Origin of the sequence: Sphingomonas panaciterrae, assembly GCF_036890205.1 — a bacterium.
GTDB classification, from domain to species: Bacteria; Pseudomonadota; Alphaproteobacteria; order Sphingomonadales; family Sphingomonadaceae; genus Sphingomonas; species Sphingomonas panaciterrae.
On the sequence record NZ_JAKNQR010000002.1, the window covers coordinates 280,453 to 336,122 of the forward strand.

General features: G+C 64.8%; 59 protein-coding genes (2 of these 59 only partly in view). 36 read left to right on the forward strand and 23 right to left on the reverse strand.

Annotation, left to right across the window (positions count from 1 at the left end):
* A protein-coding gene (locus L8F96_RS08265; RefSeq protein WP_046410830.1) for a hypothetical protein crosses the window boundary here: on the reverse strand, positions 1 to 88 show its beginning. Its footprint begins 125 nt before the window's first position; 88 of the gene's 213 nt are visible here — the first part of the coding sequence; its start codon is at positions 86 to 88; its stop codon lies beyond the left edge, outside the window.
* A 181-nt stretch (positions 89 to 269) separates the two neighbouring features.
* Between L8F96_RS08265 and L8F96_RS08270 the strand changes: the two genes are divergently transcribed.
* Complete coding sequence (locus tag L8F96_RS08270) at positions 270 to 482, forward strand: hypothetical protein (protein WP_125945063.1); 213 nt, start codon at positions 270 to 272, stop codon at positions 480 to 482.
* Positions 479 to 1,162 (forward strand): ATP12 family chaperone protein, encoded by a 684-nt coding sequence (locus L8F96_RS08275; RefSeq protein WP_334655757.1) that lies wholly within the window; start codon positions 479 to 481, stop codon positions 1,160 to 1,162. Before L8F96_RS08270 ends, L8F96_RS08275 begins: the two co-directional genes overlap by 4 nt.
* Here L8F96_RS08275 and gmk read toward each other — a convergent pair.
* The 4 genes from gmk to L8F96_RS08295 form a co-directional block, all read right to left on the reverse strand.
* Positions 1,151 to 1,819, reverse strand: coding sequence for a guanylate kinase (gmk, locus tag L8F96_RS08280; protein ID WP_046410833.1), 669 nt, complete (start codon positions 1,817 to 1,819; stop codon positions 1,151 to 1,153). The genes L8F96_RS08275 and gmk overlap by 12 nt on opposite strands.
* Positions 1,820 to 1,965: 146 nt before the next feature.
* Positions 1,966 to 2,181 (reverse strand): hypothetical protein, encoded by a 216-nt coding sequence (locus L8F96_RS08285; RefSeq protein ID WP_125945065.1) that lies wholly within the window; start codon positions 2,179 to 2,181, stop codon positions 1,966 to 1,968.
* Positions 2,182 to 2,226: 45 nt separating this feature from the next.
* On the reverse strand, positions 2,227 to 3,618 hold the full coding sequence (gene fumC, locus L8F96_RS08290; RefSeq protein ID WP_334655758.1) for a class II fumarate hydratase: 1,392 nt from the start codon (positions 3,616 to 3,618) through the stop codon (positions 2,227 to 2,229).
* Positions 3,619 to 3,751: 133 nt separating this feature from the next.
* Positions 3,752 to 4,237: an SspB family protein gene (locus tag L8F96_RS08295; protein ID WP_046411795.1), complete on the reverse strand. Its 486-nt coding sequence runs from the start codon at positions 4,235 to 4,237 to the stop codon at positions 3,752 to 3,754.
* Between the two features lie 73 nt (positions 4,238 to 4,310).
* Between L8F96_RS08295 and hisB the strand changes: the two genes are divergently transcribed.
* The 13 genes from hisB (at position 4,311) to L8F96_RS08360 (ending at position 19,441) form a co-directional block, all read left to right on the forward strand.
* Entirely contained in the window at positions 4,311 to 4,898 is a 588-nt protein-coding gene (gene hisB, locus L8F96_RS08300; protein ID WP_046410836.1) for an imidazoleglycerol-phosphate dehydratase HisB, read from the forward strand.
* Positions 4,895 to 5,500, forward strand: coding sequence for an imidazole glycerol phosphate synthase subunit HisH (gene hisH / locus L8F96_RS08305; protein WP_046410838.1), 606 nt, complete (start codon positions 4,895 to 4,897; stop codon positions 5,498 to 5,500). Before hisB ends, hisH begins: the two co-directional genes overlap by 4 nt.
* Positions 5,497 to 6,231, forward strand: coding sequence for a 1-(5-phosphoribosyl)-5-[(5-phosphoribosylamino)methylideneamino]imidazole-4-carboxamide isomerase (hisA, locus tag L8F96_RS08310; RefSeq protein WP_334655759.1), 735 nt, complete (start codon positions 5,497 to 5,499; stop codon positions 6,229 to 6,231). The genes hisH and hisA overlap by 4 nt, the downstream gene beginning before the upstream one ends.
* Before the next feature lie 3 nt (positions 6,232 to 6,234).
* The gene (hisF, locus tag L8F96_RS08315) at positions 6,235 to 6,996 is read left to right on the forward strand and encodes an imidazole glycerol phosphate synthase subunit HisF (protein WP_136451558.1); all 762 of its coding nucleotides are present in this window, start codon (positions 6,235 to 6,237) and stop codon (positions 6,994 to 6,996) included.
* A gap of 60 nt (positions 6,997 to 7,056) precedes the next feature.
* Positions 7,057 to 7,227 (forward strand): hypothetical protein, encoded by a 171-nt coding sequence (locus L8F96_RS08320; protein WP_164518879.1) that lies wholly within the window; start codon positions 7,057 to 7,059, stop codon positions 7,225 to 7,227.
* Between the two features lie 32 nt (positions 7,228 to 7,259).
* A complete protein-coding gene (locus L8F96_RS08325) occupies positions 7,260 to 7,595 on the forward strand; it encodes a phosphoribosyl-ATP diphosphatase (RefSeq protein ID WP_046411797.1) in 336 nt (111 codons plus the stop codon).
* Positions 7,596 to 7,605: 10 nt separating this feature from the next.
* Positions 7,606 to 7,998 carry a histidine triad nucleotide-binding protein gene (locus L8F96_RS08330; RefSeq protein ID WP_046410843.1) on the forward strand — a complete coding sequence of 131 codons (393 nt, stop codon included), beginning with the start codon at positions 7,606 to 7,608 and terminating at the stop codon, positions 7,996 to 7,998.
* Positions 7,999 to 8,122: 124 nt separating this feature from the next.
* Positions 8,123 to 9,700 carry an amino acid permease gene (locus L8F96_RS08335; protein WP_046410844.1) on the forward strand — a complete coding sequence of 526 codons (1,578 nt, stop codon included), beginning with the start codon at positions 8,123 to 8,125 and terminating at the stop codon, positions 9,698 to 9,700.
* Positions 9,701 to 9,810: 110 nt separating this feature from the next.
* Positions 9,811 to 11,937, forward strand: a complete 2,127-nt coding sequence (gene ligA, locus L8F96_RS08340) for an NAD-dependent DNA ligase LigA (protein ID WP_334655760.1) — start codon at positions 9,811 to 9,813, stop codon at positions 11,935 to 11,937.
* Positions 11,938 to 12,101: 164 nt separating this feature from the next.
* On the forward strand, positions 12,102 to 15,386 hold the full coding sequence (locus L8F96_RS08345) for a TonB-dependent receptor (RefSeq protein ID WP_046410848.1): 3,285 nt from the start codon (positions 12,102 to 12,104) through the stop codon (positions 15,384 to 15,386).
* Between the two features lie 98 nt (positions 15,387 to 15,484).
* Complete coding sequence (locus tag L8F96_RS08350) at positions 15,485 to 16,603, forward strand: sensor histidine kinase (RefSeq protein WP_046410849.1); 1,119 nt, start codon at positions 15,485 to 15,487, stop codon at positions 16,601 to 16,603.
* A gap of 89 nt (positions 16,604 to 16,692) precedes the next feature.
* Positions 16,693 to 17,493: a LytR/AlgR family response regulator transcription factor gene (locus L8F96_RS08355; protein WP_046410851.1), complete on the forward strand. Its 801-nt coding sequence runs from the start codon at positions 16,693 to 16,695 to the stop codon at positions 17,491 to 17,493.
* Positions 17,494 to 17,587: 94 nt separating this feature from the next.
* Positions 17,588 to 19,441: an ABC-F family ATP-binding cassette domain-containing protein gene (locus L8F96_RS08360; protein ID WP_046411798.1), complete on the forward strand. Its 1,854-nt coding sequence runs from the start codon at positions 17,588 to 17,590 to the stop codon at positions 19,439 to 19,441.
* Positions 19,442 to 19,507: 66 nt separating this feature from the next.
* On the opposite strand, the gene L8F96_RS08365 is transcribed toward L8F96_RS08360, so the two are convergent.
* Genes L8F96_RS08365 through L8F96_RS08375 form a run of 3 tightly spaced genes read right to left on the reverse strand, consistent with a single transcriptional unit; the run spans position 19,508 to position 23,053 of the window.
* Positions 19,508 to 20,722: a cyclopropane-fatty-acyl-phospholipid synthase family protein gene (locus L8F96_RS08365; RefSeq protein ID WP_334655761.1), complete on the reverse strand. Its 1,215-nt coding sequence runs from the start codon at positions 20,720 to 20,722 to the stop codon at positions 19,508 to 19,510.
* 44 nt (positions 20,723 to 20,766) lie between these two features.
* Entirely contained in the window at positions 20,767 to 22,116 is a 1,350-nt protein-coding gene (locus L8F96_RS08370) for a cryptochrome/photolyase family protein (protein ID WP_334655762.1), read from the reverse strand.
* Positions 22,117 to 22,123: 7 nt separating this feature from the next.
* Positions 22,124 to 23,053, reverse strand: coding sequence for a histone deacetylase family protein (locus L8F96_RS08375; RefSeq protein WP_334655911.1), 930 nt, complete (start codon positions 23,051 to 23,053; stop codon positions 22,124 to 22,126).
* A 46-nt stretch (positions 23,054 to 23,099) separates the two neighbouring features.
* Between L8F96_RS08375 and L8F96_RS08380 the strand changes: the two genes are divergently transcribed.
* Entirely contained in the window at positions 23,100 to 24,122 is a 1,023-nt protein-coding gene (locus L8F96_RS08380; RefSeq protein ID WP_296217968.1) for an alpha/beta hydrolase, read from the forward strand.
* A gap of 70 nt (positions 24,123 to 24,192) precedes the next feature.
* On the opposite strand, the gene ahcY is transcribed toward L8F96_RS08380, so the two are convergent.
* On the reverse strand, positions 24,193 to 25,614 hold the full coding sequence (ahcY, locus tag L8F96_RS08385; protein WP_301089931.1) for an adenosylhomocysteinase: 1,422 nt from the start codon (positions 25,612 to 25,614) through the stop codon (positions 24,193 to 24,195).
* Between the two features lie 236 nt (positions 25,615 to 25,850).
* On the opposite strand from ahcY, the gene L8F96_RS08390 reads away from it, so the two are divergent.
* The gene (locus L8F96_RS08390) at positions 25,851 to 26,651 is read left to right on the forward strand and encodes a TerC family protein (RefSeq protein ID WP_136451551.1); all 801 of its coding nucleotides are present in this window, start codon (positions 25,851 to 25,853) and stop codon (positions 26,649 to 26,651) included.
* Positions 26,652 to 26,683: 32 nt separating this feature from the next.
* Here L8F96_RS08390 and L8F96_RS08395 read toward each other — a convergent pair whose 3' ends face one another.
* Complete coding sequence (locus L8F96_RS08395) at positions 26,684 to 27,244, reverse strand: YqgE/AlgH family protein (RefSeq protein WP_145119280.1); 561 nt, start codon at positions 27,242 to 27,244, stop codon at positions 26,684 to 26,686.
* Between the two features lie 105 nt (positions 27,245 to 27,349).
* On the opposite strand from L8F96_RS08395, the gene L8F96_RS08400 reads away from it, so the two are divergent.
* The 4 genes from L8F96_RS08400 to L8F96_RS08415 all read left to right on the forward strand — a co-directional run bounded on the left by L8F96_RS08400 (position 27,350) and on the right by L8F96_RS08415 (position 30,320).
* The gene (locus tag L8F96_RS08400; RefSeq protein WP_046410860.1) at positions 27,350 to 27,829 is read left to right on the forward strand and encodes a peroxiredoxin; all 480 of its coding nucleotides are present in this window, start codon (positions 27,350 to 27,352) and stop codon (positions 27,827 to 27,829) included.
* 44 nt (positions 27,830 to 27,873) lie between these two features.
* Complete coding sequence (locus tag L8F96_RS08405; RefSeq protein ID WP_046410861.1) at positions 27,874 to 28,122, forward strand: hypothetical protein; 249 nt, start codon at positions 27,874 to 27,876, stop codon at positions 28,120 to 28,122.
* A gap of 97 nt (positions 28,123 to 28,219) precedes the next feature.
* On the forward strand, positions 28,220 to 29,653 hold the full coding sequence (locus tag L8F96_RS08410) for an AMP nucleosidase (protein WP_125945724.1): 1,434 nt from the start codon (positions 28,220 to 28,222) through the stop codon (positions 29,651 to 29,653).
* Between the two features lie 106 nt (positions 29,654 to 29,759).
* Positions 29,760 to 30,320, forward strand: coding sequence for a hypothetical protein (locus L8F96_RS08415; protein ID WP_082103254.1), 561 nt, complete (start codon positions 29,760 to 29,762; stop codon positions 30,318 to 30,320).
* A gap of 89 nt (positions 30,321 to 30,409) precedes the next feature.
* On the opposite strand, the gene L8F96_RS08420 is transcribed toward L8F96_RS08415, so the two are convergent.
* Genes L8F96_RS08420 through L8F96_RS08430 form a run of 3 tightly spaced genes read right to left on the reverse strand, consistent with a single transcriptional unit; the run spans position 30,410 to position 33,507 of the window.
* A complete protein-coding gene (locus L8F96_RS08420) occupies positions 30,410 to 32,248 on the reverse strand; it encodes a M2 family metallopeptidase (RefSeq protein ID WP_046410865.1) in 1,839 nt (612 codons plus the stop codon).
* A gap of 55 nt (positions 32,249 to 32,303) precedes the next feature.
* Positions 32,304 to 33,065 (reverse strand): alpha/beta fold hydrolase, encoded by a 762-nt coding sequence (locus L8F96_RS08425; RefSeq protein WP_125945726.1) that lies wholly within the window; start codon positions 33,063 to 33,065, stop codon positions 32,304 to 32,306.
* A complete protein-coding gene (locus L8F96_RS08430) occupies positions 33,046 to 33,507 on the reverse strand; it encodes a GFA family protein (protein ID WP_245995380.1) in 462 nt (153 codons plus the stop codon). Before L8F96_RS08430 ends, L8F96_RS08425 begins: the two co-directional genes overlap by 20 nt.
* A gap of 116 nt (positions 33,508 to 33,623) precedes the next feature.
* On the opposite strand from L8F96_RS08430, the gene L8F96_RS08435 reads away from it, so the two are divergent.
* From L8F96_RS08435 to L8F96_RS08470, 8 genes are all read left to right on the forward strand, one after another.
* Positions 33,624 to 34,067: a MarR family winged helix-turn-helix transcriptional regulator gene (locus L8F96_RS08435; RefSeq protein ID WP_145119290.1), complete on the forward strand. Its 444-nt coding sequence runs from the start codon at positions 33,624 to 33,626 to the stop codon at positions 34,065 to 34,067.
* 49 nt (positions 34,068 to 34,116) lie between these two features.
* Positions 34,117 to 35,157 carry an HlyD family secretion protein gene (locus L8F96_RS08440; protein WP_334655763.1) on the forward strand — a complete coding sequence of 347 codons (1,041 nt, stop codon included), beginning with the start codon at positions 34,117 to 34,119 and terminating at the stop codon, positions 35,155 to 35,157.
* A gap of 1 nt (position 35,158) precedes the next feature.
* Positions 35,159 to 36,745 (forward strand): DHA2 family efflux MFS transporter permease subunit, encoded by a 1,587-nt coding sequence (locus tag L8F96_RS08445; RefSeq protein ID WP_334655764.1) that lies wholly within the window; start codon positions 35,159 to 35,161, stop codon positions 36,743 to 36,745.
* Between the two features lie 102 nt (positions 36,746 to 36,847).
* On the forward strand, positions 36,848 to 37,423 hold the full coding sequence (locus L8F96_RS08450; RefSeq protein ID WP_136451546.1) for a NifU family protein: 576 nt from the start codon (positions 36,848 to 36,850) through the stop codon (positions 37,421 to 37,423).
* A 113-nt stretch (positions 37,424 to 37,536) separates the two neighbouring features.
* Positions 37,537 to 38,130, forward strand: coding sequence for a malonic semialdehyde reductase (locus tag L8F96_RS08455; protein WP_145119294.1), 594 nt, complete (start codon positions 37,537 to 37,539; stop codon positions 38,128 to 38,130).
* A 70-nt stretch (positions 38,131 to 38,200) separates the two neighbouring features.
* Entirely contained in the window at positions 38,201 to 38,818 is a 618-nt protein-coding gene (tsaB, locus tag L8F96_RS08460; RefSeq protein WP_136451544.1) for a tRNA (adenosine(37)-N6)-threonylcarbamoyltransferase complex dimerization subunit type 1 TsaB, read from the forward strand.
* A complete protein-coding gene (rimI, locus tag L8F96_RS08465) occupies positions 38,815 to 39,291 on the forward strand; it encodes a ribosomal protein S18-alanine N-acetyltransferase (RefSeq protein WP_145119299.1) in 477 nt (158 codons plus the stop codon). The genes tsaB and rimI overlap by 4 nt, the downstream gene beginning before the upstream one ends.
* Before the next feature lie 57 nt (positions 39,292 to 39,348).
* Positions 39,349 to 39,771: a Fur family transcriptional regulator gene (locus L8F96_RS08470; RefSeq protein ID WP_046411805.1), complete on the forward strand. Its 423-nt coding sequence runs from the start codon at positions 39,349 to 39,351 to the stop codon at positions 39,769 to 39,771.
* A 111-nt stretch (positions 39,772 to 39,882) separates the two neighbouring features.
* Here L8F96_RS08470 and L8F96_RS08475 read toward each other — a convergent pair whose 3' ends face one another.
* A complete protein-coding gene (locus L8F96_RS08475; RefSeq protein ID WP_046411807.1) occupies positions 39,883 to 40,419 on the reverse strand; it encodes a superoxide dismutase family protein in 537 nt (178 codons plus the stop codon).
* Between the two features lie 101 nt (positions 40,420 to 40,520).
* Positions 40,521 to 41,396 carry a CDP-alcohol phosphatidyltransferase family protein gene (locus L8F96_RS08480; RefSeq protein ID WP_241212624.1) on the reverse strand — a complete coding sequence of 292 codons (876 nt, stop codon included), beginning with the start codon at positions 41,394 to 41,396 and terminating at the stop codon, positions 40,521 to 40,523.
* A 129-nt stretch (positions 41,397 to 41,525) separates the two neighbouring features.
* On the opposite strand from L8F96_RS08480, the gene L8F96_RS08485 reads away from it, so the two are divergent.
* The 5 genes from L8F96_RS08485 (at position 41,526) to L8F96_RS08505 (ending at position 46,052) form a co-directional block, all read left to right on the forward strand.
* Positions 41,526 to 42,632, forward strand: a complete 1,107-nt coding sequence (locus tag L8F96_RS08485) for an inositol-3-phosphate synthase (RefSeq protein WP_125945732.1) — start codon at positions 41,526 to 41,528, stop codon at positions 42,630 to 42,632.
* Complete coding sequence (locus L8F96_RS08490; RefSeq protein ID WP_145119301.1) at positions 42,633 to 43,340, forward strand: phosphocholine cytidylyltransferase family protein; 708 nt, start codon at positions 42,633 to 42,635, stop codon at positions 43,338 to 43,340.
* Positions 43,341 to 43,406: 66 nt separating this feature from the next.
* The gene (locus L8F96_RS08495) at positions 43,407 to 43,892 is read left to right on the forward strand and encodes a hemerythrin domain-containing protein (protein WP_046410885.1); all 486 of its coding nucleotides are present in this window, start codon (positions 43,407 to 43,409) and stop codon (positions 43,890 to 43,892) included.
* A gap of 14 nt (positions 43,893 to 43,906) precedes the next feature.
* Positions 43,907 to 45,328: a UdgX family uracil-DNA binding protein gene (locus L8F96_RS08500; RefSeq protein WP_145119303.1), complete on the forward strand. Its 1,422-nt coding sequence runs from the start codon at positions 43,907 to 43,909 to the stop codon at positions 45,326 to 45,328.
* Positions 45,329 to 45,419: 91 nt separating this feature from the next.
* A complete protein-coding gene (locus tag L8F96_RS08505) occupies positions 45,420 to 46,052 on the forward strand; it encodes a DedA family protein (protein WP_046410888.1) in 633 nt (210 codons plus the stop codon).
* Positions 46,053 to 46,104: 52 nt separating this feature from the next.
* Here L8F96_RS08505 and queE read toward each other — a convergent pair whose 3' ends face one another.
* From queE to L8F96_RS08535, 6 genes are all read right to left on the reverse strand, one after another.
* Positions 46,105 to 46,737 carry a 7-carboxy-7-deazaguanine synthase gene (queE, locus tag L8F96_RS08510; RefSeq protein ID WP_145119305.1) on the reverse strand — a complete coding sequence of 211 codons (633 nt, stop codon included), beginning with the start codon at positions 46,735 to 46,737 and terminating at the stop codon, positions 46,105 to 46,107.
* A gap of 2 nt (positions 46,738 to 46,739) precedes the next feature.
* Complete coding sequence (queC, locus tag L8F96_RS08515) at positions 46,740 to 47,438, reverse strand: 7-cyano-7-deazaguanine synthase QueC (protein WP_334655765.1); 699 nt, start codon at positions 47,436 to 47,438, stop codon at positions 46,740 to 46,742.
* 202 nt (positions 47,439 to 47,640) lie between these two features.
* Positions 47,641 to 48,546 carry an Hsp33 family molecular chaperone HslO gene (gene hslO / locus L8F96_RS08520; protein WP_417158961.1) on the reverse strand — a complete coding sequence of 302 codons (906 nt, stop codon included), beginning with the start codon at positions 48,544 to 48,546 and terminating at the stop codon, positions 47,641 to 47,643.
* Positions 48,547 to 48,659: 113 nt separating this feature from the next.
* On the reverse strand, positions 48,660 to 49,580 hold the full coding sequence (argF, locus tag L8F96_RS08525; RefSeq protein WP_136451539.1) for an ornithine carbamoyltransferase: 921 nt from the start codon (positions 49,578 to 49,580) through the stop codon (positions 48,660 to 48,662).
* Positions 49,581 to 49,708: 128 nt separating this feature from the next.
* Entirely contained in the window at positions 49,709 to 50,899 is a 1,191-nt protein-coding gene (locus L8F96_RS08530) for an aspartate aminotransferase family protein (protein ID WP_334655767.1), read from the reverse strand.
* 116 nt (positions 50,900 to 51,015) lie between these two features.
* A complete protein-coding gene (locus L8F96_RS08535; protein ID WP_334655768.1) occupies positions 51,016 to 52,314 on the reverse strand; it encodes an O-acetylhomoserine aminocarboxypropyltransferase/cysteine synthase family protein in 1,299 nt (432 codons plus the stop codon).
* Between the two features lie 204 nt (positions 52,315 to 52,518).
* Here L8F96_RS08535 and L8F96_RS08540 point away from each other — a divergent pair, with 204 nt between their 5' ends.
* On the forward strand, positions 52,519 to 53,346 hold the full coding sequence (locus L8F96_RS08540; RefSeq protein ID WP_046410897.1) for a TIGR00266 family protein: 828 nt from the start codon (positions 52,519 to 52,521) through the stop codon (positions 53,344 to 53,346).
* Positions 53,347 to 53,398: 52 nt separating this feature from the next.
* The gene (locus tag L8F96_RS08545) at positions 53,399 to 53,779 is read left to right on the forward strand and encodes a VOC family protein (RefSeq protein ID WP_136451537.1); all 381 of its coding nucleotides are present in this window, start codon (positions 53,399 to 53,401) and stop codon (positions 53,777 to 53,779) included.
* Between the two features lie 24 nt (positions 53,780 to 53,803).
* Here the strand turns inward: L8F96_RS08545 and L8F96_RS08550 are convergent, their stop codons facing one another.
* Positions 53,804 to 54,232 carry a hotdog fold thioesterase gene (locus L8F96_RS08550; RefSeq protein WP_125945741.1) on the reverse strand — a complete coding sequence of 143 codons (429 nt, stop codon included), beginning with the start codon at positions 54,230 to 54,232 and terminating at the stop codon, positions 53,804 to 53,806.
* Positions 54,232 to 55,670 carry the 3' portion of a proline--tRNA ligase gene (proS, locus tag L8F96_RS08555; RefSeq protein ID WP_334655769.1) on the reverse strand. Its footprint extends 97 nt past the window's final position, so the window shows 1,439 of its 1,536 coding nt (coding positions 98-1,536); its start codon lies off the right edge, out of view; its stop codon occupies positions 54,232 to 54,234. The genes L8F96_RS08550 and proS overlap by 1 nt, the downstream gene beginning before the upstream one ends.

Below are 55,670 nucleotides of genomic sequence, written 5' to 3' on the forward strand. Positions count from 1 at the left end.
TGGGGCGGCGCAGCTTGGCGTTGCGCGATGCGCCCGAAAAAATGAAGCTGACCAACAAACCGTAGATAAAGACTGCCGCGCCGACCATCGTCGTTCCGTTTCCATAGGCTCAGAAAATGTGAGGCCTGCCCCCCCGGGCCCGCTCTCGCTATTGCTTCCATAGACCATAAAGCTGATGCGTAACCAAGAGGTTGACTGCCAGTTGATCCCGTTGCGGAACCAACTGGTCGCGACTGGCGCCTCCACGAAGCATAGGCCATAGCGGCGACATGGCACGCGACCCCGCCCGAACACGCTGGCTGATTATTTCGCTGACCCGCATCGTCACGGCGATGGCTGCGGTGCTCGGCGTCATCCTGCTCGCAGAGGGGCCGGACACTGGCAGCAAGATACTGGGCGGCGCGATTGTGCTTGCCGCATTGTGGGCCATGGCGGTCGTACCGCGCGCGCTGGCGCGGCAATGGCGGAGCCCGAGTGAATGAAGCGTTTCTGGACTGACGTCACGATTGACGAGGAGCGGGTGGTGCGGCTGGACGGCCGCCCTGTTCGCACGCCGGGTCGAGCACCGCTCGCATTGCCAAGCACCGCCCTTGCAGAGGCAGTCGCGGACGAATGGCGCGCGATCGGCGAGACGCTCGATCCACGGTCAATGCCGCTCACCGGGCTCACCAACGCTGCGATCGACCGTGTCGCCCCCTCCCCCCGCGCCTTCGCCGCAGGCCTGGCGGCTTATGCCGAGACCGATCTGCTCTGCTATCGCGCCGAATCGCCGGTCGAACTGGTGCAGCGTGAGGCCGGAGCATGGGATCCGCTGCTGGAATGGGCGCGCGGCCGCTACGACGCGCATTTCGAGATCGTCAGTGGCCTCATGCACCAGCCACAGCCACCAGCGACTGTGACCCGGCTGGCAGAGGCTGTCGCGAGTCGCGACCCTTTCTCCCTCGTCGCGCTTCAGCCGATCGTCACGATCACGGGCACACTCGTCGGTGCTCTTGCGCTGGCCGAGGGGCAGATCGACGCCGACACCCTGTGGGCCGCCGCCACGGTCGATGAAACGTGGCAGGCCGAACAATGGGGCGTGGATGAGCAGGCGGCCGAAACCAATGCCGCGCGCCGCCGCGATCTCGACGCGGCTGTACGCTTTCTCGCGCTACTCGAGTGAACCGCTTTTCTTGAGCAGACTGCGGATGAAGCCGATGATGCCGGTCTGGCGTGATCGCTTCAGCCGCTCGGCCGCCAGGATCATCCGGACACATTCGAAGCAATGTTCGAGGTCATCGTTGACCAGGACGTAGTCATAACCGTCCCAGTGGCTCACCTCGTTCGCGGCACGCGACATGCGCGCGTCGATCACCTCCTGGCTGTCGGTCGCGCGCTTCTGTAGCCGATCCTGAAGGATAGCCATCGACGGGGGCAGGATGAACACACGGACTACGTCGCCGCCGGCCAGCTGGTGCAGCTGCTGGGCGCCCTGCCAGTCGATGTCGAACAATATGTCCTTGCCCTCGCTCAACGTGTGAAACACGTCGGCCTTGGGCGTGCCGTAGCGATTGTCGAAGACATGCGCCCACTCGAGGAATTCATGGTTGTTCGCCATCTCGCGAAAGCGATCCAGCGTGACGAAGTGATAATCCTTGCCGTCGATCTCGCCGGGGCGCGGCGCACGCGTCGTATAGGATACGGACATCGACAGCTCCGGCTCAGCCGCCAGGAGCTTCTTGGCTATCGTCGACTTTCCTGCGCCCGAGGGTGATGACAGGACGAACAGGACGCCGCGACGGCGAAAGCCATGCGGATCGGTCGGGGAAGATGCGGCCATGCGCGCTCCTGCCGCGCGGAGGACATGAGCGTCAAGGTTCCGTCCGCGTCATTCCCGCAAAAGCCGCGCGGCTGAGCAGCTCGGCCGGTGCTCAGCCGCTCGTCACTGTGCCGGCAGATCCCATCATGGGCATCTGCCTGGCAGGATCAACGCACGGGGCGCCCGGACATGCCTTTGCCCGCCTTGCGCCGGTCGTACATCTTCTTCGCTACGTAGCCGCCACCGAGCAGCAGCCCAAGCGGGCCCGTTCGGGTCGCCATGCGTGCCGCCAGGGCGCCCACGGCCGCGCCCTTCAATCCACCGCGCCCATCCCGACGATCGATTTCCTTGCCGACGAGTGCGCCAACGATGGTGCGAAGCATGGATGTTCCTTTCTCTACTTGGCTCGCTAAGCGCTTCGGCGCGGTTCAGGTTCCCAGCATCCCCTCGGGGCGAACCACGCGGTCGAACGTTTCACCATCAACCAGCCCAAGCGCCAGACCTGCCTCACGCAGCGTCAGCCCTTCGGCATGGGCATGTTTGGCGATCTTCGCCGCATTGTCATAGCCGATCTCGGGAGCGAGCGCGGTGACCAGCATCAGCGATCGGCCGACCAGATCAGCAATCTGCCGCTCATTGGCGACCATCCCATCGACACAGCGCTCGGCAAAGCTGGTCATCCCCACTGCAAGCAGGTGGATCGATCGGAGCACGTTGGCCCCGATCAGGGGCATGAACACGTTGAGCTCGAAATGCCCCTGCATGCCCCCGACGGTCACCGCCTGATGATTACCGATCACCTGCGCTGCAACCATGGTCAGCGATTCGCACTGCGTGGGATTGACCTTGCCCGGCATGATCGAACTACCCGGCTCGTTCGCCGGCAGCGAAAGCTCGCCCAGGCCGGAGCGCGGACCGGAACCCAGCAGCCGGATGTCATTGGCGATCTTGTTGAGCGCCACCGCCAGCGTGTTGAGCGCGCCGGAAAAGAAGACCAGGCCATCCTTGGCGGCCAGCTGCTCGAACTTGTTCGGCGCCGGTTCGAACGGAAGGCCCGTGATGTCGCTGATCGCCGCGGTCATGTCGGATGCCCAGCCCTCGGGCGCGTTCAATCCCGTGCCAACCGCGGTACCGCCGATCGCGAGCTTGCGAATATCGCGGTGCAGCGCCTCCTCGATCCGCCCGCGGCAACTTGCGAGCTGCGCGGCATAGCCGGAAAATTCCTGCCCCAGTGTCAGCGGCGTCGCGTCCTGCGTATGCGTCCGCCCGATCTTGACGATGTCGCGCCATTGTTTCGCCTTGGCATCCAGGGCAGCGTGAAGCCTGTCCAGCGCCGGGAGCAGCGCATCACGCGTCGCGAGCGCCGTCGCGACGTGCAGCGCCGTGGGAAAGCTGTCGTTGGAAGATTGGCTCATGTTGACGTGATCGTTGGGGTGCACCGGCGCCTTGCCGCCGCGCTTGCCGGTCAGCACCTCGTTCGCGCGTCCGGCGATCACCTCGTTCACGTTCATGTTGGTCTGCGTACCGGAGCCGGTCTGCCAGATGACCAGCGGGAATTGCTCATCCAGGTTGCCTGACACGATCTCCTGCGCGGCATCCTCGATCGCCTTGACGACCGCTCCGTCCAGCCCATGGCGGGCGTTCACCCGAGCGGCGGCTTGTTTGACGATCGCCTGCGCGCGGACGATGCCGATTGGCATCCGCTCCATCGCCCCAAAGGGGAAGTTCTCGATCGAGCGCTGCGTCTGCGCGCCCCAGTAAGCGTCCGTTGGCACCTCGATGCTGCCAATCGAGTCGGTCTCGGTGCGCGTGTCGTTCATGCCTCAGCCTATCTGTCGTGACAGGCGGTATTTGGAGGCGAAGCAGTAAGGCGCAAGGGGACACGGCGGTCGGCCGCCGTGTCCCCTTGCGCCCATGTTCATGGTGCCGGCACGCTACCGGCCCGAAGCGAGGCTATTTCTTGCGCTTGAAGTCCACGGAGACGACGTTCGACCCGTCCTCGCTCGACGTGGGTGGCGGGCCATCGTTTTCCGCCGGATCGTGCGGCTCGGGACCGTCACCGGGCCCTTCCTGCGCCTGGAAGCGCAGCTCGAAATTGACCGCCGGATCGTGGAACCCGGTGATCGCCGAATAGGGAATCATCAGCTTCGAGGGCACCTGGTTGAAACTCAGGCCGACAGAGAAGCGCTCCGCGTCGACGGTCAGGTCCCAGAAGCGGTTCTGCAGCACGATCGTCATTTCATCGGGGAAACGCTCGATCAGCCGCTGCGGGATATCGACCCCCGCCGCCTGCGTCTTGAAGGTGATGTAGAAATGATGGTCGCCCGGCAGCCCCCCGCCGGTCGCGACCGAGCCCAGCACGCGACCGACGACGGCGCGCAGGGCCTCCTGCACGATCTCGTCGTAGGGAATCAGGCTGTCAGGTGCTTGGTCGTCCATTTGCATCATCGGTAACGGCACGAACCGTTCGGTCAAGATTGCATGGCGCGTCGGCTCCGCTATGTGCGCGCTCATGCGCAGCGCGACGATCCGCCGTGACACCAGCGAAACCAAGATCGCGGTGACCGTTAACCTTGATGGCACGGGCGCGTACCGTGTGTCGACCGGAGTTGGCTTCTTCGACCATATGCTGGAGCAGCTCTCCCGCCACTCGCTGATCGACCTGGATGTCGAGACGAAGGGCGATCTGCATATCGACCAGCACCACACCGTCGAGGATACCGGGATCGCCATCGGCGAGGCGCTGGCCAAGGCGCTCGGCGATAAGCGCGGCATTCGTCGCTATGGCGATGCGCTGTCCCCGATGGACGAGACGCTGACCCGCGTCGCGCTCGACATTTCCGGGCGCCCCTGGCTCGTGTGGAAGACCGAGTTCAGCCAGAAGCGGCTTGGCGAAATGGACACCGAGATGTTCAAACACTGGTTCCACAGCTTCGCGCAGGCCGCGGGCATAACGCTGCACGTCGAGACGCTGCACGGCGAGAACAACCACCACATCGCCGAAAGCGCGTTCAAGGGCCTCGCCCGGGCGCTGCGTCAGGCGATTGAGATCGATCCGCGCAAGGCCGATTCGATCCCGTCGACCAAGGGCGTTCTGTGACGCTCGCATTGGTCGACATACAGTCGGGGAACCTGCTGTCGGTCGAAAACGCCCTGCGCGCCGCCGGCGCATCAGACGTGATCGTCACCGCCGATCCGGACGCGATTGCCCGCGCCGATCGCATCGTCCTTCCCGGCGTCGGCGCCTTCGGGGCCTGCGCGGCAAACCTGCGTGCGGTCGACGGGCTTGAGGCGGCGCTGCGCTCCCGCGTTCTCGACCAGGGCGCGCCGTTCCTTGGCATTTGCGTCGGCATGCAGCTGCTCGCAGAACAGGGCGAGGAACTCGGCCAGCATCGCGGGCTCGGCTGGCTGCCCGGCAATGTCCGGCGACTCGATCCCGCCGGTACCGATGCAAAGGTGCCGCACATGGGCTGGAACGATGTGGTGCCCACCGGCGATCACCCGCTCCTGCGGCCGGGCGAAGCCTATTTCCTGCACAGCTTCGCTTATGATGGCGACGGCGTGCTCGCACAGACCGACCATGCTGGCCCCGTCACTGCCGCGATCGGCCGCGACACGATCGTCGGCGTTCAATTTCACCCGGAGAAGAGCCAGCGCTACGGCCTCGATCTTCTTGCTCGCTTTCTGGAGTGGCGTCCTTGAGCCTCATCGTGTTTCCCGCCATCGATCTAAAGGCGGGCCAGGTCGTTCGCCTCGCCGAGGGCGATATGGATCGTGCGACCGTTTATGGTGATGATCCCGCAGCCCAGGCGATGTTGTTCGCCGATGCGGGCGCAGGCCACCTCCATGTCGTCGATCTCGACGGGGCCTTTGCCGGTGAAAGCCGCAACGGGGAGGCCGTGCGCGCGATCGTCAGCCGCTTTCCCGGCCATGTGCAGCTCGGCGGCGGCATTCGCACGCCGGAGAGCGTGGAGGCCTGGTTCGACGCCGGCGTCGCCCGCGTCGTGATCGGTACCGCCGCGCTCGAAAATCCGCAGTTCGTTCGTGACATGGCCGCCGCCTTCCCCGGCGGCATCGTCGTCGCGGTCGACGCGCGCGACGGCATGGTCGCGACCAAGGGTTGGGCCGACGTATCCACCACCACCGCCACCGACCTCGCGCGCCAATTCGAGGATGCCGGCGTTGCGGCGCTCCTGTTCACCGACGTCGGCCGCGATGGCCTGTTGAAGGGCTGCAATGTCGAGGCGACGGTCGATCTGGCGCGGGCCGTGTCGATCCCGGTGATCGCCAGCGGCGGCGTTGCCGGCATCTCGGACATTCACGTGCTGGCGCTTCACGCCCGCGACGGGGTCGTAGGCGTCATTACCGGGCGCGCCCTGTACGACGGCAGGCTTGATCTTGCCGCCGCGCTTACCGTTGCTGCGGCGGCCTGAACGATGACGGTTCGTGCCCGCGTCATTCCTTGCCTCGACGTCGCCAACGGCCGTGTCGTGAAAGGGGTCAACTTCGTCGATCTGATCGATGCCGGCGATCCGGTGGAACAGGCCCGCGCCTATGATGCGGCGGGGGCCGACGAATTGTGCTTCCTCGACATCACCGCCAGCCATGAGGGACGCGACACGATCCTTGACGTGGTGCGCCGCACGGCAGCGGTCTGCTTCATGCCGCTGACGGTGGGCGGCGGCGTGCGCAGCGCCGATGATGCGCGCGCGCTGCTGCTGGCCGGGGCAGACAAGGTGGCGGTCAATTCCGCCGCGGTGGCGAGGCCCGAAGTGGTCGCTGACATTGCCGAGCGATTTGGCAGCCAGTGCTGCGTCGCCAGCGTCGATGCGCGTCGAGTCGATGGCGGGTGGGAGGTATTCACCCACGGCGGCCGACGCGGAACGGGTATTGATGCCGTCGCTCATGCCTTGCGCCTGGCGGAGCTTGGCGCAGGCGAAATCCTGCTGACGTCGATGGACCGGGATGGAACCCGCGACGGCTATGACCTCGACCTGGTCCGCGCCGTTGCGGACAGGACGAGCGTGCCGGTGGTCGCCTCTGGGGGTGTCGGCACTCTCGACGATCTCGTCCGCGGGGTGACGGAGGGTCATGCCTCGGCGGTGCTTGCAGCCTCGATCTTCCACTTCGGTCAGGCGACCATCGCCGACGCTCATGCTGCCCTCGCCGCGGCGGGCGTGCCGGTACGGCGGCATTGACGCTTCGCTGCATGTCGGTGGCATAAGGGACGCCTCGTCCCTTCCGGAGCCGCTTGCGTCATGCCGCCTTCGCTGTTCACGCTGACCGGCGCCGCTCCGCCCGTCGGGGCTGCGGCGGTGTCCACGCCGCGTACCGGTCCCGAACTGTCCGATGCGGCGCTGTTCGTTGCCGCCGCCATCGCCGTCTGGCTGACCCGGCGTGCGCTGCGCAACCGTGGTCGGAAAGGTTGACCTGGATCGCCGCGCGCGGCACCTCGCGCGGCATGGCTGACGACACTCTCGACCGTCTCGAAGCAACGATCCGCGCGCGCAAGGATGCACCCGCGGTACGCTCCTATACCGCGAGCCTGTTCTTCCAGGGACGACATAAGATCGCGCAAAAGTTGGGCGAGGAAGCGGTCGAAACGGTCATCGCCGCCTGCTCCGGCGAGGATGCGGATATCGTTCCTGAGGCGGCCGACCTGATTTTCCATCTGCTGGTGCTGCTCGCCGACGCCGGCCTCTCGCTCGACGACGTCCGACGCGAGCTCGACCGGCGTGAGGGCCAGTCGGGCCATGACGAAAAGGCTGGCCGCCCCCTCTCCTTCCGCCCTGAATAAGGCTTCGCTTATGCCCGTCGATGCAACGCTGCCCTATGACGATCAGAACATCTTCGCGCGGATCCTTCGCGGCGAGATACCGGCCCGCAAGGTGTACGAGGACGAATACGCGCTCGCGTTCCACGACATCGCGCCTTGGTCTCCGACGCACATTCTGGTGATCCCGAAGGGCGCCTACGTCAGCTGGGATGATTTCTCCGCCAGGGCCAGCGATGCGGAGATTGCCGGATTCGTCCGGGCGGTTGGCCACATCGCGCGGGAGGCTGGTTTGGTCACACCGGGCTACCGCCTCTTGGCCAATGCCGGTCCGCACAGCCATCAGGAAGTGCCCCATCTGCACGTCCATATCCTTGCTGGCCGGCCGCTAGGCCCTATGCTGGTTCAAAATGACAGCCATAAGTAGCAGAAAAGACGCAATCTTGCTTCCGAACGCCGTGAGGGATTGCGCGATGACGATCTCCCGCTAGTTTCGCGCGCTTTAATGCACATGCGGCCGCCAGTGCCGCGCTCCTGGGGGAAAAGGCCGCATGATCTTTGGCCGAGTAAAACCGCTCGACGCCATCTTGGCGACTGCCGAGAAAAAAGCGCTTCATCGCACCTTGGGCTGGTTCCAGCTCACCTTGTTCGGCATCGGTTGTGTGATCGGTACCGGTATTTTCGTTCTCACCTCCGCCGGCGCACAAAAGGCCGGCCCGGGCCTGATGCTCGCATTCGCGATCGCCGGCCTGATCTGCATTGTCGCCGCGCTTTGCTACGCGGAGATTGCAGCCATGATCCCCGTCGCGGGATCAGCATATACCTACAGCTACGCCACGATGGGCGAACTCGTCGGCTGGACCGTTGGCTGGGCCCTGATCCTCGAATATGCCGTGGCGGCCAGCGCCGTGTCCGTCGGGTGGTCGGGCTATTTCACCGGCACGATCCTCAATGAATTTCTCGGGATACACCTGCCGGCGTGGCTGTCGGGCGCACCGCTCGCACTAGGCGGTGTCGAAGGCGGCTTCATCAATCTGCCCGCCGTCGTCATCTCGCTCTTGATCACTTGGCTGCTGATGGTCGGCACCACTGAAAGCGCCCGCGTGAATGCGGTGCTGGTGGCGATCAAGGTGACGGCGCTGACCGCCTTCATCGCACTCACCATTCCTTCCGACGCGTTCGACTCCGATCGCTTCAACCCCTTCCTCCCGGCCGGCATCTTTGGTGGCTTCGGCACCGGCGTCGGTGCAGTCGGCGCCGCGGCGACGATCTTCTTTGCCTATGTGGGCTTCGACGCCGTGTCGACCGCGGCTGAGGAAACTAAGAATCCGCAGCGCAACGTCCCGATCGGTCTGGTCGGATCGCTGCTGTTCTGCACCGTCTTCTACATCCTGGTGGCTGCGGGTGCGATCGGCACCGTCGGTGGTCAGCCGATCATGGGGCCGAACGGCGTGCCGTTCCCGGCCGGCTCGGAAGAGCTTGCCCGCCAGTGCGCCACTTTCGCCGCCAACGACCTCCCGCTCGTCTGCTCGAACGAGGCGCTCGCCCATGTGCTGCGTCAGATCGGCTGGTCGGGCGTCGGCAACATGCTGGGCATCGCGGCATTCCTCGCGCTGCCGTCGGTCATCCTGATCCTGATGTTCGGCCAGACCCGCATCTTCTTCGTGATGAGCCGTGACGGCCTGCTGCCGGAGCGCCTGTCGGCAGTGCACCCGAAGTGGAAGACCCCGTATATCGTCACCGCGATCACCGGCGCAGCCGTGGCCTTTGCCGCTGCCTTCCTGCCGGTCGGCAAGCTCGCGGATATCGCCAATGCGGGTACGCTCTACGCGTTCATGATGGTGGCCATCGCGGTCATGATCCTGCGCCGTACCGAGGCGAATCGTCAGCGCAGCTTCCGCACCCCGGCGCTCTGGATCGTCGGCCCGCTGACGATCGCAGGCTGCATCTTCCTGTTCTTCAACCTGCCGCTAGACGCGATGCTGGTGCTGCCGCTCTGGGGCATCCTGGGCCTCGTGATCTACTATGGCTACGGCTACCGCGCGTCGCACCTTGGCCGCGGCCTGGTCGAAGTGCACGAGAGCGAAGCGGTGCATGAGGTCGATCCGTCGGTGCCGGGCACGCGCTAGGCACGGCGACGCACCTTAGTTACAGCAAGAGGGCCGGGGCATTGCTCCGGCCCTTTTCGCATCGGGCGCAATGGCTTGGCGGCGCGTCCCGGCTCGCCTAACCAGCCGGCATGACCGCGCTTCCCACCACCGAAACCGCCGCTGCTGCCGAGCTCGAGTATCTCGCCGGCGAGATCGCGCGCCACAACCGCCTCTACCACACCGACGATTCTCCGGAGATACCCGACGCGGACTATGATGCGCTCGTCCGCCGCAACAATGCGCTGGAGGCCGCCTTCCCGCACCTCGTCCGCGCCGATTCCCCCTCGCGGCAGATCGGTGCAGCGCCCGCGGGCCATCTCGCGAAGGTGACGCACGCACGCCCGATGACCAGCCTCGACAATGCGTTCAGCGACGAGGAGGTGGAGGAATTCGTCGCCCGGGTCCGCCGCTTCCTGCGCCTCGGTGATGACGAGGAGGTGGCGCTCACCGCAGAACCGAAGATCGACGGCCTGTCCTGCTCGCTCCGCTACGAACAGCGCCGGCTGGTCCAGGCGCTGACCCGCGGTGACGGTACCACGGGCGAGGACGTGACCGCCAATGTACGCACCATCGCGGACATTCCCGCCAACCTCCCAGACGATGCGCCCGATATCTTCGAGGTCCGCGGCGAGGTTTATATGGCGAAGGCCGATTTCGCCGCCTTGAACCAGCGGCTGGCCGAGGAAGCGGCTGAGACGGGCAAGGAAGCACGCCAGTTCGCCAATCCGCGCAACGCCGCCGCCGGTTCGCTGCGGCAGAAGGACGCCGGTGTGACGGCGCGGCGCCCCTTGCGCTTTCTCGCGCATGGCTGGGGAGAGGCGACCGCCCTCCCCGGCACCACCCAATCGGCCGTGATCGCCGCCATTCGGCAATGGGGCTTTCCCGTCGCCGACGGCTTCACCACCGTTGCCACTACCAGCGACGCCCTCGCCCAATATAACCGCATCGAACGCGAGCGCGCCGACCTGCCCTTCGACATCGACGGCGTCGTGTACAAGGTCGATCGCCTTGACTGGCAGGAGCGTCTGGGCTTCGTCGCCCGCGCCCCTCGCTGGGCAATCGCACACAAGTTTCCGGCCGAACGCGCGCAGACGACCCTCAACGATATTGACATCCAGGTCGGCCGCACCGGCAAGCTGACGCCGGTGGCAAAGCTGGAGCCGGTGACGGTCGGCGGCGTCGTTGTCCGCAACGCCACCCTCCACAATGCGGATGAGGTCGCGCGGCTCGGCGTCCGCCCCGGCGACCGTATCGTGGTGCAACGCGCCGGAGACGTCATTCCGCAGATCGTCGAAAACCTCACCACCGATGAGGAGCGCCCCGCCTGGCACTTCCCCACCCACTGCCCCGAATGCGGCTCCGAAGCGGTGCGCGAGCCGGGCGAGGTCGACTGGCGCTGCTCGGGTGGGCTCGTCTGCCCCGCGCAACAGGTGGAGCGCCTGCGCCATTTCGCCTCACGCTACGCCCTGGATATCGAGGGGCTTGGCATCACCAACATCGAAAGCTTCTTCGCGGACGGGCTGATCGCAACCCCCGCCGATATCTTCCGCCTGACCGAGGAACAGCTCCTCGCGCGGGAACGCTGGGCTTCTGTCTCCGCCCGCAATCTGATCGCGGCGATCGACGCCAAGCGCCGCCCCCCGCTCGACCGCTTCCTCTTCGCACTCGGCATTCGCCACATCGGCGAGGTCACCGCGCGAGATCTCGCGCGGCGATGGCGGAGCTGGGACGCGTTCCGCGAGATGGTGCAACGCGGCATCGAAAAGCGCGACGGCATGCTCCAGGCGATTGGCGAGAGCGACGACAAGCTGCTCGCCCGCACCGCCAAGGAACTGGCCGCAATCGTCGACACCAAGCAGGTCGGACCGGAAGTGGCGCTCGCGCTGATCGATTTCTTTGCCGAGGAACGCAACGACTCGGCGGTTGCAGACCTGCTCGGCCAACTGACGCCCGCAAATGTCGTGCATGAGACTCGTGCCTCGGAGGTGTCGGGCAAGACCGTCGTCTTCACCGGCACGCTCGAAACAATGAGCCGCGACGAAGCGAAGGCGCAGGCAGAGGCCTTGGGGGCGAAGGTATCAGGCTCCGTATCGTCCCGGACCGACCTGGTGGTGGCCGGCCCAGGCGCTGGATCCAAAGGGAAAAAGGCCGCTGACCTGGGCATTAGGGTCGTCGATGAGGCAGGCTGGCAAGCCATCGTCGCTGCTGCCGGATAGCACGAATACACCTGTCGCTTTTTTGCAACGCAGCAAAATCAAAAATGGTTCCCTTTGGATTCTTCTCGCCCGCGTAACCGAACGGAAATATTGCGCGGGCACGGGCGCGGCAGCGGTTCAGGCACCGTTTGTCAGAGCACCTGCTCCAAGGGGAATTTGATTAAATGCGACATAACCTGTTTCTGGGCGTAGCTGCGGTTGCGCTCATCGCACCGGCCGGCGCGATGGCTCAGGAAACCACTTCCGCCATCCGTGGTACGGTGACGGCAGCAGGTGCGCCCGTCGCGGGCGCAACGGTTACCGCGCGGGAGACCGCGTCGGGCACGACGTCTTCGACCACCACCGATGCGAACGGCGGCTTCTCGCTGAGCGGTCTGCGTCCGGGTGGCACGTTCACCGTTGATGTCCAGTCGCCCCAGGGCGCCAAGCAGGTCACCGACATCTACACCGTCGTGGGCCAGACCTATTCGCTGCCGATCGACGTTGCGGCCGCTGACGAAGGCGACGGCGACATCGTCGTGACCGCCTCGTCGATCGCCGGCGCCGGCGTCACCTCGGACGGCCCGCAGACCGTTCTTAATGCGCGCGACATCTCGAAGGTCGCCTCGGTCAACCGCAACGTCCGCGATCTCGCCCGCCGCGACCCGTTCGCCGCGCTTGATCTCACCAACGGTCAGGGCGCCGTCAGCTTTGCCGGCGTCAACCCGCGCTTCAACCGCTTCACCATCGACGGTGTGCAGGTCGGCGACACCTTCGGCCTGAACTCGGATGCGAACCCGACCAACCGTGGCCCGGTCCCCTTCGACGCCATCGGTCAGTTCTCGGTCTCGATCGCACCCTATGACATCCGTCAGGGCAACTTCCTCGGCGGCGTCATCGACACCACGCTGAAGTCGGGCACCAACACCTTCACGGGCACCGGCTTCTATTCGCAGTCGACCGATGGCCTGCAGGGCGACCGCATCGGTTCGAACCGCATCACGCTGCCGAAGTACAAGTCGGAGACCTATGGCGCGACGATCGCCGGCCCGCTGATCAAGGACAAGCTGTTCTTCATGGTCTCGGCGGAGCGCAACACCGATCCGCGCCCGCTGTCGATCGCCACGCTGAACCAGATTCCTGGCTACAACCAGGGCGTGCTGGACGAGGTGATCAACATCGCCAACACGCAGCGCTACGGCGGCTATGCGACCGGCGATTTCGTGACGATCAACAATCAGAAGGACGAGAAGATCGTCGGTAAGATTGATTGGAACATCACCGACAATCACCGCCTCTCGCTGTCGTACATCAACGCATACGAGGAAAGCACGGTCGCCAACGGCACCAGCGCCAACAACAACACCCCGGTCATCGGCCTGGCGTCCAACTATTATCAGTCCTCGAACCTGCTGCGCGCCGGCATCGTGAAGCTGAACTCGGACTGGACCGATCAGCTGTCGACCGAAGCCCGCTTCCTCTACCGCAGCACGCGCCGCGGCCAGGATCCGCTGCTCGGCACCGGCTACCCGCAGATCCGGGTCTGCACCGACCCGACGAGCATCGTGAACGGCACCAACACCGCTTCGAGCTGCGGCGTGGGCACGCCGATCGTGGCCTTCGGCCCGGACAACAGCCGTCAGGCGAACGAACTGTTCTTCGACACCTGGGGCGGTTCGTTCCTGACCCGCTACTCGGCCGGTTCGCATGAGCTGAAGTTCCTCGTTGAATATAACGAGAACCGCAGCCGTAACCTATTCGTTCAGAACGCCACCGGCAGCCTGTACTTCGACTCGATCACGGACTTCCGCAACGGTCGCGCCAGCGCCTACAACCTGCAGGTCGCGCTCGATGGTGACATCAACAGCGCCGCAGCCGACTTCAAGTACGGCCAGTACACCTTCGGCTTCCAGGACGATTGGGCGATCACGGACCGCCTGACGCTGACCTACGGCGCTCGCTACGACCTGTACGGCATGCGCACCCAGGTGCCGCTGAACAGCTTCTACCTGGCGCGCTACGGCTTCCCGAACACCAAGACGTTCAAGGGAATGGACAATTTCCAACCGCGCATCAGCGCGAACTGGCAGACCAACGACTGGCTCAGCCTGCGCGGCGGCGTGGGTGTGTTCGGTGGCGGTTCGCCGGACGTGTACCTGTCGAACAGCTTCTCGACCACCGGCGTCCTGACCAACGCGCTGAACTCGTCGACCTCGGGCTTCGGCGTGATCCGTTCGAACACCGATCCGGCAGGCTGCAGCACCGGCGCAGCTTTGTGCGGCATTCTCGACAACGTCGTTGCACCGGGCATCCCGCAGGCGGCCGTCGATTACCTGCGCAACAACACGCAGTCGCTGTCGCTCGCCCCGACCTCGTCGCTGGCGCAGGACCTGCGTCTGCCGGCGGTGCTGAAGGCGACCTTCTCGGCTGACGCCAAGGTTCGCGGCGTGAACCTGGGCGCCGACTTCCTGTACACCGACGTGCTGAGCGCCCCGTCGTTCACCGACCTGCGCGTCCGCCGCGTCGGCACGCTGCCGGATGGCCGCCCGCGCTACGCGCCGCGCACCACGCTGACCGATGGCAACAGCGACTTCCTGTTCTACAACGAGGATCGCGGTCGCAGCTTCATCTTCGTGGTTCGTGGTGACAAGCGGTTCGACTTCGGCCTGTCGGTCCACGGCAGCTACACCTGGCAGGACGTGAAGGACGTCAGCCCGGCCACCTCGTCGACCGCCAGCTCGCTGTACGGCAACGCCGCGATGATCGACCCGAACGTGCCGGCCTATGGCATCTCAAACGATCAGATTAAGTGGGCGTTCAAGTACGGTGTCGGCTTCGATCGTGCGCTGTTCGGTGACTATCGCACCGCGATCCAGCTGTTCGGCGAAACCCGCGCGGGACGTCCGTTCAGCTTCACGATGCAGGACAACAACAACGGCCGCTCGCCGGTGTTCGGGACGATCGGCAACAACGATCGCTACCTGATGTACGTGCCGACCAGCACCACCGATCCGCTCGTCAGCTACGACAGCGAAGCGACGCGTGCCGGTCTGGAAGGGCTGATCAACCGCACCAACCTGAAGGACTATCGCGGCCGCATCGCTGGCAAAAACATCGCCCGCAACCGCGCCTTCACCCGCATCGACCTCCACGTCGAGCAGGAAATCCCGACCTTCGTCGGCGGTTCGCGGATCACGCTGTTCGGCGACATCGAGAACCTGCCGAACCTGCTGAACAGCAACTGGGGCGGCCTGCGTCAGCTCGGCTTCCCGTACACCGCAGCTACGGTTCAGGTGCAGTGCCTGAACGCCACCGGTGGGGCGCTGACCGGCGCGATCGGATCGCCGTCCAACGGGGCGAACGCCTGCGCGCAGTACCGTTATTCGAACTTCCGTGAGCCGAACACGGCCAACCCGAGCATCAACAACTCGCTCTACCTGATCCGTCTCGGCGCGCGCTTCACCTTCTGATCGCGCCGACCTGAATGGGTCTTCGGGGCCGCCGCATCTTCGGGTGCGGTGGCCCTTCCTTTTTGCGCGACGGCGAATGGCGGTGTAAGGGGCGCGCAATGGCGACCTCGCTTCCTGCACCGTCCACTCCGCAAGCGCCGATCCGACCCAGCAATCTGGCGGTCCGGCCCTTCTTCGAGGACAAGGCCCGCGCCTTCTGGATCCTGCAGGCGGCCGGCTGGACCGGCTATCTCGTCCTGCGGACCGTTTCGGCCATATCCGGCGGCTTCACGATGCAGGGTGTGGTCAGCATCCTTGTGGAAACGATCGTCGGCTATTGCATCACGCTGCTGCTGTCGGTGCTGTACGGCGTCTATCGCGGCCTGCCGCGTATCACCGCGATCCTGCTGACGGTCTTCACGCTCGGCGCTGCGACCTTCATCTACGCGCTGCTCGACACTTTCTCCTTCAGCCTCATCAAGCTCTCGGCCCCCGGCGTCGACGTGAAGCTGCTGATCGGCTCGCTCTTCCTCAATTTCACCGTGCTCGCCGGTTGGTCGGCGCTCTATTTCGGGATCAATTTCTACCTGATCGTCGAGGAGCAGATCGATCAGCTCCAGCATCTGGAGACGCAGGCGTCCTCGGCGCAGCTGGCGATGCTGCGCTATCAGCTGAACCCACACTTCCTGTTCAACACGCTCAATTCGATCTCGACGCTCGTGCTGCTGAAACAGACCGAGCGGGCGAATGCGATGCTCAGCCGCCTCTCCAGCTTCCTGCGCTACACGCTCGCCAACGAGCCGACCGCGCATGTGACGCTCGCGCAGGAGATCGAGACGCTGAAGCTTTACCTCGAGATCGAGAAGATGCGCTTCGAGGATCGGCTCCGCCCGAAGTTCGAGATCGATCCCGCGGCCGAACGCGCCCGCCTGCCCTCACTCCTGCTGCAGCCGCTGGTCGAAAACGCGATCAAATATGCCGTCACGCCGAAGGAGGAAGGCGCCGAAATTCACGTCAGCGCGCGGTTGATCGGCGATCGCGTTCGGATCAGCGTATCTGACACCGGACCGGGCTTGCAGCCGACGCGGAACAAGCCAAGCCTTTCAACCGGCGTCGGGATCGCCAATATCAGGGAGCGACTGGCACAATCTTTCGGAACGGATCACCGGTTCGAGGTCCGCGCAATGCCGACGGGGGGGTTCGGCGTGGAGATCGAGATACCGTTCCAGCTTGAATAACGGGGAAGAGTTAAGGGGGCAGTGACGTACGATGACCGCCGGCGCCGATCGTCAGGGCTGGTGGCATCCGCTTGGAGAATGACTGTACCATGACCATCCGCACCATTCTCGTCGACGACGAGCCGCTCGCGATCCAGGGCCTAGAGCTCCGGCTGCAGGCGCACGCCGACGTCGAGATCGTCGCCAAGTGCCAGAACGGGCGCGAAGCGATCAGCGCGATCAAGACCCACAAGCCCGACCTCGTCTTTCTCGATATCCAGATGCCCGGCTTTGACGGCTTCTCCGTCGTCCAGGGCCTGATGGAGGTTGAACCTCCGCTCTTCGTGTTCGTCACCGCTTATTCGGATCACGCCCTGCGCGCGTTCGAGGCGCAGGCCGTCGACTATCTGATGAAGCCGGTGGAGGAATCGCGGCTCGCCGACACGCTCGATCGCGTGCGGCAGCGCCTGGCGGAAAAATCGAGCATCAACGAGGCGGAAAAGCTGAAGGAGGCGCTCGCCGAGCACGCGCCCGAGGCCGCGGCCGAGATCGTGGACGGCGGCGAAGGTCCCAATGCAAGCCGCTTCGAAAAGCTCATCAACGTCAAGGACCGCGGCCAGATCTTCCGCGTCGATGTCGACACGATCGAAATCGTCGAGGCCGCGGGCGACTATATGTGCATCAAGACGGCGGACAACACGCTTATCCTGCGCGAAACCATGAAGGACCTGGAAAAGCGCCTGGATCCGCGCCGCTTCCAGCGGGTCCACCGCTCGACGATCGTCAACCTCGATCAGGTGCGCCAGGTGAAGCCGCACACCAATGGCGAATGCTTCCTCGTGCTCGATTCGGGCGCGCAGGTGAAGGTGAGCCGCAGCTACCGCGACGTCGTCGCCCGCTTCGTCCACTGAGACGTTCGCACCGATGACCTGCCGGCTGGCGCATGCGCGCCGGCCGGTACCGACGTGCATTACGCAAGCGCAGCAAATCTGCTACGGCGCGCCAATGCTTACGATCAATGGTATCACGGTGCGCCTCGGTGGGCGCGCAATCCTCGACGGCGCCTCCGCCTCGCTGCCGCCCGGCAGCCGCGTTGGCCTGATCGGGCGCAACGGTGCCGGCAAGTCGACGATGGTGAAGGTGATCGCCGGCCAGATCGAGCCCGACGGCGGCTCGATCGACAAGCCGCGGGGCGCCCGCATCGGCTATATCGCGCAGGAAGCACCCGCCGGGGACGCCACGCCGTTCGAGACGGTGCTCGCCGCTGATACGGAGCGCGCGACGCTCATGGAGCAGAGCGAAACCGAAACCGATCCCGAAAAGCTCGGCGACATCTATGAGCGGCTGATCGCGATCGACGCGTACACCGCACCCGCCCGCGCCTCGCAGATCCTCCTCGGCCTCGGCTTCGACGAGGAAGCGCAGAACCAGCCGCTCGACAGCTTCTCCGGTGGGTGGAAGATGCGCGTCGCGCTCGCCGCCCTGCTGTTCTCGCAGCCCGACCTGCTGCTGCTCGACGAACCGTCGAACCACCTTGATCTCGAAGCAGTGATGTGGCTGGAGGATTTCCTACGCTCCTACAAGGCGACGATCGTCGTCGTCAGCCACGAGCGTGATTTCCTCAACAATGTCGTCGATCACATCCTGCACCTGCAGGGTGGAAAGACGACCCTGTACGCCGGCGGCTATGATTCGTTCGAGCGCCAGCGGGCCGAGCGTATGGCGCAGATCGCGGCGGCAAAGGCGAACCAGGATGTACAGCGCGCCAAGCTGCAGGATTATATCGCCCGCAATTCCGCACGCGCCTCGACCGCGAAGCAGGCGCAGAGCCGCGCCAAGATGCTGGCCAAGATGCAGCCGATCGCCGAACTCGCCAACGATCCGACGCTCTCGTTCGGCTTCCCCGATCCCGAACCGCTGCGCCCGCCGCTGGTTACCCTCGATTATGCCAGCGTCGGCTATGGCGACACGCCGATCCTTCGCCGGCTGAACCTGCGCATGGATCCGGACGATCGCATCGCGCTGCTCGGCCGCAACGGCAACGGCAAGACCACGTTCGCCCGTCTGATCGCGGCGCAGCTCGCCCCGATGGAGGGCAGCATGACGGCGAGCAACCGGATGCGGGTCGGCTATTTCACCCAATATCAGGTGGAGGAGCTCGACTCCGACGACACCCCCCTCGCCCATATGACGCGGGTGATGAAGGGCGCGACGCCGGCCGCGGTGCGCGCGCAGCTTGGTCGCTTCGGCTTCTCGGGCGATCGCGCGACGGCAACCGTCGGCAAGATGTCAGGCGGCGAGAAGGCGCGGCTGGCGCTCGCACTAATCACGCGTGAGGCGCCGCACCTGCTGATCCTCGACGAACCGACCAACCACCTCGATGTCGACGCACGCGAGGCGCTGGTACAGGCGCTCAATGACTATAAGGGCGCCGTGCTGATCGTCAGTCACGATCGTCACATGGTGGAGCTTACCGCCGATCGGCTGGTGCTGGTCGACGGCGGCACTGCGCGCGAATTCGACGGCAGCCTCGACGATTACACCGCCTTCATCCTCGCCAAGGAGCCAAAGTCCGAAGGGAAGGCAAAGGGCAAGGATGATCGCAAGGCGTTTGCGGAGAAGCGCGAAAACGACAAGGCGTGGCGCAAGTCCGCAAAGGAGGCCGAAGCCGAGATCGCCAGGCTGGCGTCCGAACGTGACGCGATCGACCATGCCATGGCCAATCCGGCATCGGCACCGAAGGAATTGTACGGCTTCAACACCGGCCAGTTGCTGAAGCGCCGCGCGCAGGTGGTGGAGCGGCTTGAGGCGGCCGAGGCGCGTTGGCTGGAAGCGACCGAGGCGCTCGAAGCCGCCTGACGCACCACGCATGGAAGTCCCGCGCGGTGACGCGCGAGGACCGGGGACGCGTGCGCAGCCTGGTGGCTAGCGGCGTTTGACCAAGGTGATCTGGACCACGTCGATGCCACCGCCTCGAAAGCCACCCTCGCAATACATCAGGTAATAGCGCCACAGATTGACGAAGCGCCCGTCGAACCGCGGCGGCAGCCGTCCGTCAGCGACGGCCTTGTCGAAGTTCAGGCGCCATTGCAGCAGCGTCTCGGCATAATCCAGACCAAAGGCATGGCGATCCTGCCACGTCAGCCCCTCTGCCTCTGCGAGGGCGCGAAACTGTGGTTCGTGGATCAACATCCCGCCCGGGAACACATAGGCCTGGATGAAATCGACATTGGCGCGATAGCCGGACCAGATATCATCGGCAATCTTGATGAACTGGATCGCGGCGCGTCCGCCCGGCTTCAGGGCGCGGGCGATCGCCTTGACGTACTCCGCCCAATACCGCTCGCCCACCGCCTCCACCATCTCGATCGACGCGACGGCATCGTACATCCCACGCACGTCGCGATAATCGGTCAGCGACACCGCCACCGGCAGGCCTGAGGTGCGGGCAACCACATGGCGTTGCTGCTCCGACGCCAGCGTGATCGCGCGAACGCCGATCCCGCGCTTCCCCGCCGCTTCTGCCAGCGCGCCCCAGCCGCACCCGATTTCCAGCAACGTGCCGTCCGGCGGCACGTTTACGCGATCCAGGACCGCATCAATTTTGCGCTGCTGTGCCGCCTCCAGCGTGTCGCCTTGTGCGAAGATCGCGCTCGAATAGGTCAGGGTCGGATCAAGCCATGCCTCGTAGAAATCATTGCCGAGGTCGTAATGCGCGGCCACGTTGCGCCGCGCATTGCGCCGTCCGTTGTGGCGCATGGCATGGATGAGGCGCGCCCCCAGCCGCGCGCCGGGCTTTGCGCGACCAAGCTCCCCCAGCGTCGCACGGTTGCGCATGAACAGGTCAAAGATCGGGACGGGATCCGGGCTGGTCCAGTCGCCATCGACCCAGGCTTCATACCAGCCGATTGACCCGCCGATGATCAGGCGCCGAAGCGCGCGCCAGCGAACGATCGTGACATGCGCCACCGGGCCGTCGCGCCGCCCCCCGAGCAGCCGGCGCACGCCATCGGGCAACACGCCTTCGATTGCCCCCTCTTCCAGCCCCTCGTCAATCCGGTCGAGGACACGGTGGAATACCGGCGCAATGCTGCGCGCCCACCGATTGTCCGCCGCCGGCTCTGTCACCTGTCTCAGCATCGTCGCTGCTCATGCACCGGCGCGTGCAGCGACGAAAGCAGGAATTACCGCACCTGCCGTCCCGCCGCGAGCGCACGTTCGCGCGCTTCGCGATGCCCGATGATCTTGCGCGGATAGTTCGCCGGCAAGCAGCCGCTCTCCTCCGGATCGTGGATCGCGGCATCGGGCACATCGCGCAACTCGGGCACCCATTCGCGGATATAGTCGGCTGCGTCGAACTTGGCCGATTGCGACAGCGGCGCCATGATCCGGCCGAACATATTGGCATCGATCCCGGTGCCAGCGACCCATTGCCAGTTCACGCTGTTGTTGCCGTAATCCGCATCGACCAGCGTGTCCCAGAACCACCGCTCCCCCTCGCGCCAGTCGATCAGCAGATGCTTCACCAGGAAGCTCGCCGTGATCATCCGCACACGATTGTGCATCCAACCCGTGGCCCACAATTGCCGCATCCCGGCATCGACGATCGGATATCCGGTGCGCCCCTCCTGCCACGCCTTGAGCTCGCTGGGCGCATGCCGCCATTTCAAACGGTCGAAACGCGATCGCCCGTTCTTCTCTGCATAATCCGGCAGCGCGAGGATCAGCCCCGCGGTGAAATCACGCCACGCCAGCTCACGCCGGAAGGATTCAACCCCCTTCCCCCGTCCCTTCAGGGCCTGCCAGACCTGCCGCGGCGAGATCTCGCCATGATGAAGATGCGGCGACAGTCGCGACGTTCCTTCAACGGACGGCAGGTTACGGGCGTCGTCATAATCCGCCGCCGCGTCAGCGAAGTCGTCGAGCGCCGCGGCGGCCCCCGCCTCGCCCGGGGTCCAATCCTCGAACCCGGTCGCCCAATTGGGCTTGATGGGCAGCAGGTTCCAATCATCTAGGGTATCGCTTTTCGGCCAACGGCCCGGCGCGCTCATGTGCTTCGGCGCGGCAGTTGGCGCTTCCGGCGGCAACATGGCCAACAGCGCCCGGTAGAAGGCCGAAAACATCCGGAACTGGCCGCCGCTGCCCGTGCGTACACTCTCCGGCGGCCGAAGATGATTCCCCTCATGAAGGCACAATCGGTCGCCCAGAGCCTCCTCGGCTTGGCGCCACCATGGCTCATAATGCCGGATGGCGTGGATCGTCTCGGCGCCGCAATCGTCCGCAATGTCCGTCAGAATCGCAGCGGCAGGTCCGCGCCGCAGGATCAACCGGCTGCCAAGATCGCGCAGCGAGCGATCCAGCGCTTGCAGGCTGTAGTGCAGCCACCACCGCTGCGCGCCACCGAGCCGCCAGTCGCCCGGCGTTTTGTCATCAAGGACATAGACCGGAATGACGTCCCCTTCCGCCACTGCGGCGACAAGCGCGGGTTGATCGTGAAGGCGAAGGTCCTGGCGAAACCAGACGAGGGCAGGCATCGCGCGACTACGCAGATCGCGTGCAGGCGGTTCCCCCGCGCCAGCCCCGCTCAAAGGCTTGGCCCAAGCGTAGGATCACATCCACATGCCGCCGCGCGATCGCCATAACGTCGTCGCCATATCCGCCCCCCACTGTGCTCGCGAGCGGCAAGCCGTGTTCCAGTGCCATTTCCGCCACCAGCATATCGCGTGCCGCCAGCCCTCCGTCCGTCAACGCGAGCCGGCCGAGCCGATCACCCGCGTAAGGATCGACACCACCTTGATAGAGGATGAGGTCAGGTTCAAACCGCGCGATCAGCGAGGGCAATGTGCTTCGGATCGCATCGAGGTACGCGTCATCGCTTGTCCCATCAGGCAGCGGGACATCCATGGTCGAGCAGGCCTTGCGCGCCGGAAAGTTCTTCTCGGCATGAACCGAGTAAGTCGCGACACCGGGAAAACCTGCCGTCAGCGCCGCCGTCCCGTCTCCCTGATGAACGTCCAGATCCACCATCAGAACCCGGTGGCCTTCCGCGGCCAGCTGCACAGCTGCGATCGCAAGGTCATTCAAGACGCAAAAGCCTGCCCCGGTCTCCGCAAGAGCATGATGACTGCCCCCCGCGGTATTGGCGGCAAAACCATGCTTCAAAGCAATCTGCGCGGCGAGGTAGGTCCCGCCCGACACAAGCTGCGAGCGGCGCGCGACGTTCGCTGTCACGGGGAAGCCAATCCGCCGCTCCTTCTCGCGAGGAACCGCGGCGGCGATTACCTCAGCCACATACGCCGCGTCGTGCACCGCCTCCAGCCAGCGGCGCGGCGCCGCGTTCGGACTATGCCAGACGATCGAGTTCCCAGCCGCAAGCAGAAGATCGCGGATCGCGCCGTTCTTGCCCCACCGGTACGTACTCCTGACGGGCGCCTCGGTGACATAATCGGAGTGATGGACGACGGCGATCATCTGCGCCAAGATAGGTAGCAAAAGCGAACTTTAGGAGAGAGATCGTATGACCGACACGCTTATTCGCGCGGACGATACCGACGCTGCCGCCAATGCCGGCAAACCTTACGTGCGCCCCGACGTGCGCGGATTTCTCGATTATCTCAACAGCGTCGAAGGCCCCAAGACCCATGAGGGAACCGCAGAGGCGGCGCGCGCCATGTACCTCGGCATGAAAGATGTCGCCGATTTGCCCGTCGGGGAGTTGGCGACGATCAAGGACCTGACCATCCCTGGCCCCGCGGGCGACATCCCCGCGCGCCTGTTCGACGTTCGGGAGTCTCGCGAGCCGGGCCCGGTGGTAGTCTTCTTTCACGGCGGTGGCTTCGTCATCGGCAATATCGATACGCACGCTAGCTTTACCGCTGAAATGTCGCGTCAGCTCGATCTCCCGGTGGTGTCGATCGACTATCGTCTAGCCCCGGAGCATCGTTTCCCGGCCGCGCCAGCGGATTGTGAAGCCGCCGCGCGCTGGGTCGCCAGCAATCCGCCCGAACTGGGGCGGACCGCGACGAGCCTAGTCCTCTCGGGCGACAGCGCAGGGGGAACGCTGACCATCACCACTGCCATGGGTCTGCGCGACGAGCCTGCGCCCGTCCCCGTGATTGTCCAGGCGCCGATGTATCCGGCGGCCGACATGAACAAGGTGTACCCCTCGTTCGATGATTATGCCGAGGGCTTCTTGCTCACGCGCGATACGATGATCTGGTTCGCCGAACATTATCAGGCAGATTTCACCCATTTCCAGGGTTCGCCGATGGTGGGCAGCCTCACGGGCCTACCCCCCGCCGTCATCATCACCGCCAGCCTCGATCCGATCCGCGACCAAGGGCGCGCCTATGCCGCAGCATTGGTACTGGCCGGCGTTCCCGTCACCTTCCGAGAGGCGGTGGGCAACGTTCACGGCTTCATCACGTTGCGCCAGGCGATTCCGTCCAGCAGCGGCGACGTTGCGGGCTACCTCGCCGCGGTCAAGGACGCGGTTGTCGAGGCGGAGGGCCAAAGGGTGATGGCTCAGGCTGCGGGCTGAGGCCCCCAGCGCAAAAAAGGGGCAGGCTTTGGCGGCCTGCCCCCTTCGAGATCATTGCTGATCGGCTTGATCAGTAACGATAGTGATCCGGCTTGAACGGACCGTCGACCGACACGCCGATGTAGCTCGCCTGCTTCTCGCTCAGCTTGGACAGCTTCACGCCCAGCTTCTCCAGGTGAAGCGCCGCGACCTTTTCGTCGAGGTGCTTGGGCAGGACATACACTTCGTTCTTGTAGTTCTCGCCCTTCGTCCACAGCTCGATCTGCGCCAGTGTCTGGTTGGTGAACGACGCGCTCATCACGAACGAAGGGTGGCCGGTGGCGCAGCCCAGGTTCACGAGGCGACCCTTCGCCAGGATGATGATCTGCTTGCCATCCGGGAACTTCACCAGGTCCGTGCCCGGCTTCACTTCGGTCCACTCGTAATTGTCGAGCGCAGCGATCTGAATCTCGCTGTCGAAGTGGCCGATGTTGCACACGATCGACATCGGCTTCATCGCCTTCATGTGATCGGCAGTGATCACGTCGGCATTGCCGGTCGCGGTGACGAAGATGTCGGCGCGCTTCACCGCCTCGTCCATCGTCACGACCTCAAAGCCCTCCATCGCCGCCTGAAGCGCGCAGATCGGATCGATCTCGGTCACGAGCACACGGGCGCCGCCGTTGCGCAGCGACTGAGCCGAGCCCTTGCCGACGTCACCGAAGCCGGCGACGCAAGCGACCTTGCCGGCGAGCATCACGTCGGTGGCGCGGCGGATCGCGTCGACCAGCGATTCCTTGCAGCCATAAAGGTTGTCGAACTTCGACTTCGTGACCGAGTCGTTGACGTTGATCGCCGGGAACGGCAGCTCACCCTTCTTGGCGATCTCGTACAGGCGGTGGACGCCAGTGGTGGTCTCTTCCGAAACGCCCTTCAGGTTCTTGACGGTCTCGGTCAGGTAGCCCGGCTTCTTGGCGATGAACGCCTTCAGCGCGCGCTGGAACTCGACTTCCTCGGCATTCTCGGGCTCGCCGAAGCTTTCGCCGCGCTCGAGCTTCGCACCCCACAGCGCGAACATGGTGGCGTCGCCGCCGTCGTCGAGGATGATGTTGGCGGTCTGGCCGTTGCCGTCATCCCAGTCGAAGATCGAGCCGACATAGTCCCAGTAATCGGCCAAGCTCTCGCCCTTCACCGCGAACACCGGGATGCCGGCAGCGGCGATCGCAGCGGCGGCGTGGTCCTGGGTCGAGAAGATGTTGCACGTCGCCCAGCGCACGTCAGCGCCGAGCGCCGTCAGCGTCTCGATCAACACGGCGGTCTGGATCGTCATGTGCAGCGAACCGGTGATGCGCGCGCCCTTCAGCGGCTGCGACGCGCCATATTCCTCGCGCAGCGCCATCAGGCCGGGCATCTCGGTTTCTGCGATGTTGATCTCCGCACGTCCGAAATCAGCAAGGCTGATGTCCTTGATGACGTAATCGGTAGCGGTGGGGCGATCGAGAACGGTGGCCACTACGGGTCTCCAGAAATTGTGACGCCGGCCAAGGTACGATTCACCGGCCGGCATGTACCCGCACATAATCGTGAGCGCGTAGCAATACAAATATAAAGATATCTTTATATGTGAATTGCGCTCTCGAACCTTCATTACGGGTGCGCATCGGGCGGTTCGCTATGCGCTTCCATGCCGTGCATCCTCCGGGCAAGAAGCATCGTTGTACGCCCACGATCCGCTGAATGAGGTTGATGATGGACAGTTTGCTCTCGCTGTTTACCGACCCTGCCGCCTGGGCAGCACTAATCGCGCTGGTGGTGATGGAGGTCGTGCTCGGCATCGACAATCTCATCTTCATCTCGATCCTTTCCAACAAGTTGCCAGAGGAACAGCGCACGCGCGCACGCCGGCTGGGTATCGGCCTCGCGCTTGCCATGCGGCTGGTCCTGCTCTCGATGATTGCATGGCTGGTGGGGCTGACGGCGGTCGTCTTCGACCTCGGCATTCGCGGGCCACTGAATGACTATGGTCAACCAAGTTTCGAAACGGCGTTCTCTTGGCGCGATATCATTCTTGTCGTCGGGGGCCTGTTCCTGATCTGGAAGGCCACCAAGGAGATCCACCACAATGTCGATCCGAGCCCCAGCGACGACCTGCTCGACAAGAAGCAGGCAGCAACGATGAATTTTGGCGCGGCGATCATTCAGATCATCCTGCTCGACATGGTCTTCTCGATCGACTCGATCCTGACGGCAGTCGGGATGACGGACAACCTGGCCGTGATGGTGATCGCGGTCTTGGTAGCAGTCGGCGCGATGGTTCTGGCGGCGGATCCGCTCGCCAATTTCATCGACCGCAATCCCACCGTTGTGATGCTGGCGCTCGGCTTTCTGCTGATGATCGGTGCCGTCCTGATTGCGGACGGCTTTGGCGTTCATGTCCCCAAGGGGTACATTTATGCCGCGATGGGCTTCTCCGTACTCGTCGAGGCGCTCAACATCCTCTCGCGCCGCGCGCAGAAGCGCAAGGCAGCGGCGGCAGGGAACGAGGCATAAACCAACGCGCCTGAGGGCCGGTCAAAATACCTTCAGGCGTGGCCGCTTTCCGTGCCAAGCAGTCGCGGATCGATGCCGGCAGCGTTGAATCCCCGGGTCCAGCGCTGCGCGGTTTCCGTCTCGAACAGCATTCCCGCGTCGTCGGAGACGTTCAGCCAACCGTGCCGCGTCATCTCGGCATCAAGTTGACCGGCAGACCATCCGGCATAGCCCAGAGCCACGAGCCACTGGGTCGGCCCTTTCCCCTCCGCAATGGCGCGTAGAGCATCTAGCGTTCCGGACAGGGCCCATTTGCCGGCGACATCAATCGTGTCCTGCCCGCTCCAGTCGCGCGAGTGCAGCACAAAGCCGCGCCGCGTCTCGACAGGGCCGCCGAAATGGATCGGCGCATTGGGCGTATCGCCTGGCGCGATGTTCACCTGTTCCAGAACATCATGCAGCCCCAGTCCAGCAATCTGCGCGCCGACGCCAATCCCGATCGCACCCTTTTCATCATGCGCGCACACCGCGATCACTGCTTGATCAAAGCGGGGGTCGCCAATTCCGGGCATGGCGAGCAGGAACTGCCCAGTGAGAAAGGTCGTGGTCTCCATGGCTTACTTCTACGCCGAGCGGCGGCAAATCGTCACGCTTGAAAAGCCATTCCACCCCTGCGACGTAGTCACGCACACCTTCAGCGCTGCACGGAGCAACAGAAAATGACAATCAACGTCGGCGACAAGCTGCCCAAGACCACCCTCGTCAAGGCGACGGATGCTGGCCCTGAGGCGGTCGATTCGCAGAATTACTTTGCCGGCCGCCGCGTGGCGCTGTTTGCCGTTCCGGGTGCATTTACTCCGACCTGCTCGGCGAAGCACCTTCCGGGCTTCGTGGAGAAGGCGGAGGACCTGAAGGCCAAGGGTATTGATGAAATCGTCTGCACGTCCGTGAACGACCCGTTCGTTCTTGGCGCATGGTCGAAGTCAGCGGATGCAACCGACGTCACCATGCTGGCGGATGGCAATGGCGACTTCGCCGAAGCGCTGGGTCTCACCATGGACGGCTCGAAATTCGGTATGGGCAAGCGCAGCCAGCGTTATTCCATGATCGTTAACGACGGGGTCGTGGAGCAGCTCAACGTAGAGGCGCCCGGCGAGTTCAAGGTGAGTTCGGCGGAGCACCTGCTGGGCAACCTCTGAGATTACAATGCGTTGGTTGTGGAGTTGATGAGGAGTATCGCACCATGACCAACGCAACCCAGAACAAGGCTACGTCGGCTCACGAAGCGAGCCTGGCAGAGCGCGCGCGCCAGGCCGCGTCCGGTGCGCAAGCCAAGGTGAGCGCAGCCACGTCCGCAACCACGGGGGCCGTCAAGGATCACCCCTATGCCACGGCGGGGATCGTGGCCGGTGTCGCAGCAGCGATCGGGGGCGCAGCCTACGCTGCCAGCCGTCGCAACGCCGAGCAGGGTCACGGCAGCACGAAACACTGATGCGCAGGGTCGCTCCGGGTAAACACCCGGGGCCACCCATCGCGCTGGCAGACTACCCAGTCTTGCCAGTGTCACCATCGCGGCGTAACGATCCGCGATGACTGCTCAAGACATCGTTGCCGAACTCGATCGGCTCTATACCCGCGCTGTCGCACGCTTGCAGGCAGCGCTGGATCTCTACCTTACCGAAGGAACACCGCCGCCGCCCGAGGCACGCCGCGACGGCTCGTTCGCTTATCCCGAGATCCGCCTCACCTTTGCCGGCGGTGGTGACCATCGGCCGGCGCCGTTGCGCTCCTTCGGTCGGCTTGTCACGCCGGGCGAGTACCGGATTTCAGTCACGAAGCCCGCGCTGTTCGCGGATTATCTCGTCGAGCAACTGACCCTGTTGATGGAAGATTATGAAGTCTCCGTCCAAGCAGTGGCGGGCGCCACGGAAATCCCGTTCCCCTATGTTCTCGACGCCGGCCACGCGCTGAGCCTGGACGAGGTTTCGGCCGCCGAACTCGCACGCCATTTCCCCGCGACTGAGCTCGCCCATATTGGCGACGAGATCGCGGACGGTCTGTGGGCCTCTATCGATGGCACCCGTCCCCTCGCGCTGTTTGACGGGCTCCGCACCGACTTCAGTCTCGCGCGGCTGCGCCACTATACCGGCACGTCGCCGGAGCATGTGCAGCGCTACGTGCTGTTCACCAACTATCACCGGTACGTCGACGAATTCGTTCGCTGGGGCGCGAGCCAGGTGACCGGCGACAGCCGCTTTACGGCACTCGCTGGTCCAGGTGGCGTCATGTTCCACCCCGGCGATGATCCGGCGGTACTCGACGACAGCGCATGGCGGCGGCTGCAGATGCCAGCCTATCATCTGATGGCGCCGGATCGATCGGGCATCACATTGGTCAACATCGGCGTTGGACCTTCCAATGCGAAGACGATCACGGATCACCTGGCCGTCACCCGTCCTGATGCCTGGATGATGATTGGCCATTGCGGCGGGCTGCGCCCATCGCAGCGGATCGGCGATTACGTGCTGGCACACGCCTACCTGCGTGACGATCACGTGTTGGATGACATGTTGCCGCCTGAAATCCCGGTACCAGCGATTGCGGAAGTTCAGCAGGCATTGGCGCGCGCGGCCGAGACCGTGTCTGGCCAGTCCGGTGAGGAACTGAAGCGGCGGCTGCGGACCGGTACGATCGTCACCACCGATGATCGCAACTGGGAGCTGCGATACAGTCGCTCTGCGCTCCGCTTTTCGCTAAGCCGCGCAGTGGGGATCGACATGGAATCCGCCACGATCGCCGCTCAGGGCTTCCGCTTCCGCGTGCCCTACGGCACGTTACTATGCGTATCCGACAAGCCGCTTCATGGCGAGTTGAAGCTGCCGGGCCAAGCCAACCGGTTCTACGAGCGCGCGATCTCCGAACATATGCGGATCGGGATCGAAACCTGCGAGGAGCTGTGGCGTGAAGGCCAGAAGCTCCACAGCCGTAAGCTGCGGGCGTTCAACGAGCCGCCGTTCCGCTGACAAACCGTGCGAGCGGTGCGGCACCAGTGCTGCACTGCTCGCAACGAAACGATTTATCTCCCCGCTGCGTTACCGGCCTGACTGCATGCGAAAAGGGGAGCAGACCATGGCCGACAACGAAGACACCCCAACACCAAGCGCACCCAAGCCGCCTGCGCGGCGCGCGCCGCGCAAGAGAACCGCAGCCAAACCGGCTGACGCAACCCCGGCGAGCAAGCCGGCAGCCAAGCCGAAGCGGAAGCCGGCGAGCTCAGCGGCTCAGGCGAGCGGATCAACCAGCTCCGTGAAGAAGCCGGCCGCACCGCCGAAGCCGCGATCATCAAAGCGCGCGACGCCGCCCCCGAAACGCCCGGCCAAGCCAAAAAGCGCGAGCGCATCGTCGACTGCCAAGACGCCGATGTGGAAAAACAAGGCAGCCATCGCCGGTGGCCTGGCCGCGGTTGGCGCCGCTGCGACGGCGGCATTGCTTTCCTTGCGCGGATCGACGCCCCGGACGGACGATGGCAACGCCGATCCGGCGTCAAGCAAGGGCAAGAAGAACAGCAAGGCTTCCGAGCAAGCCCAGAAGCCGGCCGAGCCGTCAGGTCACGCGCACATGCCTGATGGCGCCGACGCGTCGGCATCGTTCAAGGCGGGGATCGCCGACGAGAACGTCATTCCCGATTGAACTGGACGCGCGCGGGGGCCTCTTCCCCGGTACCTGAAGCTGCCGGACGGGTCAGAAACTGACCCGTCCGGCCGCGCGTTTAGCAGCGCTTACCAGCCGCTGGGCTTGCCCTTGTTCTGCTCATCGAGCCACTTCTTGAGCGGCGCGAAATAGGCCATCATCGACTTGCCCGACATTTCCCTCGTGCCGGTGAAGGCCTGAAGCGCGTCGGGCCACGGCTTCGACTGTCCCATCTTCATCATGGCGTCGAGGCGCGATCCGACTTGCTTGTCGCCGTAGAACGAGCAGCGATGCAGCGGCCCCTTCCACCCCGCCTGCTTGCAGGCCGCCTCGTAGAACTGGAACTGCAGGATACGGGCGAGGAAGTAGCGGGTGTAGGGCACGCCCGCCGCGACGTGATATTTCGCCCCGGCGTCGAATTTGCTTTCGTCGCGTGGGACTGGGGGAACAATGCCTTGATATTGTAGGCGAAGCTTGTCCCATCCTGCCTGGAGCTGCCCCGGCGCGATTTCGCCTGAGAACACCTGCCAGCGCCATTTGTCGATCAGCAGGCCGAACGGGAGAAAGGCGATCTTGTCCATCGCCTGCCGAAGCAGCAGGCCAATGTCCTTGTCCGCGGCCGGCACGCGTGCCGGATCGAGGAGGTTGATCTTTACCAGATAGTCCGGGGTGATCGACAATGCGACGAAATCACCGATCGCCTCGTGAAAACCGTCGTTCGCACCGTTCTTGTAGAGGAACGGCTGCTTGTTATACGCCCGCTGATAGTAATTGTGGCCAAGCTCATGATGGATCGTGATGAAATCATCCGAATTCACCTTGGTGCACATCTTGATACGCAGATCATCGACGTTGTCGACATCCCAGGCGCTCGCGTGACAGATCACCTCGCGGTCGAGCGGTTTGACGATCTGCGAGCGGGTCCAAAACGTTTCCGGCAATGGCGCAAAGCCGAGCGAGGAGTAAAAGCCCTCGCCCGTCCTGACCATCTTCACCGGATCATATTGCTTGGCTTTCAGCAGATCGCCGATGTCATAGCCAAGGTCGCCGGTTCCCGGAGGTGCAACGACATCATAGATATTGCCCCACTCCTGCGCCCACATATTGCCGAGAAGATCCGCGCGGATCGGACCCGTCTTTGACTGGACCGCGTCCCCGTACTTCTCGTTCAGTTTCCACCGCACATAGGTGTGCAGCGCCTTGTACAGCGGCTCCACCTCGGCCCAGAGCTTGTCGGTCATCGCCGCAAACTGGTCCGGCGGCATATCATAGCCGGACCGCCACAATGCGCCGGCATCCTTGAAGCCAAGGCCGGTCGCGCCCTCGTTGGTCAGCTTCGTCGCGGCGAGATAATCTGCGCGCATGGGCGCGCCGACATTGTCATGCCAGCTGACCCACATCTCCTTCAGCTTGGCGGGATCGCGTTCCTCGCCCATCGTCGCTTCAATGTCCGACCCGTTGATCGGCTTTCCGTTCAGCGTGCCGCGTCCCTTGCCGTAGCTGGACCCCATGCGCGTGAAGAGCGTGGAGAGTTCCTCGGCCGCTCCCGGGCGAGTGGGCGCCGGCAGGGTGATGCCGCCGATGATGAGGTCCAGCTTGCGGCGCGTGTCGGCGGACAAGCCGGGGAGCGAGCGGTAGCGCGCGGCCTCGTTCGCCACCTGTACGGCACGCTCGGTGTAGCGGCCGCCGGCGGCCGCCGCGAGCGCATCCGTATCCTCCGTGATGTAGGTCGCATTGACCCAGGAAATGCGGGCTACATCGACGCTGAGCTTGGCAAACTCTTCCTCCACGGCCGCGACAAAGGCGTCGGCCTGCGCCACGGTAGGCGCGGCGGCTGGGGCAGAGGCGGGCGCTGCCTGCTCGGCGACGGCGGGAAGCGCGGCAAGCGCCACTGCCAGCGCCATCAGCGAAGAAAATCGACGGATCATAGATTCCTCAGATATTTAGGCTATGCGGCAACACTGAAAGCTGGCCTCCGAAGGGTCAAGGCTGGAGAAATTCGGCCATTGCCTGACCAAGCTCGGCCTTGGTGACGCAGCTCATATGATTGCCGGGGATCTCCACCAGCCGGGCGTTCGGCAACAGTGCTGCGAGCGCTGCGGCAGAGCCATTGTCGTCGTCATCCACGCCGTTGACGACCAGCGTCGGCTGAGAAAACTGCGCCACGCTTTCACGCGGAGTGGAGACGAAGGTGTCGATCACCCGAAGCAGGGCGACGGGATCGCCGCCGGTCGTTTTCAGGAACGCCTCCGCGAGCCACGCCGGGCTTCCCCGTTCGTGCTGCCCAAGGTTGGAGAGGATGTGGCGGAAATGATCGGCACGCCGTTCAGCATTGGTCAGCCCCTCCAGCCCCATGCCGGAGAAGATCACGCGACCGGGCGTGGCACCGGTCGCCAGCATCCGTGCCGTGGTGCGCGCACCCAGTGAATAGCCGCCCAGGTCATAGTCGGTGAGCCCCAGGTGAGCGATCAGCGCGTGGCCGTCGCGCGCCAGCGCATCAGGCGGATAGTTGACGGGATCGTGCGGCTTGTCGCTGTCACCGTGCGCCCGCAGGTCCGGCATGATGACCTGAAAGCCCTTCGCTGCGACCGCCTCTGCATGGCCGTAGCGGATCCAATTGGTGTTCGCATCGGAGAAATAGCCGTGGATCAGGACGATCGGACGCCCCTCCCCCATGGTGTGCCATGCCAGCCGCGTTCCGTCGAAGCTGTTGAAATACTGCGTCTCAGTCGGGAGTTTTGCCACAAGCGTCCATCCAGCGTTTGATCACGCCCTCATTCTGCTCACTGCGCATGCGTGGCAAGTCGCGCGTGTCGATCCATGCCTCGTGCATGCTTTCGACGGCATAATGGTGCACCGGGCGGAAGCGCGCCGGATCGTCGAAGCTGCCCACAGTGACATCGACGTTCTCGACATTGCGCAGAAAGGCGAAGCCGAGCGGCGTGCCGCAGGCGGCGCAAAAGGGGCGACGTGCGATGGGGGAGGATTGGTACCAGTCGGGTTCGGTGAGCCATTGCAGCGATGATGCGGGGATGTTCTTGAAGGCAATCGAGACGCCGCCGGTGGCGCGCTGGCACATGCGGCAATGGCAAAGATAGGCGTCATCATCCTCGATCACAGCAACGTAGCGGACACGGCCGCATTGGCATCCGCCCTCCATCCTCGACCCCGCGCTGCCCACCGCCATGATCCCTTGCCCATGATGCTTTCGCCTCTCCCAACGCAAGCGCGGGATTTTGGTGGCACGCCGCTTGGAATGTTGATGGCTTCCAATTCATAAGCCTGCTTATTATGTGCAGGGGTATGACCGAGACATTCGGATTCCTGTTGAGCGATACGTCCCGCCTCCTGCGAAAGCGGTTCGACGAGCGCGCCCGCCAGCACGGAGCCACCCGCGCGCAGTGGAAGGCGTTGCTCGGCATTAGCCGGCACGAGGGGATCAATCAGGGCGGGCTCGCCGAACTACTTGAGGTGGAGCCGATTACCCTTTGCCGCCTGGTGGATCGGATGGAAGAGGCCGGATTGGTCGAGCGCCGGCGGGATCCGAAGGATCGGCGCGCCTGGCGCTTGTACCTGACTCCGAGAGCGCGCCCCGTTCTCGAGGAGCTTCACGCCACCGCCGACGAGCTGATGGCGCAGGCGCTACGCGGCATATCCGGGGAGCAGACGGACATGATGATCGACCTTCTCCACCGCATTCGCGACAATCTGGACCCGGCCGACACGCGGGAGGCGAGCAATGGCTGATGCGGATCCAAGCCGCGGCCCGGCTGCGGGTGAACCGGCAGCAGATCAGATGACGATCGAGCCCGCCGGGTCTGCGCCATCGTCCAGTCCACGTCATCGCGGCTGGCTGCGTCCGGTGCTGATGTTCGGCGTGCCGCTGCTGATCGCAGCCGTGGGCGCATTTTTCTATTTCACCTCCGGCCGCTATATCGCGACCGACAACGCTTATGTCCGGCAGGACATGATCTCGGTCAGCCCGGACGTGTCGGGCCGGATCGTTGCCGTCAATGTGCGCGAGAACCAACGCGTCAAGGCCGGCGACGTCCTGTTCCGTATCGATCCCGAGCCCTATCGCATTGCCTTGGCGCAGGCCGACGCCGACCTTGCCACGGCGCGGGTTTCCGTCGCGACCATGGCCACCGATACCGGGAGCGCCGCCGCCGACATCCAGAGCGCGCGCGCCGAGCTGACGCTGGCCGAGGCGACCTATCGCCGTCAGGCAGAATTGATGAAGCGCGGCTTTACCACGACGGCCAGCCTCGACGCGGCGACCCAGGCGGTCGAGGCCGCCAGGGCGAAGATTGCCACAGGAGAGGCCGCGGCCGCGCGCGCCCGCCAGCAGATCGGATCAGGAGGCGGCGCAGGTCAGCCGGCGGCGATCCAGGTGGCCCTCGCCAAGCGCGCGCAGGCTGCCATGAATTTGGAGCGTACCGTCGTCCGTGCGCGCACCGATGGCGTGGTCAGCCAGACGAACCGGCTGCAGGTCGGCAACATCACGCCGTCCGGCGTGCCGGCGCTAAGCCTGGTGGTCAGCGACCGCCCCTGGGTGGAGGCAAACTTCAAGGAAACCGACCTCAATCACATGAGGGTGGGACAGGCGGCCGAGATGGAGTTCGATGCCTATCCGGGGATCAAGGTTCACGGCCGCGTGGAATCGATCGGCGCTGGCACGGGCAGTGAATTCTCCGTCCTCCCGGCGCAGAATGCCAACGGCAATTGGGTCAAGGTGACGCAACGAGTGCCCGTGCGCATCGCCATTGATGGAGCCCCGCCGCGGGCGATGATCGCCGGCCTGTCGACCGAGGTCACGATCGACACCGGGTCACGCTGACGTGGCCTCCAGCGCCGCTGCGCCCCGTTCGGCAGCGTCGGGCGGGCATGGTGCCCAGCCGCAGGCTGAGGGCAAGCCGCTGCTGGAGACCCGAAACCGCGGACTGCTGACCATCGGCATCATGGGGGCGATGATCATGCAGATCCTCGACACCACGATCGCCAATGTCGCCCTTCCGCACATGATGACGAGCCTGGGGGCGACGGTGGACACCGTCACCTGGGTGCTGACGAGCTATATCGTCGCCACCGCGATCGCCCTGCCCGCCACCGGCTGGCTGTCCGACCGGTTGGGCAGCCGCAACCTTTTCCTCATCGCCACCGGCGGCTTTATCATTGCGTCCATGCTGTGCGGCATCGCCACCAGCCTGGAGGAGATGGTGATCTTCCGTGTCTTTCAGGGCATCTTCGCGGCCTTCATCAATCCGCTGTCGCAAACGTCGATGCTGGACATCAACGCACCCGAGAACGCTGCCAAGGCGATGAGCGTGTGGGGCATGGGCGTGATGGTCGGCCCGATCATGGGGCCGGTGCTCGGCGGCTGGCTGACTGAAAGCTACAATTGGCGCTGGGTCTTCTACGTCAACGTGCCAGTGGGCGCCGCCACCTTCGCAATCCTGTGGTTCCTGCTGCCGAGCAGGCCCAAGGCGAGGCGATCCTTCGACTATGCGGGCTTCGTCTATCTGGGCGTTGCGGTCGCCGCGTTCCAGCTGATGCTCGACCGGGGGCAGAGCGAGGACTGGTTCGACAGCTGGGAAGTCATCATCGAAGGATTGGCAGCGCTGGCGTTCACCTGGCTTGCCGTCTTCCACTTTGCGACGGCGAAGAAGCCGCTGTTCGATCGCGCGCTGTTCCGAAATCGCAATCTCGTCACCGGGCTGTTGTTCATGCTGGTCGTCGGCATATCGACCATGGCGCCGATGGCGCTGTTGCCACCGATGCTGCAGAACCTGTTCGGCTATCCGGTGATCGACACCGGCATGATGATGGCGCCGCGTGGGGTTGGCGTGCTTTTCACCATGTGGCTGGCCGGGCGGCTGATGGGCAAGGTCGATACTCGTATCGTCATCATGGTGGGGCTGATCATCTTCGGCATCTCGCTACGGCAGATGGCGGGTTACTCGCTGGAGCAGGATTACTGGCCGGTGATCACCGCCGGGTTCGTCCAGGGGCTGGGCATGGGACTGGTGTTCATGCCGCTCAACGCCATGGCCTTCGCCACGCTGGACGGCCGGTATCGCACCGACGGGTCAAGCCTGCTCAACCTGTTCCGCTCGATCGGCCAGTCGGCCGGCATTTCGATGGTGACCGTGCTGCTGGCGCGGAACACGCAGACCAGCCATGCCGATCTGGCGCAGCATGTGACCGGCACGGTGGTGTCCGGCTTCGACCTCAACATGCTGCGTGGGTTGGGGACCGTTTCTGACGCCGCCATGTCGATGCTGGATGGCATGGTGAACAAGCAGGCGGCGATGATCGCCTATATCGACGATTTTTATATGATGAGCTGGATTTCGTTCGCCGCCGTTCCGCTGGTCCTGCTGCTACAGAAGCCCCGCGGCAAAATGGAAGTCGTGCATAGCGAATGATGCAGATGGGTTGAATCGCGAGCGGCGGTTCTTCGGAAACTGAAACCTTTCCTTTCGCCCGCTGCGCTTGATCGACCGCGGTCGGCGGGCCACATGGATGGCATGCTGATCGAAACCGAACCCACGCCCAATCCGGCAACGCTGAAGTTCCTGCCGGGCCGCACCGTCATGGACGCCGGTACACGGGATTTCGCCACGCCCGAGGAAGCAGAGGCATCTCCGCTGGCCAAGGCGCTGTTCGACCTTGGCGATGTGACCGGCGTGTTCTTCGGACGCGATTTCATCTCGGTCACGATTGCGCCGGGCGCCGCATGGCATGAGGTGAAGCCGGACGTCCTGTCGATCCTGATGGATCACTTCACCGCGCAGATGCCATTATTCCGCACCGGCGGTACCGCCGGGTTCAGCGTGCCGGCGGAGGAGGAAAGCTTCTCGGATGACCCCGCCGATGCCGAGATCGTCGCGCAGATCAAGGAGCTGATCGAGACCCGCGTGCGCCCAGCGGTGGCCAATGACGGCGGTGACATCGTGTATCGCGGGTTCGACCAGGGCAAGGTATACCTGCGCATGCAGGGCGCCTGCTCAGGTTGCCCCTCTTCGACCGCGACGCTGAAGAACGGCATCGAACAGCTGCTGCGTTACTACGTGCCCGAAGTGACCGAGGTTCGCGCAATCTGATCGCGAGGGGCGCTGTGATAGCCGGCATCGCCCCGCCTTGTCACGCCCGACCTTGCCCGCGCCGCACGTGGTATCGGGCGTCGGTCTGCCCCTTTTTCTGATGGAGAATCCGTTTGGCCACCCCGCTCGATGACGTCGCGCTCGATCAGTTGTTCCGCACCGCCCGGACCTACAACGGCTATACCGATGAGCCGGTACGCGAGGGGGAGCTGCGTGCGATCTGGGACCTGATGAAGATGGGACCGACCAGCGCCAATCAGCTGCCTGCTCGCCTAATCTGGTGCACAACGCCGGAGTCGAAGGAGAAGCTAGCGTCCTTCGCGAGCAGCACCAACGCCGACAAGATCCGCCAGGCGCCCGTGACGGTCATCATCGGCATGGACGTGAATTTTCACGAACACCTGCCCGACCTCTTCCCGCATACCGATGCCAAGAGCTGGTTCGACGGCAACACTGAGCTGCGCGAGGCTTCCGCGTTCCGCAATTCGTCGCTCCAGGGCGGCTATTTCATCCTCGCCGCTCGGGCGCTTGGTCTCGACACTGGTCCGATGAGTGGCTTTGACGCTGCGGAAGTCGACAAGGCATTCTTTGCCGATCAGCCGGGCGTTCGGACCAACTTCATCTCGACCCTCGGCCACGGCGACCCGGCCAGCATCTTCGAACGCAGCCCGCGCCCGGACTTCGAGAGGTTCAACCGCATCGCCTGATAAGCGTGTCGGCAGAGGCGCGACCTGATTTGGGGGTTGAGCCCCGGCGCGGCTTTGGCAAAGGGATGTGATGCAGCGTACCCTTGTCATCGATACCGCCACCGCCGCCTGCTCTGTTGCCCTGCTGGAGGGCGATCAGGTGATCGCCGCAGGCCATGATGTGGTCGGGCGCGGTCACGCCGAACGGCTGGTGCCAATGATTGCGGCTCTCCCGGACGGCGGCCGCGCTGACGAGATCCTGGTCGATGTGGGGCCGGGCAGCTTCACCGGCATCCGGGTGGGCATCGCCGCCGCGCGCGGCCTGGCGCTGGGCTGGGGCGTGCCGGTTCGCGGCTATTCTTCCACCGCGCTGCTGGCGACGGCGGCGATTGCCGATGGCGTGAAAGCCCCGCTTGCGGTCGTGCTTGAAGGGGGGCACGGTGAGGTGTTCATGCAAGGCTTCACCGCCCTTCCGCTGGAACCCAGTGATCCGCTCGTGTCCCTGCGGCCCGACGCTGCCATCCTCGCGCTGGGAGACCGGCCGGCAGTCGGCAGCGGGGTTCGCTGGCTGTTGCCGATCGATCCCGGCTTGCAGGCCCACGATGCCCTGCCGGACGCCTCGCGCGCGCATCTGCTGCCCGCGTCGCTCGCCGACTTGCCGCCACGCCCGCTGTACGGCCGCGCGCCCGACGCGAAGCTGCCGGCGTGAGCACCCGTCTGCACATGATCGAGCTGACCCGCGGCTCGCCCGGTGACATCGCAGCGGTCGAGCAGGTGATGGCCGACGCGTTCGATGCAAGGTTCGGTGAGGCATGGACCCGAGCCCAATGCCTGGGCATCCTCGGCATGCCGGGAGTCTGGCTCACCCTCGCCAAGATCGACGGCGAGATCGCCGGCTTTGCCTTGACGCGCGCGATTGTCGACGAGGCCGAGCTGCTGCTGATCGCCACCTCGCCCCGCTTTCGTCGCAAGGGTGTGGGGGCAGCGCTGTTGCGCAGCGTGATCGCCGATGCACGCGCGCGAGGTGCGGTTCGCCTGCATCTCGAAGTGCGCGCCGGCAATCCGGCCACTCACCTTTATAGCAGCCACGGCTTCGCCAAGGTGGGGGAACGCCGCGCCTATTACCGTGGCCGCGCCGGCGAATCCTTTGACGCGCACAGCTATGCGGTCGCGCTAACCTAGGCTTGTTGCGAGTCGATAACGCTTTCGACCTGCGCCCTCAGCGACTACATGGATGCCATGCCACGCAAGATTGATCTCGAAGCCCTCTGTCAGGAAAAAGGCCTGCGCATCACCGAGCAGCGTCGGGTTATCGCCCGCGTCTTGTCAGAAGCCGACGATCACCCCGACGTGGAAAAGGTATATGAACGCGCCTCGGCGATCGATCCGGGCATCTCCATCGCGACGGTGTACCGCACGGTGCGCCTGTTCGAGGAAGCGGGCATCCTTGATCGCCATGATTTCGGCGACGGACGTGCCCGCTACGAGCCCTCGCCCGAAGCTCATCACGACCATCTGATCGACGTCGAGACGGGCAAGGTGATCGAGTTCGTCGATCCCGAGCTGGAATTGCTGCAGAAGCAGATTGCGGAGCGACTGGGCTTTCGCCTCGTCGATCATCGCATGGAGCTGTACGGCGTCAGCCTGAACCGCAAGGACTGACCTTCAACGGCCTTCTGCAGGCCGCTACCCCTATTCGGCCATGAAGAACGAGCTCGCGCTGAGCGTGAGCCCGGGCGGGTATGCCCAGGCTCACGCTCAGCACGCCGCGCATCAGGATGGCTGGAACACGCCGCAGGCGATGCGGGCGCCGCTATTGCCTGACGGGTCGGTCTTCAGATCGTCCGCATCGGCATGGACCACGAAGGCAGCGCCATCGGTGTCGAGCAGCCCGGCCATCGTCGCGCCGGGGATCGTCGCGGCCACCGTGCCGCGGCCGGCCGAATCGATAATCAGATTGGGAACGTCGCCCTGATGGGGGCCCTGCGGGTTCATCGTCCCGTGCTTCGCGCCCGTCGGGTTCCAGTGGCCGCCAGCCGTTTCGAAGCCGGGAGCATCACAACGACCGGTCGTGTGGACATGGGCGCCGTGTGTTCCCGCCGGCATGCCCTTTGCGTCGACCGTGAAGCGCAGGCCGCCCGTGACTTCGCTGGCGGTGACGCGACCGACATCGGCGCCGGCCGCAGTGCGCAGCATCGCAACCGCCGTCGCGCCGCCCGCGGTCGGCATGCCGGTTTCCAGCTTACCCTCATCACATGCAGCCAGTGCCAGGACGCATGCGCCCAGTCCGGCGATCGTGAAGCTCTTCATCATGTTCTCCCGTTTCGAGGACGAAACGAGGACTGGAACAGCCGGTTCCATGACGCAATCACGATCAAGGCTGCTGCGCTCCCTCGCGACCGGGGTGGCGATCAGCTCCGGCCCCGGGCGATCAGTGTGACGAGGCGACGGCATTGCACGCGCTGCCGCAGGATGGCCGCGACGAGGACGACGTTCAGGATGGTCAGTTCCACGAGGAAGAACCACATCGGACTCCCGGCGATCATGCTGAGGCCAAGGATGATCGTCCGCGGGTTGGCGCCGAGCACCCCCGGCAGGAACAGGAAAGATGGCCCAACCTCGCGCGCCAGCCTCGCGATCCGCTGCCGCTCGGCCGGATCGACTTCAGCGCCGGCGACAATCGCGTTCACCTTGGCCGTGGCGCCGGTCAACACGTGCGAAACCCCTAGATACGCCTTGCCGAGCGCGCCGCCGACGCCGGTCGGCGCGCTGCGATTGTGCTGGAGCCATGGCACGCCATAGGCCCACCATTGGTAGCTGCGCCGCGAACTCTCCGCGAAGACCGACTGGATGATGCGCGATCCGCCCGCCCCGACCGCAAGTACCCATGCGAATGCCCCGAGCGTATCATCGAGCAGCGCGCCGAGCAGAAGGTAAAGGACGACGTGGCCGCCGTAATCGCACAATCCGTCGACCACCTCGCCGCTCGGGCTCGCACGTCCGGTCAGCCGCGCGAGATCACCGTCGGCACCGTCCACGACATGCCACAACAGGTGGAGAGCGAACCCAGCCGCGATCGCTGCCGGCGTGCCGATCCGCGCGTAGAGGATGCCCGTTGCGACCACCATCATCGCCCCGAACACCGAAACCATGTTGGGCGTGATCGGAGTCGCGGCCAACGCTCGCGCCAGCCGCCGCGCCGCGGGATGATAAAGCGTCCTGTTGAGAAACCCTTGCAACTCGCGTGGCTTTCCGGTCACGCTTGGCTGCAGTTCGATCGTTGCCACTTTTCGTGTCCCCTTGCCGGCCCTCTACCACCGGCATGGTTTGCTTGACAGGCGTCGCGTATCTGTCACCACGCTGCCATTCATTTGTCACGTCGGGAACTGTTTCCCGGCGCTTCGGGGTTCAAGAGAATGGCGACGATCAAGGTGGCGGTTATCGGTGTCGGCAACTGCGCATCCAGCCTGGTTCAGGGCAAGTATCATTATGCTGCCAGCAACACGGCCCATGGCCTGATCCACGAGGAAATTGGCGGCTACCGCGTTTCCGACCTGGAATTCGTGGCGGCGTTCGACGTTGATTCCCGCAAGGTGGGGCTCGATCTCGGCCAAGCCATCTTTGCCAAGCCGAACTGCACCAAGGTGTTCCATGCCGATGTGCCGGCCACCGGCACGATCGTGAAGATGGGCGCGAAGCTGGACGGCGTCGCGCCGCACATGCTGACCGCGGCAAACGATCGAGGCTTCGAGGTGGATGAAACCCGCGACGCCACCAAGGCCGAGATCGTTCAGACGATCAAGGATTCCGGCGCCGAGATCCTCGTCAACTTCCTGCCCGTCGGCAGCCAGGACGCGACCGAATTCTACATGGAATGCGCGCTTGAGGCAGGCGTGGGCGTGGTGAACTGCATGCCCGTGTTCATCGCGAGCCGCCCAGAGTGGGAAAAGAAGTTCGCCGACGCCGGCCTGCCGATCATCGGGGACGACGTGAAGGCGCAGGTGGGTGCGACCATCGTCCACCGCGTTCTGTCCAACCTGTTCAAGCAGCGCGGCGTGACGATCGATCACACCTATCAGCTGAACACGGGCGGCAACACCGACTTCATGAACATGCTCGATCGCAATCGCCTGTCGAGCAAGAAGGAGTCGAAGACCGAGGCGGTTCAGGCCGTGCTGAGCGAGCGCCTCGCGGATGAGAACATCCACGTCGGCCCGTCGGACTACATCCCCTGGCTGCACGACAACAAGCTGTGCTTCCTGCGCCTCGAGGGCAACCTGTTCGGCGACGTGCCGATGAACCTGGAGCTTCGTCTCTCGGTCGAAGACAGCCCGAATTCGGCTGCTGTGGTGGTGGACGCGATCCGCTGCGTGAAGGTTGGCCTCGATCGCGGCATTGCCGGCGCGCTCACCGGTCCCTCGGCGTTCTTCTGCAAGCACCCGCCAGAGCAGTTCACCGACGACGTCGCAGCGCAGATGACCGACGATTTCATCCAGGCCGAATCGCCGCTCGCTGCCGAGTAAGTGAAAGCGCTGATCGTCGCAGCCGGCTTTGGCAGCCGGCTGCGCGCCGTTTCTCCCTCCAAGCCGCTGACCGAAGTCGCGGGCGTTCCGATGATCGCTCGCGTCATCGACGCAGCACGTGCTGGCGGCGCGACGGAGTTCGTGGTGGTCACTGGCCATGAAGGCGAACGCCTGAGCGGGTTCCTCGCCCGCCTTGACCCGGCCATCACCTGCGTCGCGACGCCGGATTGGGCACAGCCCAACGGCCATTCCGTCCTGACCGGCGCCACGGTAATTGGGCCGGAGCGCCATCTGCTGATGATGGCGGATCATCTGTTCGACCCGGAGATCGTACGATCCGCCATCGCGGCCGTGCCAGCAGCGCTGACTCTTGCGGTTGATCGCAACCTCGACAATCCGCTTGTCGACCTGGACGATGTTACGCGCGTGCGGACGCAAGGCGACCGGATCGTCGCGATTGGCAAGCATTTGGACGGTTACGACGCGTTCGATTGCGGCATCTTCTGTGTCGACGGCCGGTTCCACGACGCGCTCCGGGCCGCAATTGCCGAGGGCCGCGCCGGCTCGATCTCCGATGGCGTAACGGCACTGGCGCAGACCGGCGATGCACGGGTCGTTGATGTCAGCAATCGCTGGTGGCTCGACGTGGATGATCCGCGCGCGCTGGCACAGGCAGAGGCTCATTGGGCGAGCGCGCTGAGCGCCTGATAACATCTCGCAAGAGAAACCAGCCGGCGCATGGCTGGTTGTCGCCACTCCACGGGAGAAGCGGCAATGACACAGGCGCAAATCTATCGCGAGCTGAAGGCGGATCACGACAAGCAGCGCGAGATGCTGAAGCAGCTCGGCGAGCTTCAGGGTGCCTCCGGAGAGCGCCAATCGCTGTTCGAGAGCTTCCGGCTGGAATTGCAGAGCCACGCCGCGGCGGAGGAGGAAGCGCTATATTCGGTCATGCTTGCCGACCCTGAGCTGCGTGACGATGCGCGCCATTCGGTCGCCGAGCACAAGGAAGTTGATGATCTGCTCGGCGAGATGATGGCGATCGAGTTCGGCTCCGAGGAATGGGAGCAGAAGTTTGACCATATGCGCCACCGCTACGAGCATCATATCGACGAGGAAGAGGAGGACATGTTCCCCGCCGCTGAAGCCGAGCTGGACGATGAGGTGGAGGCGAAGATCGCGGCGACCTATGAGGAGCGCAAGCCCAAGGAACTGGAGATTGCGCGTGAGAACCCGCCGGGCGGGGATGAGCGCGACTGAGGCGCTGCCGCACCATGCGGATCGTCACTCTGTCGGCACCCGACGACTTTGATGGATGGCGCGAGGCGGCACGTGGCTTGATGAGCCAAAGCGTGCCGCCGGATGATGTCGTGTGGCAGGTCGGCGGTGAGACGACCGATCTGTTCGCCGCAGCGAGGGCGCCCACGCCCGCTGCGGTCGCGCCGGACGCACCAGCGGCGAGCGCCTTCAAGGTACCCCGCTCGTTCATCGATCTTGGCCGAAGTGCCATCCTTCACCGCGATCCCGAGCGGTTCGCCATGCTCTACACCTTGCTCGACCGGCTGCGGCGAAGGCCCGGGGTGATGGAAGATCATGCCGACCCGCTGCTGCGCCGGTTGGAAGGTCTGGCGAAACAGGTTCGGCGAGACATCCACAAGATGCGCGCCTTCCTGCGGTTCCGCGAAGTGGCAGATGCAGATGGTGGGGATGCCGAGGAGGGGCGCTATGTGGGCTGGTTCGAGCCGGAGCACCATATCGTTCGCGCCAACGCCGCCTTCTTCGTCAACCGCTTCGGCAGCATGCGCTGGTCGATCCTGACGCCGGAGGTGTCGCTGCACTGGGACGGAAGCGCACTGCAGGAGGGGCCGGGCGCGACAAAAGCGGATGCACCGCAGGGCGATCCGGTCGAGGAGGTCTGGAAGACCTATTATGCCTCCATCTTCAACCCCGCGCGGGTGAAGGTGGGCGCGATGCTCAAGGAGATGCCGCGCAAATACTGGAAGAACATGCCGGAGACCGCTCTGGTGCCCGACCTGCTCGCCACGGCGCAGAAACGGGAGAGTGGCATGATCGAAAAGGCGAGGACGATGCCGGGCAACAACAGCGAGGCGGCGTGGCAGGCGCTTCGGGAGGAAGCGCTCAGTTGCACCCGCTGCCACCTGTACAAGCACGCGACACAAACGGTGTTCGGCGAGGGCCCTCTCGACGCCAGCATCATGTTCGTCGGCGAACAACCTGGCGATCAGGAGGATTTGGCGGGTCACCCGTTCGTCGGCCCCGCCGGTCAGTTGTTCGATCGTGCGCTGGCCGAGGCCGGGATCGATCGCGCGCAAACTTATGTCACCAATGCGGTGAAGCATTTTAAGTTCGAACCCCGTGGCAAGCGGCGGATCCACGCAAAGCCCAACGCGGGGGAAATCGAGGCATGTCGATGGTGGATCGAACAGGAACAGGCGCTGCTGCGTCCCAAGGTGACGGTTGCGCTGGGTGCGACGGCCGCACGCTCGCTGTTCGGGAAGGTGATGACGATCAGCCGCGAACGGGGACGGCAGCTTCGCCTGCCGGGTGATGGCGGTGACGCCTGGATCACGGTCCATCCCAGTTACCTGCTGCGGCTGCCCGACGAGGCCGCGCGCTCCAGCGAATACGCGCGGTTCGTGGAAGATCTGCGCCGGATCGGCGAAACCGCGGCCTGAAGCGCGCGGCAACAGCCGACTGTCGTGCCGTCGCCTCGGCACCACGCGCATCTCGATTGACCGGCCTGTCGCCTTCCCCCACAGGCGCCGCATGTTCGAGAAGATACTTGCTGCCCTCGCCATCTTCACGGTCGGCGTGATCCGTGCCGGTGGCTATTGGGGAATCGTGCTGCTGATGGCGATCGAAAGCGCCTGTATTCCGCTCCCCTCAGAGATCATCATGCCCTTTGCCGGCTATCTGGTCTCGACGGGCGAGATGAACATCTATCTGGCGGCAACCGCGGGCGCTTTCGGCTGTAATGTCGGGTCAGTGGTCGCTTATGAGATCGGGCGGCGCGGCGGGCGGCCCTTGGCAGAAAAGTGGGGCAAATATGTTCTGGTCGGCCCGGGCGAGCTCGACATGGCGGACCGGTTCTTCAACCGCTGGGGCGCAGCGGCGATCCTGATTGGCCGGATGCTGCCGATCATCCGGACCTTCATCGCCTTCCCCGCCGGGGTAGCACGCATGAAGCTGATCCCCTTCCACGTCTACACGTTCATCGGCTCCTGGCCGTTCTGCTACCTGCTGGCGTGGATCGGCGCGCAGCTGGGCCAGTCATGGAACAACGATCCGCGCCTCAAGGCCTTTTTCCATCAGGCGGATCTGGCGATCGGGCTGACGCTCGTCGCGGCCGGCGGGTTCTACCTCTGGCACAAGCTGCACGGCCTTAAGAAGAAGCACTGAAGGCAAGGGCATGACGCAGCGCCGGATGCGCCACCGTCCTTCCGGGACCAGCCTAGCGCAAGCCCAACAATTTGTGGGTTTGCAGCGACAATCGCCACCGCGGACGTTCCATGACCTTCGCCATCGCAGCAGCCTGGTTGGCGACGGCATTGGGATCATCGAGCGGCTGCAGGAGGAAGTGGCAAAATCCCCACTCTTCCATCGCCTCCAGGTTCGTGCCGGGCTGCGGCCACACGACCTTCAGTTCGTCACCACTACGCTGGACCGTCTCGCTGCCGGCCTTGGGGCTGATGCAGACCCAATCGATCCCTGGATGAACGGGGAGCGTGCCGTTACTCTCGATTGCCAGGAAGAAGCCGGCGGCGTGCAGCGCGTCGACCAGCGCATCGTCCACCTGCAGCATCGGCTCGCCGCCGGTCAGGACCGCGAAGCGGTCCTGCTCGCCGCCGTCCCACATGGCCACCACCGCAGCGACCAGCGCATCGGCATCAGCGAAACGGCCACCGCCCAGCCCGTCCATGCCGACGAAATCGGTGTCACAAAATTTGCAGATTGCGGTAGCGCGATCCTCTTCCCGGCCGCTCCACAGGTTGCAGCCGGCGAACCGGACGAATACCGCCCGGCGACCAGCCTGAACGCCCTCGCCCTGGAGCGTCAGGAACATTTCCTTGACGGCATAACTCATCGTCAGGGCGCCGACGGTGTCATCGCGTAAGCAGTCGGATCAACGATCCCTGCGTCCTGGAACCCCTTGTGCCGCAGGCGGCAGCTGTCGCACAGCCCGCAATGCAGACCGCCGGGCGCCGGATCGTAGCAGGACCAGCTCAGCCCCAGGTCCAGACCCAGCCTATCGCCTTCACGCACGATATCCGCCTTCGTCATATGCTGCAGCGGCGCCTGAATCCGGAAGGCATGGCCCTCCACCCCCGCCTTGGTGGCGAGTTCTGCAAGGTTCTCGAAACCGGCGATGAACTCGGGGCGGCAGTCGGGATAGCCGGAATAATCGAGCGCGTTCACACCAATGTAGAGCGCGCGGGCGCCCACCGTCTCCGCCCACGCCAAAGCGAGGCTGAGGAAAACGGTATTGCGGGCCGGCACGTAGGTGATCGGTATCCCCTCCCCGACCCCATCCTTCGGTACGTCGATATCGGCAGTCAGCGCCGAGCCACCGAATGCGGAAAGATCGATCGGGAGCACCACGTGCCGAACCGCGCCAAGCTGACGTGCGATTTGCCGCGCCGCGGCGAGCTCCACCTGGTGGCGCTGGTTGTAATCGATCGACAGCGCATAGAGGCGATATCCGGCCTCCCGCGCCAAGGCAGCAGAAATCATCGAGTCCAAGCCGCCCGATACAAGGACGACGGCAGATGGTTGATCGTTGGTCATGATCGCGCGGCGGCTAGGCTCATCGGTGGCATGATGCAAGGAATGAGGCCGAAGAAAACGGCCGTCCGCACACGCGAACGGCCAGGAAGTCCCGGCTAGAGGACTGAACTAGGGAGAGAAGTGCTCGGCTAGAAGCACGTCGCCAGCTTAAGGATCGATCGTTAAGATCGTGCTAACGAATGCCCCGCACCTGCCCGTCGGATCAGCCGGCAAGCTCCTCAACGGGAACGGGAAACACAGTCGAGCAAAAGGCGCAATCGACCCCGATCACCCCGTTCTCATCCGCCATGGCGAGACGTTCGTCGTGGGGGAACTTCGCCAACACGCCGCGGATGTGCTCCAGGGTGCAGCGGCAGCCGCGCGAGAGGGCGGTATCCGCAAGGACTCGAACCTCATCCTCCTCGTTGAACAGGCGCCACAGCAGCGTTTCGAGCGGTAGCGACGTATCAGCCAGCTCATCCGCGCCCATGGTGGCACCCAGCGCCGCCACATGCTCCCATTCAGGATGATCGAGCTTGGTATGGAGACGCGCGCGACCTTCTTCGCCTTCGGGAAGATGCTGAAGCAGCAGGCCGCCGGCGATGCAACGCCCGTCGTGCTTGGCAAAGCCGACGCGGACCTGGGTCGGGATCTGCTCGGACTGGGCGAAATAACTCTGCACGGCATCGGCGAGGCGATCGCCATCGAGCGGAACGATGCCCTGGTAGCGCTCCCTGGTGGTCGCCAGATCAAAGGTGATCGCGAGATAGGCCTGGCCGAACAAATCCACGAGCGCCGGATCTTGCGGGGCGGCCGCCAACAGGTTGGCATCGAACTGCACGTAACCGCGAATTTCGCCGCCGCGATAATCGCAGACGAGCAAGCGAACGACGCCTGTCTCGCTCTGGGTCTGGAGCGTCAGCTGACCGTTGGCGTCCTTCAATGTCGCGCCGACCAAGGCGGTGACGGTCAGCGCCTCCGCGAGGAGCGACTCGATGACCGGCGGATAGGCGTGGGCGGCGAGGATTTCGTCGAGCACCGGGCCGAGGCGCACCATCCGGCCGCGGGCATTCTGGCCCGGGATGGTGAAGCCAATCGCGCGGTCAAAATCAGGTTTGACGGTCTGCATGCTGTTCATTCAAGCCTTGCCCGCTGCAACTCCGCCCACGCAAGCGTGAGCGCCCTAGCCAGTCCGGGGAGAACGGGGATGGGCAGCCTAGATGGTGCGGGAGAAGATCGGGATCAACCGATCTGGCCCAAGCACCAGCGCAGAATGGATTTTTGCGCGTGCAGCCGATTTTCCGCCTCTGCCCAGATCAGCGATTGCGGACCATCGATGACGTCGGGCGTCACCTCTTCCCCGCGGTGCGCGGGGAGGCAGTGGAGGAACTTCGCGTCGGGCTTGGCGGCCGCCATCAGCGCGGCATCGACCTGGAACGGCATCATGGCCGCGAGCTTGGTGTCGGCATGCGCCTGGCCCATCGAGATCCAGGTGTCGGTGACGACGATATCGGCGCCTTCGACGGCCTCGCGCGCATTACCGACGACCTTTGCGCGGCCCTTGCCGAGCGCAAGGTCTTCTTCCGACGGCTGATAGCCCTGTGGGCAGGCAGCGACGACATCGAACTGCATCAGCCCAGCCGCCTCGACGATGGATGCCAGGACGTTGTTGCCGTCGCCGAGCCACGCGACTTTCAGGCCTGGGAGCGACTTGCCCTGTTCGATGATGGTGAGGAGGTCGGCCGCGATCTGACACGGATGCGACGCGTCGGTGAGGCCGTTGATGACCGGGACGCTGGCGTAATGCGCCATTTCCTCGACCTTGGCGTGATCGTCGGTGCGGATCATGATCGCGTCGACATAGCCGGAGAGGACCCGTGCGGTGTCGGCCACCGTCTCGCCCCGGCCGAGCTGCATCTGGCCCGCTTCCATCACGATCGACTGGCCGCCGAGCTGGCGCACCGCCATGTCGAAGGAGACACGGGTGCGGGTGGAATTCTTCTCGAAGATCATCGCCAGGACGTGACCGGCGAGCGGGGCGTCGGCGTCCACGCGGCCCTTGGTCCAGCCGGCGCGGGCCTTCTTGCGATCGAGCGCGTCCGCGAGAATGGCGGCGAGGCCATCGGCACCGGCGTCCGACAGGTTCAAGAAATGGCGGGTCACTTCAACTCCTCCAATGGCCTCAGGCGCATTATGGGTGGCCGCTATCCGGCGAAAATCGGCCTCGATCCAAACAGGCGCGGCCAGATCCGTCCGAACGGCTCCGGCGCATGGCACCGGAGCCTTTTCCGTCAATCGTCGCTGGCGGGAACGTAGACGCGCGCCGCTTCGCTCAGCTTCTCGATACACTCGGCAATGTGGCTTTCGTCGATCACCAGCGGCGGCAGAACGCGCACGACATTCTCGCCGGCCGAGACCAGCAGCAGGCCATGGTTGTCGCGGGCGAATTCAACGAAGCGGCGGCTGTCGCTCTTGAGCTTCAGGCCGAGCATCAGGCCGTGGCCGCGCACGCTGTCGAACAGGTGATCGTGGTTGGGGATCATCTGTTCGAGGCCCGAGCGCAGCCGCTCACCCATCTGGGTCACGCGATCGAGGAAGCCGTCCTCCAGGATCACGTCGAGCACCGCCTCACCCGCGGCCATCGCCAGCGGGTTGCCGCCATAGGTAGAGCCGTGCGTGCCGATCACCATGCCCTTGGCCGCTTCCTCGGTAGCGAGGCAGGCGCCGAGCGGGAAACCGCCACCGATGCCCTTGGCCGATGCCATGATGTCGGGCGTGATGCCGTAGAGTTCGTGCGCGAACAGCTTGCCGGTGCGGCCATAGCCCGCCTGCACTTCATCGAGCACCAGCAGCAGGCCGTGTTCGTCGCACGCCTTGCGCAGGCCCTTGAGGAACTCGGGCGTCGCCGCGCGGATGCCGCCTTCGCCCTGGATCGGTTCGACCAGGAAGCCGGCGGTGTTTTCATCGATCAGCGCCAGCGCGCCTTCGAGATCGTTGAACTCGGCATATTTGAAGCCCGGCAGCAGCGGCTCGAACCCGTCGCGCATCTTGGCCTGGTTGGTGGCCGAGATGGTGCCCATGGTGCGACCGTGGAATGCCATCGAGAAGGTGATGAGATCGTGGCGCTGCGGGTTGCCGTTGGCGAAGTGATAGCGGCGCGCGGTCTTGATCGCACATTCCACCGCCTCGGCGCCCGAATTGGTGAAGAACACCGTGTCGGCGAAGGTGCTGTCGACCAGACGCTGCGCGAACTGCTCACCCTGCGGGCTGCCGTAGAGGTTGCTGACGTGCATCAGCGTGGCGGCCTGATCGGCGATCGCCTTCACCAGTTTCGGATGGCCATGGCCGAGCGCGTTCACCGCGATGCCGCTGGCGAAATCCAGGAAACGGCGGCCATCCTCGCTGATCAGATGGCACCCCTCGCCTCGCACTGGCCGCACCCCGCAGCGGGGATAAACGGGCATCAGGGCGGTGATCGACACGGGGCGTCTCCTTGAAAGAGCAAGGGCGGCCCAACAGGGACCGCCCTGACGCCCTGATACGGATTCGGTGCCGGGGGCGTCAACACCGTGAAAGGCGTGACGCCATAACCGGCGGATCAGCCCTTCGCCGCGTCCAGCGCCTGCGCCAGATCGGCGAGGATATCGTCGATATGTTCGAGCCCGATCGAGAGGCGGACGTAGCCAGCGGACACGCCGGTCGCGAACTGTTCCTCCTCCGACAATTGCGAATGGGTGGTGGAGGCGGGATGGATCGCGAGGCTGCGTGCGTCGCCGATGTTGGCGACATGGTAGAACAATTGCAGCGCATCGATGAAGCGGCGGCCGCCATCGCGACCGCTGGCAAGCTCGATGCCGATCAGCCCGCCCAGACCCCCGGTGAGGTAGCGATCGGCACGGGCGCGCTGCTTCCCCTCCTGAACCGAGGGGTGGATGATGCGGGTGACGTCCGGGCGGCCCTTCAGGAAATCGACCACCTTCAGCGCATTGTCGCAATGGCGCGGCATGCGCAGCGGCAGCGTTTCCAGCCCCTGAAGGATCTGGAAGGCGTTGAACGGTGAGAGCGCGGCTCCGAGATCACGCAACAGCACGGTGCGGGCGCGTAGCGCATAAGCGATCGGGCCGAGCGGCTTCGCCGCCTCCGCCCAGACGGCACCGTGATAGCTGGGATCGGGCGTGTTGAGCAGCGGCTGACGATCAGGATAGGCCGACCAGTCGAAATTGCCGCCGTCGACGATCATGCCGCCGATCGAGGTGCCATGGCCGCCGATGTACTTGGTGGTCGAATAGACGACGATCGCCGCGCCATGATCGAGCGGGCGGGCAAGCAGCGGGGCGGCGGTATTGTCTACGATGAGCGGGATGCCGAGCTCACGCCCCGCGGCGGCAATCTCCGCCAGCGGTGAGACAACCAGCTTCGGATTGGGCAAAGTCTCGACATACCAGGCGCGGGTGCGATCGTCGGAGGCAGCGGCGAAGGCGCCCGGGTCGCTCGGATCGACGAAACGGGTGTCGATCCCCATGTCGCGCAGCGTGTTGGCGAAGAGATTGTAGGTACCGCCGTAGAGGTCGGTCGCGCTGACGATATTGTCGCCGGCGCGGGCAAGGTTCTGCACCGCATAGGCCGACGCTGCCTGTCCGGAGGCGACCGCGACCGCCGCCGCGCCGCCCTCGATCGCGGCGATCCGCTGTTCGAGGATGTCGGTCGTCGGGTTGCCGATGCGGGTGTAGATGTTGCCGAGTTCCTGCAGTGCGAACAGCCCGGCGGCATGATCGGCATCGCGGAACTGGTAGGAGGTCGTCTGGAAGATCGGCGGTGCCACCGACCCGGTGGCGGGGTCCGCGCGCCAACCGGCATGCAGCGCCAGCGTTTCCGGACGGTAATGGGCCTTGCTCACGAACACTCTCCCTTGGCTTGGTTGCAGGCAGGCTATCGCCTCGCGCCGCGATCGCGAACCTAGAAAGGGTTTCGATCCCCCAAGATGGTATCGCCGTGACGCCAGACCGAGTGGCGTGTGCGACGATCCCCCCTTCCCCGGCGATGCCCGGCCGGAGTATCCATGTGTGTTAAGTGATCAACACAGACGAATGGAGCATGTCACATGGCCGGTCCCTGGTCCCATCACGCCCGCACCGGGCTGTCGGACGATATCGATTTTGAGATCAAGGGACAGGAATTGCAGTTCGTCGAGATCGAACTGGACCCCGGCGAAAGCGCGGTCGCCGAGGCGGGGGCCTTCGTGTGGAAGGATGCCTCGATCGAGATGACCACCGTCTTCGGTGATGGGTCCGGCGGCAGTGATGGCGGGTTCATGGGCAAGCTGCTGGGGGCGGGCAAGCGCCTCGTCACTGGCGAAAGCCTGTTCACCACCGTCTTCACCCATCGCGGATCGGGCAAGGCGCGGGTCGCCTTCGCCAGCCCGACGCCGGGAACGATCCTGCCGATCCGCCTCGCTGACCTGGGCGGCACGCTGATCTGCCAGAAGGACAGCTTCCTTGCGGCGGCGAAGGGCGTGTCGATCGGCGTCGCGTTCCAGCGGCGGATGATGACCGGGCTGTTCGGCGGCGAAGGCTTCATCATGCAGAAGCTGGAGGGCGATGGCTGGGTGTTCGTTCAGATGGGCGGCACGCTGGTGGAGCGCGAGCTTGCCCCCGGCGAGCAATTGCACGTCGACACCGGCTGCCTTGCCGCGTTCACGCCCTCGGTCGATTTCGACCTGGAGATGGTGCGCGGCGTCAAGAGCATGATCTTCGGCGGCGAGGGCATGTTCTATGCGCGGCTGACCGGGCCGGGGAAAGTGTGGGTCCAGTCGCTGCCCTTCGCACGGCTTGCGGGCCGGATGATGGCCGCAGCGCAAGGCGGCGGCGGAAACCGTGGCGAAGGTTCGGCGCTGGGCGGGTTCGGCGATTTCATCGGCGGCAATCGCTAGCCGCGCAACCGGGGCGGCGGGCGGCGTCGCGCCGCGATTTCGGGAGGTAGCCATGCTGGATCATGTGAGCATTGCGGTGGGCGACATGCGGCGCTCGCTTGCCTTCTATGACAAGGCGCTGGCGCCGCTCGGCATCACGCGGGTCATGGTGCAGGGCGGCAGCGAAGAGCTGCCCGACCAGGTGGGCTATGGCGTCGGACCCAAGCCGTTCCTGTGGATCGCCAAGGGACGGGCGATCAGCGGCGCCATCCATATCGCGGTTGCGGCCCCCGACCGGGCCAGCGTTGACGCCTTTCACGCGGCGGCGCTGGCGGCCGGCGGGCAGGACAATGGCGCGCCCGGCCTGCGGCCCCATTACCATCCGGGCTATTACGCTGCCTTCGTGCTCGATCCCGACGGGTGCAATCTGGAGGCCGTCCACCACAGTTTCTGAGGCGTGGCGGGCGGCCCCCGATGCTCAGCCGGCGGCGGCGTCGATCACCGCGGCGGTCATGCGCGAGAGGCAGATGAGCTTGCCCGCATCATCCTCAATCCGGATCGTCCAGACCTGAGTCGTGCGGCCGAGCTGCTCCGCCTTCGCGGTGGCGTGGACATAGCCGTCGCGCGCGGCGCGCACGTGATTGGCGTTGATGTCGAGCCCGACCGTCACCTTGCCGTCGGGCACGGCCATCGCGCCGGCGACCGATGCGACCGTTTCGGCCAGCACCACCGAGGCGCCGCCGTGGAGGCGGCCGAAGGGCTGATGCACCTTCTTGCCGACCGGCATTCGCGCGCGCAGCCAGTCATCGCCGTGATCGGTGAACTCGATCTCCAGCAGCCCGGGGAGGACGCCCTCCCCCAATGTGTTGAGCTGCGCGAGGTCGATCGGGCGGGTCCAGATCGCCATCAGTAGGACCGTCCGATCAGCACGCGCTCGACCGCCGGGCCGCCGGTGAAGATGCAGGGTGCGCCGGGGTGGCCGGTCTGTCCCATCGGTGCGTTGCGGATGGTGAGCTTCAGCGCCTTCAGCCGCTCGACCACCTTGTCGAGTTCGGCGCCGGTCGGGCGCGACCAGGCGACGTCGGCCCAGCCGGGCTTCGCCGCGCTGTCGGCGAACATCGCCTCGACGCCGGCCCAGTCATCGACCGGGCTGATGCTGGCCTTCAGCCGCTCGGACGCCTCCTTGTGGAGCGCGACCTGGATATCCTCGAGCATTGCGCCGGCCTGTTCGACGAACGTGTCCTGCGTGACGATCGCGCTGTCGAGCTTGCCATCCTCGCGATAGAGGCGATCGCGACGGACGACCGAGACGTTGCCGCCGGCCATGTCGCGTGGGCCGACCTCGACAATGATCGGGGCGCCCTTCTTCACCCAGCCCCAACGCTTCGTCGCGGCCTTGGCGGGCTTCAGATCGAGCAGCGCGCGGACCGGCTCGCCGAGCGCGGTCTGCTTCGCGAGCGACGCCTGCAGCGCCTTGCAATAATCGACCAGCTCCGCGTCCTCAGGCTTGTCGCGCAGCATGGGGACGATCACGATCTGCCACGGGGCGATGCGCGGCGGCACGCGCAGGCCGTCGTCGTCGCCATGCACCATGATGACGCCGCCGATCATTCGGGTCGAGACGCCCCAGCTGGTGGTGTTGGCGAACTCAAGCTCGCCATTCGCATTCTGGAAGCGGATGTTCTGCGCATGGGCGAAATTGGTGCCGAGGAAGTGGCTGGTGCCCGCCTGGAGCGCCTTGCCGTCCTGCATCATCGCCTCGATCGAATAGGTCGCGACGGCGCCGGGGAAACGCTCATTCTCCGGCTTCTCGCCAGCCACCACCGGCAGCGCGAGGCAGTTTTCGGCGAAGTCGCGATAGACCTCGAGCATCTTGAGCGTCTCTTCGCGCGCCTCATCGGCGGTGGCGTGGGCGGTATGCCCTTCCTGCCAGAGGAATTCGCTGGTGCGCAGGAACATGCGGGTGCGCATTTCCCAGCGGACGACATTGGCCCATTGATTGATGAGCACGGGGAGATCGCGCCACGATTGCACCCAGCGCGAGAAGGCAGTGCCGATCACCGTCTCGCTGGTGGGGCGGACGACCAGCGGCTCCTCCAGCTTTGCCTCGGGATCGGGGGTCAGGCCGCCCTTGCCGTCGGCGACGAGGCGATGGTGAGTGACGACCGCCATCTCCTTCGCAAAGCCTTCGACATGCTCGGCCTCCTTCTCGAAATAGGAGAGCGGGATGAAGAGCGGGAAGTAGCAGTTTTCATGGCCGGTCGCCTTGATGCGATCGTCGAGCAGGCGCTGGATGCGTTCCCAGATGCCATAGCCCCATGGCCGGATGACCATGCAGCCGCGCA

Excerpts from the sequence above, each read along its gene's own strand:
- L8F96_RS08270 (WP_125945063.1), top strand. The coding sequence starts at position 270 with ATGGCACGCGACCCCGCCCGAACACGCTGGCTGATTATTTCGCTGACC.
- L8F96_RS08365 (WP_334655761.1), bottom strand. The coding sequence starts at position 20,722 with ATGCTGAGACAGGTGACAGAGCCGGCGGCGGACAATCGGTGGGCGCGC.
- hslO (WP_417158961.1), bottom strand. The coding sequence starts at position 48,546 with ATGCAGACCGTCAAACCTGATTTTGACCGCGCGATTGGCTTCACCATC.
- L8F96_RS08345 (WP_046410848.1), top strand. The coding sequence starts at position 12,102 with ATGCGACATAACCTGTTTCTGGGCGTAGCTGCGGTTGCGCTCATCGCA.
- L8F96_RS08350 (WP_046410849.1), top strand. The coding sequence starts at position 15,485 with ATGGCGACCTCGCTTCCTGCACCGTCCACTCCGCAAGCGCCGATCCGA.
- L8F96_RS08335 (WP_046410844.1), top strand. The coding sequence starts at position 8,123 with ATGATCTTTGGCCGAGTAAAACCGCTCGACGCCATCTTGGCGACTGCC.
- L8F96_RS08545 (WP_136451537.1), top strand. The coding sequence starts at position 53,399 with ATGCTGGATCATGTGAGCATTGCGGTGGGCGACATGCGGCGCTCGCTT.
- L8F96_RS08505 (WP_046410888.1), top strand. The coding sequence starts at position 45,420 with ATGTTCGAGAAGATACTTGCTGCCCTCGCCATCTTCACGGTCGGCGTG.
- L8F96_RS08355 (WP_046410851.1), top strand. The coding sequence starts at position 16,693 with ATGACCATCCGCACCATTCTCGTCGACGACGAGCCGCTCGCGATCCAG.
- L8F96_RS08440 (WP_334655763.1), top strand. The coding sequence starts at position 34,117 with ATGACGATCGAGCCCGCCGGGTCTGCGCCATCGTCCAGTCCACGTCAT.
- L8F96_RS08430 (WP_245995380.1), bottom strand. The coding sequence starts at position 33,507 with ATGGCGGTGGGCAGCGCGGGGTCGAGGATGGAGGGCGGATGCCAATGC.
- L8F96_RS08475 (WP_046411807.1), bottom strand. The coding sequence starts at position 40,419 with ATGAAGAGCTTCACGATCGCCGGACTGGGCGCATGCGTCCTGGCACTG.
- queE (WP_145119305.1), bottom strand. The coding sequence starts at position 46,737 with ATGAGTTATGCCGTCAAGGAAATGTTCCTGACGCTCCAGGGCGAGGGC.
- hisB (WP_046410836.1), top strand. The coding sequence starts at position 4,311 with ATGCGCAGCGCGACGATCCGCCGTGACACCAGCGAAACCAAGATCGCG.
- L8F96_RS08370 (WP_334655762.1), bottom strand. The coding sequence starts at position 22,116 with ATGCCTGCCCTCGTCTGGTTTCGCCAGGACCTTCGCCTTCACGATCAA.
- L8F96_RS08285 (WP_125945065.1), bottom strand. The coding sequence starts at position 2,181 with ATGCTTCGCACCATCGTTGGCGCACTCGTCGGCAAGGAAATCGATCGT.
- L8F96_RS08395 (WP_145119280.1), bottom strand. The coding sequence starts at position 27,244 with ATGGAGACCACGACCTTTCTCACTGGGCAGTTCCTGCTCGCCATGCCC.
- L8F96_RS08495 (WP_046410885.1), top strand. The coding sequence starts at position 43,407 with ATGACACAGGCGCAAATCTATCGCGAGCTGAAGGCGGATCACGACAAG.
- L8F96_RS08435 (WP_145119290.1), top strand. The coding sequence starts at position 33,624 with ATGACCGAGACATTCGGATTCCTGTTGAGCGATACGTCCCGCCTCCTG.
- L8F96_RS08375 (WP_334655911.1), bottom strand. The coding sequence starts at position 23,053 with ATGATCGCCGTCGTCCATCACTCCGATTATGTCACCGAGGCGCCCGTC.
- L8F96_RS08380 (WP_296217968.1), top strand. The coding sequence starts at position 23,100 with ATGACCGACACGCTTATTCGCGCGGACGATACCGACGCTGCCGCCAAT.
- L8F96_RS08470 (WP_046411805.1), top strand. The coding sequence starts at position 39,349 with ATGCCACGCAAGATTGATCTCGAAGCCCTCTGTCAGGAAAAAGGCCTG.
- L8F96_RS08330 (WP_046410843.1), top strand. The coding sequence starts at position 7,606 with ATGCCCGTCGATGCAACGCTGCCCTATGACGATCAGAACATCTTCGCG.
- L8F96_RS08275 (WP_334655757.1), top strand. The coding sequence starts at position 479 with ATGAAGCGTTTCTGGACTGACGTCACGATTGACGAGGAGCGGGTGGTG.
- queC (WP_334655765.1), bottom strand. The coding sequence starts at position 47,438 with ATGACCAACGATCAACCATCTGCCGTCGTCCTTGTATCGGGCGGCTTG.
- L8F96_RS08360 (WP_046411798.1), top strand. The coding sequence starts at position 17,588 with ATGCTTACGATCAATGGTATCACGGTGCGCCTCGGTGGGCGCGCAATC.
- L8F96_RS08550 (WP_125945741.1), bottom strand. The coding sequence starts at position 54,232 with ATGGCGATCTGGACCCGCCCGATCGACCTCGCGCAGCTCAACACATTG.
- L8F96_RS08450 (WP_136451546.1), top strand. The coding sequence starts at position 36,848 with ATGCTGATCGAAACCGAACCCACGCCCAATCCGGCAACGCTGAAGTTC.
- L8F96_RS08295 (WP_046411795.1), bottom strand. The coding sequence starts at position 4,237 with ATGGACGACCAAGCACCTGACAGCCTGATTCCCTACGACGAGATCGTG.
- fumC (WP_334655758.1), bottom strand. The coding sequence starts at position 3,618 with ATGAACGACACGCGCACCGAGACCGACTCGATTGGCAGCATCGAGGTG.
- L8F96_RS08320 (WP_164518879.1), top strand. The coding sequence starts at position 7,057 with ATGCCGCCTTCGCTGTTCACGCTGACCGGCGCCGCTCCGCCCGTCGGG.
- tsaB (WP_136451544.1), top strand. The coding sequence starts at position 38,201 with ATGCAGCGTACCCTTGTCATCGATACCGCCACCGCCGCCTGCTCTGTT.
- L8F96_RS08415 (WP_082103254.1), top strand. The coding sequence starts at position 29,760 with ATGGCCGACAACGAAGACACCCCAACACCAAGCGCACCCAAGCCGCCT.
- L8F96_RS08420 (WP_046410865.1), bottom strand. The coding sequence starts at position 32,248 with ATGATCCGTCGATTTTCTTCGCTGATGGCGCTGGCAGTGGCGCTTGCC.
- L8F96_RS08540 (WP_046410897.1), top strand. The coding sequence starts at position 52,519 with ATGGCCGGTCCCTGGTCCCATCACGCCCGCACCGGGCTGTCGGACGAT.
- ligA (WP_334655760.1), top strand. The coding sequence starts at position 9,811 with ATGACCGCGCTTCCCACCACCGAAACCGCCGCTGCTGCCGAGCTCGAG.
- gmk (WP_046410833.1), bottom strand. The coding sequence starts at position 1,819 with ATGGCCGCATCTTCCCCGACCGATCCGCATGGCTTTCGCCGTCGCGGC.
- L8F96_RS08485 (WP_125945732.1), top strand. The coding sequence starts at position 41,526 with ATGGCGACGATCAAGGTGGCGGTTATCGGTGTCGGCAACTGCGCATCC.
- hisF (WP_136451558.1), top strand. The coding sequence starts at position 6,235 with ATGACGGTTCGTGCCCGCGTCATTCCTTGCCTCGACGTCGCCAACGGC.
- L8F96_RS08500 (WP_145119303.1), top strand. The coding sequence starts at position 43,907 with ATGCGGATCGTCACTCTGTCGGCACCCGACGACTTTGATGGATGGCGC.
- L8F96_RS08325 (WP_046411797.1), top strand. The coding sequence starts at position 7,260 with ATGGCTGACGACACTCTCGACCGTCTCGAAGCAACGATCCGCGCGCGC.
- L8F96_RS08390 (WP_136451551.1), top strand. The coding sequence starts at position 25,851 with ATGGACAGTTTGCTCTCGCTGTTTACCGACCCTGCCGCCTGGGCAGCA.
- L8F96_RS08410 (WP_125945724.1), top strand. The coding sequence starts at position 28,220 with ATGACTGCTCAAGACATCGTTGCCGAACTCGATCGGCTCTATACCCGC.
- L8F96_RS08400 (WP_046410860.1), top strand. The coding sequence starts at position 27,350 with ATGACAATCAACGTCGGCGACAAGCTGCCCAAGACCACCCTCGTCAAG.
- L8F96_RS08405 (WP_046410861.1), top strand. The coding sequence starts at position 27,874 with ATGACCAACGCAACCCAGAACAAGGCTACGTCGGCTCACGAAGCGAGC.